The organism is Streptomyces sp. GLSS-08, assembly GCF_056387915.1.
Genome location: NZ_JBWJAQ010000009.1, coordinates 171,774 through 227,948, shown reverse-complemented (window position 1 = coordinate 227,948; position 56,175 = coordinate 171,774). Strand labels below are relative to the sequence as shown.

The 56,175-nt window shown below is 70.0% G+C and carries 55 protein-coding genes and 3 tRNA genes (1 of these 58 cut by a window edge); 30 read left to right on the top strand and 28 right to left on the bottom strand.

Going from position 1 to position 56,175, the window contains the following annotated elements; genetic code table 11:
- On the bottom strand, positions 1-997 hold the 5' portion of the coding sequence (locus tag AC0ZLC_RS18545) for an HTTM domain-containing protein (RefSeq protein ID WP_476753062.1). It extends 245 nt beyond the left edge of the window; the window shows 997 of its 1,242 coding nt (coding positions 1-997); it begins with the start codon at positions 995-997; the stop codon falls past the left edge of the window.
- The gene (locus tag AC0ZLC_RS18540) at positions 994-1,665 is read right to left on the bottom strand and encodes a DUF5819 family protein (protein WP_476753061.1); all 672 of its coding nucleotides are present in this window, start codon (positions 1,663-1,665) and stop codon (positions 994-996) included. Before AC0ZLC_RS18540 ends, AC0ZLC_RS18545 begins: the two co-directional genes overlap by 4 nt.
- Positions 1,666-2,343: 678 nt before the next feature.
- On the opposite strand from AC0ZLC_RS18540, the gene paaA reads away from it, so the two are divergent.
- The 6 genes from paaA (at position 2,344) to AC0ZLC_RS18510 (ending at position 7,451) form a co-directional block, all read left to right on the top strand.
- The gene (gene paaA, locus AC0ZLC_RS18535; protein ID WP_476753060.1) at positions 2,344-3,387 is read left to right on the top strand and encodes a 1,2-phenylacetyl-CoA epoxidase subunit PaaA; all 1,044 of its coding nucleotides are present in this window, start codon (positions 2,344-2,346) and stop codon (positions 3,385-3,387) included.
- Entirely contained in the window at positions 3,384-3,668 is a 285-nt protein-coding gene (gene paaB, locus AC0ZLC_RS18530; RefSeq protein ID WP_476753059.1) for a 1,2-phenylacetyl-CoA epoxidase subunit PaaB, read from the top strand. The genes paaA and paaB overlap by 4 nt, the downstream gene beginning before the upstream one ends.
- Positions 3,665-4,399 (top strand): 1,2-phenylacetyl-CoA epoxidase subunit PaaC, encoded by a 735-nt coding sequence (paaC, locus tag AC0ZLC_RS18525; RefSeq protein ID WP_476753058.1) that lies wholly within the window; start codon positions 3,665-3,667, stop codon positions 4,397-4,399. Before paaB ends, paaC begins: the two co-directional genes overlap by 4 nt.
- Complete coding sequence (locus AC0ZLC_RS18520; protein ID WP_476753057.1) at positions 4,396-5,127, top strand: PaaD-like zinc ribbon domain-containing protein; 732 nt, start codon at positions 4,396-4,398, stop codon at positions 5,125-5,127. The genes paaC and AC0ZLC_RS18520 overlap by 4 nt, the downstream gene beginning before the upstream one ends.
- Complete coding sequence (locus tag AC0ZLC_RS18515; protein WP_476753056.1) at positions 5,127-6,194, top strand: 2Fe-2S iron-sulfur cluster-binding protein; 1,068 nt, start codon at positions 5,127-5,129, stop codon at positions 6,192-6,194. Before AC0ZLC_RS18520 ends, AC0ZLC_RS18515 begins: the two co-directional genes overlap by 1 nt.
- A 123-nt stretch (positions 6,195-6,317) precedes the next feature.
- Positions 6,318-7,451, top strand: coding sequence for an acyl-CoA dehydrogenase family protein (locus AC0ZLC_RS18510; RefSeq protein ID WP_476753055.1), 1,134 nt, complete (start codon positions 6,318-6,320; stop codon positions 7,449-7,451).
- A gap of 47 nt (positions 7,452-7,498) precedes the next feature.
- Here the strand turns inward: AC0ZLC_RS18510 and AC0ZLC_RS18505 are convergent, their stop codons facing one another.
- From AC0ZLC_RS18505 to AC0ZLC_RS18490, 4 genes are all read right to left on the bottom strand, one after another.
- Positions 7,499-7,828: a rhodanese-like domain-containing protein gene (locus AC0ZLC_RS18505; protein WP_476753141.1), complete on the bottom strand. Its 330-nt coding sequence runs from the start codon at positions 7,826-7,828 to the stop codon at positions 7,499-7,501.
- A 218-nt stretch (positions 7,829-8,046) separates the two neighbouring features.
- Positions 8,047-8,859, bottom strand: a complete 813-nt coding sequence (locus AC0ZLC_RS18500; protein ID WP_476753140.1) for a hypothetical protein — start codon at positions 8,857-8,859, stop codon at positions 8,047-8,049.
- A 449-nt stretch (positions 8,860-9,308) separates the two neighbouring features.
- A complete protein-coding gene (locus tag AC0ZLC_RS18495; protein WP_476753054.1) occupies positions 9,309-10,757 on the bottom strand; it encodes a DUF2252 domain-containing protein in 1,449 nt (482 codons plus the stop codon).
- Between the two features lie 96 nt (positions 10,758-10,853).
- A complete protein-coding gene (locus AC0ZLC_RS18490) occupies positions 10,854-11,216 on the bottom strand; it encodes a winged helix-turn-helix transcriptional regulator (protein ID WP_476753053.1) in 363 nt (120 codons plus the stop codon).
- A 120-nt stretch (positions 11,217-11,336) separates the two neighbouring features.
- Here AC0ZLC_RS18490 and AC0ZLC_RS18485 point away from each other — a divergent pair, with 120 nt between their 5' ends.
- Positions 11,337-11,990, top strand: a complete 654-nt coding sequence (locus tag AC0ZLC_RS18485) for an FMN-dependent NADH-azoreductase (protein ID WP_476753052.1) — start codon at positions 11,337-11,339, stop codon at positions 11,988-11,990.
- Positions 11,991-12,232: 242 nt separating this feature from the next.
- On the opposite strand, the gene AC0ZLC_RS18480 is transcribed toward AC0ZLC_RS18485, so the two are convergent.
- A tRNA-Leu gene (locus AC0ZLC_RS18480) sits at positions 12,233-12,316 on the bottom strand.
- A 723-nt stretch (positions 12,317-13,039) separates the two neighbouring features.
- Between AC0ZLC_RS18480 and AC0ZLC_RS18475 the strand changes: the two genes are divergently transcribed.
- The 6 genes from AC0ZLC_RS18475 (at position 13,040) to pknB (ending at position 21,207) form a co-directional block, all read left to right on the top strand.
- The gene (locus AC0ZLC_RS18475) at positions 13,040-13,891 is read left to right on the top strand and encodes an FhaA domain-containing protein (protein WP_476753051.1); all 852 of its coding nucleotides are present in this window, start codon (positions 13,040-13,042) and stop codon (positions 13,889-13,891) included.
- A 10-nt stretch (positions 13,892-13,901) separates the two neighbouring features.
- On the top strand, positions 13,902-14,423 hold the full coding sequence (locus AC0ZLC_RS18470; RefSeq protein ID WP_476753050.1) for an FHA domain-containing protein FhaB/FipA: 522 nt from the start codon (positions 13,902-13,904) through the stop codon (positions 14,421-14,423).
- Positions 14,424-14,551: 128 nt separating this feature from the next.
- A complete protein-coding gene (locus tag AC0ZLC_RS18465) occupies positions 14,552-16,090 on the top strand; it encodes a Stp1/IreP family PP2C-type Ser/Thr phosphatase (protein WP_476753049.1) in 1,539 nt (512 codons plus the stop codon).
- Between the two features lie 26 nt (positions 16,091-16,116).
- Positions 16,117-17,559, top strand: a complete 1,443-nt coding sequence (locus AC0ZLC_RS18460; RefSeq protein ID WP_476753048.1) for an FtsW/RodA/SpoVE family cell cycle protein — start codon at positions 16,117-16,119, stop codon at positions 17,557-17,559.
- Entirely contained in the window at positions 17,556-19,046 is a 1,491-nt protein-coding gene (locus tag AC0ZLC_RS18455; RefSeq protein ID WP_476753047.1) for a peptidoglycan D,D-transpeptidase FtsI family protein, read from the top strand. The genes AC0ZLC_RS18460 and AC0ZLC_RS18455 overlap by 4 nt, the downstream gene beginning before the upstream one ends.
- A 169-nt stretch (positions 19,047-19,215) precedes the next feature.
- Positions 19,216-21,207: a Stk1 family PASTA domain-containing Ser/Thr kinase gene (gene pknB / locus AC0ZLC_RS18450; protein WP_476753046.1), complete on the top strand. Its 1,992-nt coding sequence runs from the start codon at positions 19,216-19,218 to the stop codon at positions 21,205-21,207.
- Positions 21,208-21,408: 201 nt separating this feature from the next.
- Here pknB and AC0ZLC_RS18445 read toward each other — a convergent pair whose 3' ends face one another.
- The 6 genes from AC0ZLC_RS18445 to AC0ZLC_RS18420 all read right to left on the bottom strand — a co-directional run bounded on the left by AC0ZLC_RS18445 (position 21,409) and on the right by AC0ZLC_RS18420 (position 25,976).
- On the bottom strand, positions 21,409-22,161 hold the full coding sequence (locus AC0ZLC_RS18445; protein ID WP_476753045.1) for a class E sortase: 753 nt from the start codon (positions 22,159-22,161) through the stop codon (positions 21,409-21,411).
- A gap of 65 nt (positions 22,162-22,226) precedes the next feature.
- Positions 22,227-23,549 (bottom strand): class E sortase, encoded by a 1,323-nt coding sequence (locus tag AC0ZLC_RS18440; RefSeq protein WP_476753044.1) that lies wholly within the window; start codon positions 23,547-23,549, stop codon positions 22,227-22,229.
- On the bottom strand, positions 23,546-24,184 hold the full coding sequence (locus tag AC0ZLC_RS18435) for an aminodeoxychorismate/anthranilate synthase component II (RefSeq protein ID WP_476753043.1): 639 nt from the start codon (positions 24,182-24,184) through the stop codon (positions 23,546-23,548). The genes AC0ZLC_RS18440 and AC0ZLC_RS18435 overlap by 4 nt, the downstream gene beginning before the upstream one ends.
- The gene (locus AC0ZLC_RS18430; RefSeq protein ID WP_388785296.1) at positions 24,181-24,399 is read right to left on the bottom strand and encodes a hypothetical protein; all 219 of its coding nucleotides are present in this window, start codon (positions 24,397-24,399) and stop codon (positions 24,181-24,183) included. Before AC0ZLC_RS18430 ends, AC0ZLC_RS18435 begins: the two co-directional genes overlap by 4 nt.
- Positions 24,400-24,415: 16 nt before the next feature.
- The gene (locus AC0ZLC_RS18425; protein WP_476753139.1) at positions 24,416-25,132 is read right to left on the bottom strand and encodes a class E sortase; all 717 of its coding nucleotides are present in this window, start codon (positions 25,130-25,132) and stop codon (positions 24,416-24,418) included.
- Between the two features lie 64 nt (positions 25,133-25,196).
- Positions 25,197-25,976: a DUF881 domain-containing protein gene (locus AC0ZLC_RS18420; protein ID WP_476753042.1), complete on the bottom strand. Its 780-nt coding sequence runs from the start codon at positions 25,974-25,976 to the stop codon at positions 25,197-25,199.
- Positions 25,977-26,118: 142 nt separating this feature from the next.
- Between AC0ZLC_RS18420 and crgA the strand changes: the two genes are divergently transcribed.
- Positions 26,119-26,373, top strand: a complete 255-nt coding sequence (gene crgA, locus AC0ZLC_RS18415) for a cell division protein CrgA (RefSeq protein WP_358855131.1) — start codon at positions 26,119-26,121, stop codon at positions 26,371-26,373.
- Positions 26,374-26,656: 283 nt separating this feature from the next.
- On the opposite strand, the gene AC0ZLC_RS18410 is transcribed toward crgA, so the two are convergent.
- Together AC0ZLC_RS18410 and AC0ZLC_RS18405 are read right to left on the bottom strand one after the other, a co-directional pair.
- A complete protein-coding gene (locus AC0ZLC_RS18410; protein WP_476753041.1) occupies positions 26,657-27,568 on the bottom strand; it encodes a rhomboid family intramembrane serine protease in 912 nt (303 codons plus the stop codon).
- Positions 27,569-27,718: 150 nt separating this feature from the next.
- Positions 27,719-28,255 (bottom strand): peptidylprolyl isomerase, encoded by a 537-nt coding sequence (locus AC0ZLC_RS18405; protein ID WP_476753040.1) that lies wholly within the window; start codon positions 28,253-28,255, stop codon positions 27,719-27,721.
- A 429-nt stretch (positions 28,256-28,684) separates the two neighbouring features.
- Here AC0ZLC_RS18405 and AC0ZLC_RS18400 point away from each other — a divergent pair, with 429 nt between their 5' ends.
- A complete protein-coding gene (locus AC0ZLC_RS18400; protein WP_476753039.1) occupies positions 28,685-29,383 on the top strand; it encodes a DUF5324 family protein in 699 nt (232 codons plus the stop codon).
- A gap of 555 nt (positions 29,384-29,938) precedes the next feature.
- Here AC0ZLC_RS18400 and AC0ZLC_RS18395 read toward each other — a convergent pair.
- Positions 29,939-30,011 (bottom strand) — tRNA-Ala (locus AC0ZLC_RS18395).
- A gap of 182 nt (positions 30,012-30,193) precedes the next feature.
- Between AC0ZLC_RS18395 and AC0ZLC_RS18390 the strand changes: the two genes are divergently transcribed.
- Complete coding sequence (locus AC0ZLC_RS18390) at positions 30,194-30,742, top strand: helix-turn-helix domain-containing protein (protein ID WP_476753038.1); 549 nt, start codon at positions 30,194-30,196, stop codon at positions 30,740-30,742.
- A 279-nt stretch (positions 30,743-31,021) separates the two neighbouring features.
- Positions 31,022-33,010 carry a serine/threonine-protein kinase gene (locus tag AC0ZLC_RS18385; RefSeq protein WP_476753037.1) on the top strand — a complete coding sequence of 663 codons (1,989 nt, stop codon included), beginning with the start codon at positions 31,022-31,024 and terminating at the stop codon, positions 33,008-33,010.
- A gap of 15 nt (positions 33,011-33,025) precedes the next feature.
- On the opposite strand, the gene AC0ZLC_RS18380 is transcribed toward AC0ZLC_RS18385, so the two are convergent.
- Both AC0ZLC_RS18380 and AC0ZLC_RS18375 read right to left on the bottom strand, forming a co-directional pair.
- Positions 33,026-34,561 (bottom strand): hypothetical protein, encoded by a 1,536-nt coding sequence (locus AC0ZLC_RS18380; RefSeq protein ID WP_476753036.1) that lies wholly within the window; start codon positions 34,559-34,561, stop codon positions 33,026-33,028.
- A gap of 161 nt (positions 34,562-34,722) precedes the next feature.
- Entirely contained in the window at positions 34,723-34,851 is a 129-nt protein-coding gene (locus AC0ZLC_RS18375; RefSeq protein WP_476753035.1) for a DLW-39 family protein, read from the bottom strand.
- 327 nt (positions 34,852-35,178) lie between these two features.
- Here AC0ZLC_RS18375 and AC0ZLC_RS18370 point away from each other — a divergent pair, with 327 nt between their 5' ends.
- Positions 35,179-35,535: a DUF6344 domain-containing protein gene (locus tag AC0ZLC_RS18370; protein ID WP_476753034.1), complete on the top strand. Its 357-nt coding sequence runs from the start codon at positions 35,179-35,181 to the stop codon at positions 35,533-35,535.
- A gap of 1,943 nt (positions 35,536-37,478) precedes the next feature.
- On the opposite strand, the gene AC0ZLC_RS18365 is transcribed toward AC0ZLC_RS18370, so the two are convergent.
- Together AC0ZLC_RS18365 and AC0ZLC_RS18360 are read right to left on the bottom strand one after the other, a co-directional pair.
- A complete protein-coding gene (locus AC0ZLC_RS18365) occupies positions 37,479-38,144 on the bottom strand; it encodes a YdcF family protein (RefSeq protein ID WP_476753033.1) in 666 nt (221 codons plus the stop codon).
- 2 nt (positions 38,145-38,146) lie between these two features.
- Complete coding sequence (locus AC0ZLC_RS18360) at positions 38,147-38,935, bottom strand: GntR family transcriptional regulator (protein WP_476753032.1); 789 nt, start codon at positions 38,933-38,935, stop codon at positions 38,147-38,149.
- 161 nt (positions 38,936-39,096) lie between these two features.
- Between AC0ZLC_RS18360 and AC0ZLC_RS18355 the strand changes: the two genes are divergently transcribed.
- The 12 genes from AC0ZLC_RS18355 (at position 39,097) to AC0ZLC_RS18300 (ending at position 45,985) form a co-directional block, all read left to right on the top strand.
- Positions 39,097-39,429 carry an SCO3933 family regulatory protein gene (locus tag AC0ZLC_RS18355; protein WP_385642369.1) on the top strand — a complete coding sequence of 111 codons (333 nt, stop codon included), beginning with the start codon at positions 39,097-39,099 and terminating at the stop codon, positions 39,427-39,429.
- A gap of 2 nt (positions 39,430-39,431) precedes the next feature.
- Entirely contained in the window at positions 39,432-40,772 is a 1,341-nt protein-coding gene (locus AC0ZLC_RS18350) for an FtsK/SpoIIIE domain-containing protein (RefSeq protein WP_476753031.1), read from the top strand.
- A 75-nt stretch (positions 40,773-40,847) separates the two neighbouring features.
- A complete protein-coding gene (locus AC0ZLC_RS18345) occupies positions 40,848-41,522 on the top strand; it encodes a DUF2637 domain-containing protein (protein WP_476753030.1) in 675 nt (224 codons plus the stop codon).
- A gap of 17 nt (positions 41,523-41,539) precedes the next feature.
- On the top strand, positions 41,540-41,719 hold the full coding sequence (locus tag AC0ZLC_RS18340) for a hypothetical protein (protein WP_476753029.1): 180 nt from the start codon (positions 41,540-41,542) through the stop codon (positions 41,717-41,719).
- 4 nt (positions 41,720-41,723) lie between these two features.
- Positions 41,724-41,912, top strand: coding sequence for a mobile element transfer protein (locus AC0ZLC_RS18335; RefSeq protein WP_476753028.1), 189 nt, complete (start codon positions 41,724-41,726; stop codon positions 41,910-41,912).
- 14 nt (positions 41,913-41,926) lie between these two features.
- Positions 41,927-42,082: a hypothetical protein gene (locus AC0ZLC_RS18330; protein ID WP_376326665.1), complete on the top strand. Its 156-nt coding sequence runs from the start codon at positions 41,927-41,929 to the stop codon at positions 42,080-42,082.
- Positions 42,083-42,103: 21 nt separating this feature from the next.
- Positions 42,104-42,421 (top strand): SpdD-like protein, encoded by a 318-nt coding sequence (locus AC0ZLC_RS18325; RefSeq protein WP_476753027.1) that lies wholly within the window; start codon positions 42,104-42,106, stop codon positions 42,419-42,421.
- 3 nt (positions 42,422-42,424) lie between these two features.
- Entirely contained in the window at positions 42,425-42,970 is a 546-nt protein-coding gene (locus AC0ZLC_RS18320; RefSeq protein WP_476753026.1) for a GGDEF domain-containing protein, read from the top strand.
- 94 nt (positions 42,971-43,064) lie between these two features.
- Complete coding sequence (locus AC0ZLC_RS18315; protein ID WP_476753025.1) at positions 43,065-43,247, top strand: hypothetical protein; 183 nt, start codon at positions 43,065-43,067, stop codon at positions 43,245-43,247.
- Positions 43,248-43,251: 4 nt separating this feature from the next.
- The gene (repSA, locus tag AC0ZLC_RS18310; protein ID WP_476753024.1) at positions 43,252-44,643 is read left to right on the top strand and encodes a replication initiator protein RepSA; all 1,392 of its coding nucleotides are present in this window, start codon (positions 43,252-43,254) and stop codon (positions 44,641-44,643) included.
- Positions 44,640-44,828: a helix-turn-helix domain-containing protein gene (locus AC0ZLC_RS18305; RefSeq protein WP_476753023.1), complete on the top strand. Its 189-nt coding sequence runs from the start codon at positions 44,640-44,642 to the stop codon at positions 44,826-44,828. The genes repSA and AC0ZLC_RS18305 overlap by 4 nt, the downstream gene beginning before the upstream one ends.
- Positions 44,828-45,985 carry a tyrosine-type recombinase/integrase gene (locus AC0ZLC_RS18300; RefSeq protein WP_476753022.1) on the top strand — a complete coding sequence of 386 codons (1,158 nt, stop codon included), beginning with the start codon at positions 44,828-44,830 and terminating at the stop codon, positions 45,983-45,985. The genes AC0ZLC_RS18305 and AC0ZLC_RS18300 overlap by 1 nt, the downstream gene beginning before the upstream one ends.
- A gap of 55 nt (positions 45,986-46,040) precedes the next feature.
- On the opposite strand, the gene AC0ZLC_RS18295 is transcribed toward AC0ZLC_RS18300, so the two are convergent.
- The 8 genes from AC0ZLC_RS18295 to dnaN all read right to left on the bottom strand — a co-directional run bounded on the left by AC0ZLC_RS18295 (position 46,041) and on the right by dnaN (position 55,958).
- Positions 46,041-46,117, bottom strand: a tRNA-Ile gene (locus tag AC0ZLC_RS18295).
- A 112-nt stretch (positions 46,118-46,229) separates the two neighbouring features.
- Positions 46,230-46,949, bottom strand: coding sequence for a DUF3566 domain-containing protein (locus AC0ZLC_RS18290; protein ID WP_476753021.1), 720 nt, complete (start codon positions 46,947-46,949; stop codon positions 46,230-46,232).
- An 18-nt stretch (positions 46,950-46,967) separates the two neighbouring features.
- Positions 46,968-49,562, bottom strand: coding sequence for a DNA gyrase subunit A (gyrA, locus tag AC0ZLC_RS18285; protein WP_476753020.1), 2,595 nt, complete (start codon positions 49,560-49,562; stop codon positions 46,968-46,970).
- 42 nt (positions 49,563-49,604) lie between these two features.
- Entirely contained in the window at positions 49,605-51,707 is a 2,103-nt protein-coding gene (gene gyrB / locus AC0ZLC_RS18280; protein ID WP_358855143.1) for a DNA topoisomerase (ATP-hydrolyzing) subunit B, read from the bottom strand.
- Positions 51,708-51,984: 277 nt separating this feature from the next.
- On the bottom strand, positions 51,985-52,560 hold the full coding sequence (locus AC0ZLC_RS18275) for a DciA family protein (protein WP_476753019.1): 576 nt from the start codon (positions 52,558-52,560) through the stop codon (positions 51,985-51,987).
- The gene (recF, locus tag AC0ZLC_RS18270) at positions 52,557-53,681 is read right to left on the bottom strand and encodes a DNA replication/repair protein RecF (protein WP_476753018.1); all 1,125 of its coding nucleotides are present in this window, start codon (positions 53,679-53,681) and stop codon (positions 52,557-52,559) included. The genes AC0ZLC_RS18275 and recF overlap by 4 nt, the downstream gene beginning before the upstream one ends.
- A 130-nt stretch (positions 53,682-53,811) precedes the next feature.
- Positions 53,812-54,690: a phosphogluconate dehydrogenase (NAD(+)-dependent, decarboxylating) gene (gene gnd, locus AC0ZLC_RS18265; RefSeq protein WP_358855146.1), complete on the bottom strand. Its 879-nt coding sequence runs from the start codon at positions 54,688-54,690 to the stop codon at positions 53,812-53,814.
- 137 nt (positions 54,691-54,827) lie between these two features.
- A complete protein-coding gene (gene dnaN, locus AC0ZLC_RS18260) occupies positions 54,828-55,958 on the bottom strand; it encodes a DNA polymerase III subunit beta (protein ID WP_476753017.1) in 1,131 nt (376 codons plus the stop codon).
- Positions 55,959-56,175: the final 217 nt, after the last annotated feature.

Sequence of the window (56,175 nt, the reverse complement as noted above, 5' to 3'; positions counted from 1 at the left end):
CCAGCAGGACGTTCTTCACCCGCCGGTTGAAGAGGGTGAACGGGAAGGCGACCTGCACGACGACCGTCCCGTACGTCACCAGCAGCACCATCGTGCCGTGCGCGGTCAGCAGGTCGGAGAGCGCGGGCCAGGGCGAGAAGTAGTCCAGGTGCAGTGGGTAGTAGACGGCGGTACCGTCCTGCCAGCGCGAACCCTGGATCTTGTACCAGCCGGCGGTCGAGTAGATCAGACAGGCCTCCGCCATGATCACGGCCAGGGCCGCGTTGTGCGCCAGGTTGGCGACGACGTCCAGCAGGATCCGGGGCTGCTCGGTGCGGGCGCGGCGGCCGGTCGCCCACCACAGTCCCTGCACGGCCCACAGACCCCAGAAGACCGTCAGCCAGCCTCCGAGCCATCCGCCGTCGATCTTCCCCGTGAGCGTGGCCGCGACCAGGGCGAGGCCCAACAGGCCCCAGAGGGCGGGCCCGACGGGATCGGACCTTCCGGCGCCCCCCGGTATCTCCTGAACGCGTGCCGCCCGCTCGCGCCGGGCCCGCCGTTCGTCCAGGGACCACACCTGCCCGCAGCGCGTGAAGACCAGGTAGACGGCCATCAGGTGGAGGACGTTGTCGCCGCCGTCCCCCATGAAGACGCTGCGGTTCTGCAGGGAGAGCACGCCGATCATGAACAGGACGGACATGGTGCGGGTGCGCCAGCCGATCATTAACAGGGCGCTCGACAGCACGGCCAGGGTGTAGACGCACTCGAACCAGAGCTGACTGTCCGACCACATCAGGGCAGTGAAGGCATGGTTGTTCGCGATGAGCTGCCGGGCGAGGTCCCAGCTCCAGGGCCCGTCCGGCCCGTACATCTCCTGGCGGTGCGGGAACTCCCGCAGCAGGAACATCAGCCAGGTGGCGGCGAAGCCGATGCGGATCACGGCCGTCTGGTACGGGCCGAGGGCCGTCTCGGTGACGCGGGTGATCGCGCGCGCGAGGGCGAGGGAGAACCGGTTCATCGGGCGCTCGCCCCCGCTCCGCCCGTCGGCACCCGCCACCAGGGCAGCACACGGAAGACCGGCTTGTCGGACACCTGCTCCTCGCTCCACGAGGGGGGTGGCACGTTGGCGGTCCGGGAGCGGACCTGCACACGCTCGACGCGGCCGGCGTCGGCATCCGCCCGTTCACGGCCGAGGCGCAGCACGACGATGCGGCGCAGATAGTGCTCGGAGATGGTGCCGCGCCGGCCGGCCGGACGGTTCTCGCTGTCGTGCGAGGCGACGAAGAAGTCCCAGGCCCGGCGCAGTTCGTTCTGCTGCGTGTGGCTCGGCAGCAGATTGCCGTCGATGGCCGCGCCGTCCTGCGCGGACAGGTCGTACCAGCCGGTCGTGCGGTGGCCGCCGTCCGAGGTCCTGACCTCGGCGCGGACCTGGACCGCGATGTTCTGCTGCAACGGGTTGGGCGCGAACAGCTTCCAGTTCTGCTCGAACTCGGGGTAGATCCATTCCTCGATGGCGCGGCCGTGCTGCCTGGCGGCCGTGTTCTGGGGCGCGACGTGCAGGAACACCATGCCGAGGTGCACACAGGCGGCGACCGTGACGAAGGCGAGGGCGACGGCGACGGCAATCCGGTACGGAAGCGAGAGCGCGGCGAGCCCGCCCCGGTCGGACGGCACAGCCCCCGCCACCACCGGCTCCGCCCCGTCCACTGGGCGGTTCTCCGGCCCGGGGTCGGGACGGGCCGGGTCGGCTGGGCGGCTCTCCGGCCCGGCGTCGAGACGGGCCGGGTCCGCAGGACGGTTCTCCGGCCCAGCGCCGAGAGGGGCCGGGTCCGCCAGGCGGTTCTCCGGCCCGGCTGCAAAGCGGGGCGGGTCCGCCAGGCGGCCTTCCGGCCCTGCGTCGGGACGAGCCCGGTCGGCGGGGCACGCGGCGCGGCCCTCGGACCCGGGGCCGGGGTCGGACCCGGGGTCGGACCCGGGGTCGGACCCGGGGTCGGAGCCGGGGCGGGCCGGTTCGTCCGGTGGTGGGGGCGCTGCGGAGCCCCCGGGCCGGCCGGGCCCGTGACGGGCGTCCGAGCCCTCGTCGTACGCGTCCATTCCGCCCCGCTTCCGATCCCGGTCCGATTCCCCGCCGTCCGGCGGTACGGCGCCGTATCGCTCGCGCATCCCGCGCCCCCGACGTCCGCCCCGGAAGGGAACGGTACTCAGGCCCACGGTCCGGCACAGCCCCATGGGCCACAGCAGTCGCATCGGGGCCGCACGAGGTTATCCACAGCGGTTGACACCTTACGACGCTCACCCGACCATGGTTTCGAGCGGACCGAACGATCGGTCGGTAGTCAGGAGCGAAAGATCGAGGGGGACCGCATGGCCACAGCAGCCGCGCAGCGTACGGCCCGCACGGAGGCGGACCCGGCCACGGACAGCGCCGCGCACGAGGCGTACGAGCGCGCTTTCGACGCCGCCGTCGCGGCCGACGAGCGCATCGAGCCCCGCGACTGGATGCCCGAGGCGTACCGCTCCACCTTGGTCCGCCAGATGGCACAGCACGCCCACTCCGAGATCATCGGCATGCAGCCGGAGGCCAACTGGATCACGCGCGCGCCCTCGCTGCGCCGCAAGGCGATCCTGATGGCCAAGGTCCAGGACGAGGCCGGACACGGGCTGTATCTCTACAGCGCCGCCGAGACCCTCGGCACCAGCCGGGACGAGCTGCTGGACAAGCTGCACAGCGGCCGCCAGAAGTACTCGTCGATCTTCAACTACCCGACGCTGACCTGGGCGGACGTCGGCGCCATCGGCTGGCTGGTGGACGGCGCCGCGATCACCAACCAGGTCCCCCTCTGCCGCTGCTCCTACGGGCCTTACGCCCGCGCGATGGTCCGCGTGTGCAAGGAGGAGTCCTTCCACCAGCGCCAGGGGTACGAGCTGCTGCTGGCTCTCAGCCGCGGCACCCCGGAGCAGCACGAGATGGCCCAGGACGCGGTGAACCGCTGGTGGTGGCCGTCCCTGATGATGTTCGGCCCGCCCGACGACGAGTCCGCGCACTCCGCGCAGTCGATGACGTGGAAGATCAAGCGCCACTCGAACGACGAGCTGCGCCAGCGTTTCGTCGACATCTGCGTCCCGCAGGCGGAGTCCCTCGGCCTGACCCTCCCCGACCCGGACCTGCGGTGGAACGAGGAGCGGGGCCACCACGACTTCGGCCCGATCGACTGGTCGGAGTTCCACCAGGTCCTCAAGGGCAACGGACCGTGCAACGAACAGCGGATCACCCAGCGCAGGCGTGCTCACGAGGAGGGCGCCTGGGTCCGCGAGGCGGCGGCCGCGTACGCCGGCAAGAAGGCGGCCAGGACGGTAGCGGCCGGCACCGGCCGACCCGAGGACGCACACGGAAAGGCGCGCGCATGACCACCGACTGGCCCCTCTGGGAGGTCTTCGTGCGCTCGCGCCGCGGCCTCTCGCACACCCACGCGGGCAGCCTGCACGCCCCGGACGCCGAGCTGGCCCTGCGCAACGCGCGCGACCTGTACACCCGGCGCGGCGAGGGCGTCTCGATCTGGGTCGTCCCGTCCAGCGCCGTCACGGCCTCCTCGCCCGACGAGAAGGACCCCTTCTTCGAGCCGGCCGCCGACAAGCCCTACCGGCACCCCACCTTCTACGAGATCCCGGAAGGGGTGAAGCACCTGTGACGCCCACGCTGCCCGCGGCCGGCACCGCGGCCGCCGCGGCCCTCTGCCTCGGCGACGACGCCCTGGTGCTCTCGCACCGCCTGGGGGAGTGGGCCGGCCACGCCCCCGTCCTCGAAGAGGAAGTGGCCCTCGCGAACATCGCGCTGGACCTGCTCGGCCAGGCCCGCGTGCTGCTGTCCCTGGTAGGGGACGAGGACGAGCTGGCGTACCTCCGCGAGGAGCGCGCCTTCACCAACGTCCAGCTGGTGGAGCAGCCGAACGGCGACTTCGCCCACACGATCGCCCGCCAGCTGTACTTCTCCACCTACCAGCGCCTGTTGTACGGGCAGCTGGCGGCCGGTGACAGCGCGCTCGCGCCGCTCGCCGCGAAGGCCGTCAAGGAGGTTGCCTACCACCAGGACCACGCGGAGCAGTGGACCCTGCGGCTCGGCGACGGCACCGAGCTGAGCCATGAGCGGATGCAGCGGGCCTGCGACGCGCTGTGGCGCTTCACCGGCGAGTTGTTCCAGCCGGTCGAGGGGCTGGACGTCGACCGGGAGGCACTGCGGGCCGACTGGCTGGCATCGGTCACCGGCGTGCTGCACCGCGCCACCGTCGACGTGCCCCAGGGGCCGCAGTCGGGAGCGTGGACGGCGGGCGCCGGCCGGCAGGGGCTGCACACGGAGCCGTTCGGCCGGATGATCGCCGAGATGCAGCATCTGCACCGGAGCCACCCTGGAGCGTCGTGGTGACCCCCGCTCCCACGGCCGAGGGTCGCGCGACCCCGCTCGAGGAGGAGCTGCGCCGGCTCGCCGGATCCGTGCTCGACCCGGAACTGCCCGTCCTCACCCTGGAGGAGCTGGGTGTCCTGCGCGCGGTGCACGTCCGCGACGGCGGCTCGGTCGAGGTCGAGCTCACCCCGACGTACACCGCCTGCCCGGCCATCGAGGCGATGTCCGTCGACATCGAGCGGGTACTGCGTGAACACGGCGTGCGTGACGTGGTCGTCCACAAGGTGCTGAGCCCCGCCTGGTCGACGGACGACATCTCGGAGGAGGGCCGCCGCAAGCTGCGGGAGTTCGGCATCGCGCCACCGCGCGGCGGACGCCCGGCCGGCCCGGTGACGGTCGGGCTGGGCCCGACCCGGATGGCCGGCACGAAACCGGAAGCAGCCACCCCCGGAGCACCCACTCCGGAAGCGGCCGCTGAGGCCGCGGCCCCGGCGAAGACCGCCAGCGTGGAGAGAGCCGCGGTGGCGACGGCCCTGGCGGAGACGGTCTCCGTGGGGAGATTCCCGGCGGAGACGGCCCCCGTGGGGAGAGTCTCAGCGGAGACGACCCCGGAGCAGGAGCGCCTGCGCTGCCCGCTCTGCGGTTCCGCCGACACCGAGCTGCTCAGCCGCTTCTCGTCCACCGCCTGCAAGGCGTTGCGGCGCTGCCTGTCCTGCCGCGAACCGTTCGACCACTTCAAGGAGCTGTGATGGCCCGCTTCCACCCGCTCCCGGTGGCCGCGGTCGACCGGCTCACCGACGACTCCGTCGCCCTGACCTTCGCCGTACCGCCCGCCCTGCGCGAGGAGTTCCGGCACGCCCCCGGCCAGCACCTCGCCCTGCGCCGCACGGCCGACGGCACGGAGATCCGGCGGACCTACTCGATCTGCTCCCCCGCGCCCGCCCCGGCGGACCCCGAAGGCCCGCACACCCTGCGCGTCGGCGTCCGGCTCGTCGACGGCGGCGCCTTCTCCACGTACGCGCTCAAGGAGATCGCCGTCGGCGACGAGGTGGAGGTGATGACACCCGCCGGCCGCTTCACACTGGACCCGGCACCCGGGCTCTACGCGGCGGTGGTCGGCGGCAGCGGAATCACCCCGGTGCTGTCGATCGTCACGACCCTGCTGGCACGTGAACCGGAGGCCCGGTTCTGCCTCCTGCGCAGTGACCGGACGTCGGCGTCGACGATGTTCCTGGAGGAGGTCGCCGACCTCAAGGACCGCTATCCCGAGCGGTTCCAGCTGGTGACCGTGCTCTCCCGGGAGGAACAGCAGGCGGGGCTGCCGTCGGGACGCCTCGACCAGGAGCGCCTGTCGGCGCTGCTGCCCGCCCTGCTGCCCGTGGACCGGGTCGCGGGCTGGTACCTGTGCGGCCCGCTCGGGCTGGTGGAGGGGGCGGAGCGGGCGCTGCGCGGCCTCGGGGTGCCCCGGACGCGACTGCACGAGGAGATCTTCCACGTGGACACCGTCGCCGCGCCGCCGACCACCGTGCCGGCCCCCGCCCACAGCACGGTGACCGCCCGGCTCGACGGCCGCGGCGGAACCTGGCCCGTCCAGCCCGGCGAATCCCTGCTGGAGACCGTGCTGCGCAACCGCCCCGACGCCCCGTACGCCTGCAAGGGCGGGGTGTGCGGCACCTGTCGCGCCTTCCTGGTCTCGGGCGAGGTGCGGATGGACCGCAACTTCGCGCTGGAACCGGAGGAGACCGACGCCGGGTACGTACTGGCCTGCCAGTCGCATCCGGCCACCGAGAAGGTGGAGCTGGACTTCGACCGCTGATGCCGGCGCCCGGGGTTCCCCGCGCCCGTTCCCTTCTCGTAGAACCTGTTCTATCTTGACGCACCGTCAGATCCGGGACAGGGGGATCCGACGGGTGGACCGGGCGCGTAGGAGGGCGGGACCGTGGACTTCACCTTCACCGAGGAGCAGCAGGCGGCGGTCGAGGCGGCCAGGGCGGTGTTCGCCGGGGTCGCACCGGACGGTGTGCCCAGCCCGTCGCTCACCGCGGGGGCCGTCGCCGAGGACTTCGACCGGCCGCTGTGGGGCAGGCTCGCCGACGCCGGTCTGCTGAGCCTGCTGCTGGACGCGGAGTACGGCGGTGCGGGCCTGGACCCCGTCGCGCTGTGCCTGGTGCTGCGCGAGTCCGCGAAGGTGCTCGCCCGGGTGCCACTGCTGGAGAGCACCGCGGCCCTGATCGCCGTACAGGCCCACGGGAGCCCGGAGTTGAAGGCGGACGTGCTGGCCCGGGCGGGCCGCGGCGAGCTCGTACTGACCGTGGCCGCGAGCGGCCGCACCGGTCACGACCCGGCCGAACTCGCCGTGTCCGCCCGGCAGGACGGCGACGTCTGGGTGCTGGACGGACTGCAGACAGCCGTGCCCTGGGCGCACAACGCCGACCACGTCGTCGTCCCCGCGCACACGGCCTCCGCCCGGACCGTCCTCGCCCTCGTCCCCCGCGTCCACGAGGGAGTCGTACTCGCCGAGCAAGTCTCCACCACCGGTGAGCGGTTGGGGGAGCTGCGGCTGGACTCGGCACGGATCGCGGCACGCGACGTCATCGACGCGGACGACGCCTGGGAACGGCTCCGCGAACTGCTGACCACCGGGACGTGCGCGTTGGCCCTCGGGCTCGGTGAGGGCGTGCTCAGGATGACGAGCGCCTACACGAGCACGCGGGAACAGTTCGGTTTCCCGGTCGCCACCTTCCAGGCCGTGGCCATGCAGGCCGCCGACCGCTACATCGACCTGCGCGCGATGGAGGTCACGCTGTGGCAGGCCGCGTGGCGGATCAGCACGGGCGCGGGCGGTGCGCTGCCGGCCGCGGCCGACGTGGCCGTCGCCAAGACCTGGGCGTCCGAGGGAGTACGACGCGTCGTGCAGACCGCGCAACACCTCCACGGAGGCTTCGGCGCGGACGTGGAATATCCCCTGCACCGCTACCACGCCTGGGCCAAGCAGCTCGAACTGTCCCTGGGCCCGGCGGCCGCCCACGAAGAGGCCCTGGGAGACCTGCTGGCCGCCCACCCCCTGGGCTGACCACGCCCCGTCCGAGGCGGGCGCACGTCCCGCGCGGGCGCGGGTGCCTACAGCACGAACCCCGGTTCGCCCTTGCCGTTCACGACCGGGCGCCCCGCGGCGGCCCAGACCTGCATCCCGCCGTCGACGTTCACGGCGTCGATGCCCTGCTGGACGAGGTACATGGCCACCTGCGCCGAACGGCCGCCGGAACGGCAGATCACATGAACCCTGCCGTCCTGCGGCGCCGCCTCGGTCAGCTCGCCGTAGCGGGCCACGAAGTCACTGATCGGGATGTGCAGCGCCCCTTCGGCATGACCTGCCTGCCACTCGTCGTCCTCCCGGACGTCCAGCAGAAAGTCTCCGTCCGTGAGGTCCGCGACCTCGACGGTGGGCACACCAGCTCCAGAATGCATGCCCCGACGCTACCTGACCGCACGGACGGCCCGACGCCCCAGGCACGCACGACAGAGCCACCGAGCACCGCACCACCGCGGTACCGCACTACCCGACGGACGGCGCGGCACCGCACTACCCAACGGCGCACGACCGGCGATGGCACCGCCGCCGGACCACGGACCACGCCCCGGCCCGACCGGACGACGACCCCAGGGTCCTAGCCGGTCAGCGCGGCCAGCTGAGCCTCGCGCTCACCGACCTGCGCCAGAAGCTGCTCGGCGATCTCCTCGAGCAGCCGGTCCGGATCGTCCGGAGCCAGCTTGAGCATCGAGCCGATCGCGCTCTCCTCCAGCTCACCGGCGATGAGCGTGAGCAGTTCCTTGCGCTGGGAGAGCCATTCGAGGCGGGCGTAGAGCTCCTCGCTGCGGCTCGGCTTCCACTCCTCCGGCACGGGACCGGCGGCCCACTCCTCGGACAGCTCCCGCAGCAGACCCACATCGCCCTGCGCGTAGGCGGCATTGACCCGGGTGATGAACGCGTCGCGCCGCGTGCGCTCGTCCTCCTCCTGCGCCAGGTCGGGGTGGGCCCGACGGACGAGTTCGCGGTAGAGCTTGCGCGCCTCGTCACTGGGGCGGACCCGCTGCGGGGGCCGCACGGGCTGGTCCGTGAGCATCGCCACGGCCTCCGGGAACAGTCCCTCCGAGTCCATCCAGCCGTGGAACAGCTCCTCGACGCCCGGCATCGGCATGACCCGCGCCCGCGCCTCGGCGGCCTTCCGCGCGTCCTCCGGGTCACCGGTCCGGGCGGCCTGCGCCTCGGCGATCTGCGCCTCCAGCTCGTCGAGCCGCGCGTACATCGGCCCGAGCTTTTGATGGTGCAACCGCGAGAAGTTCTCCACCTCGACGCGGAAGGTCTCCACGGCGATCTCGTACTCGATCAGCGCCTGCTCGGCCGCGCGTACGGCCCGCTCCAGCCGCGCCTCGGGCCGCGCGTCCTCACCGACCGCTCCACCCGCACCCCCACCGGCCACCGCATCCGGGTCCGGACCTGCCGCCGTACCGGCGTCCTCACCGGCCGCCGCGTCCGGGTCCTGACGCGCGGCCGTAGCCGCGTTCTCACCTGCGGCCGTACCGGCGCCCTGACCGGCCGCCGCGTCCCGGCCGGTGTCATCACCATGACCGGTCTGATCGGCCTGATCGGCCTGATCACTCCGGGCAGCCGGGTCGCTCGGCCCGCCCGAGGGCCGAGGTCCCGGCCCGTCGTCCGGCCGAGGCCTCTCAGCGCTGCGGGACCGGGCGTCCTCCGCCGCGTGGGCGGCCTCCGCTTCGGTGCGGTCGGGCTGGCTGTGCTCGGCTTCCGGGGTCGTCACCCGCCCAGCCTAGGCCACGGACCGGCACACCTCCCGGCCCCAGCCCATCCCACCACCCTGGACGGCACACACCCCGGTCCCACCCGCCCCGCACCGCCGCGTCCCGCACGTCACACGCCCAGCTCCGCCGCGACGCGGCCCTCCCCGACCGCCGCCACCAGCTCCGCGTGGTCCGCCTCCGTACGGTCGGCATAGACGACGGCGAAGGAGGCCAGCGCCTCGTCCAGCTCCTCGCTCTTGCCGCTGTAACCGGCGATCAGGCGCGGGTCGGCACTGTGCGCGTGGGCGCGGGCGAGCAGCGCGCCGGTGATCCGGCCGTAGTCGTCGATCTGGTCGACGGCGAGAGCCGCGGGATCGACGCTGCCCTTGCGATTGCGGAACTGCCGTACCTGGAAGGGCCGTCCGTCGACCGTCGTCCAGCCCAGCAGGAAGTCGCTCACGACCTGTATGCGCTTCTGGCCCAGGACCACGCGGTGACCCTCGTGGTCCGCCTCGGGCACGGCGAACCCCGCCGTTCCGAGGTGCGGGACCAGCGCCGAGGTCCGCGCCTCCTTGACCTGGAGGACGAGCGGCTCCCCGCGATGGTCCAGGAGCAGGACGACGTACGAGCGGGTGCCGACACTGCCGGTGCCGACGACACGGAAGGCGACGTCGTGCACGGCATAGCGGGCGAGGAGCGGGAGGCGGTCCTCCGTCAGGGTCGTCAGATAGTCCTCGAGCGACGCCGCGACCGCCGCCGCCTCCGCGTCGGGCACGCGGCGCAGCACCGGCGGTGCGTCCACGAACCGCCGGCCGCCCCCCTCCACCGCCTCGGTCGACTTCTCCGCGAACCGTCCGCTGGTGTTGGCCCGCGCCTTCTCGGAGACCCGCTCCAGGGTGCCGAGCAGATCGTGGGCGTCGGTGTGCGAGACGAGTTCCTCGTCCGCGATGGCGTTCCACGCGTCGAGGACCGGCAGCTTCGCGAGCAGGCGCATGGTGCGGCGGTAGGCGCCGGCCGCGTCGTACGCCGCTTTCCGGCAGGTGTCCTCGTCCGCCCCGGCCTCCCGGCCCGCGAGCACGAGGGAGGCGGTGAGCCGCTTGAGGTCCCATTCCCAGGGGCCGTGCACCGTCTCGTCGAAGTCGTTCAGGTCGATGACCAGGCCGCCGCGGGCGTCGCCGTACAGGCCGAAGTTCGCCGCGTGGGCGTCGCCGCAGAGCTGCGCCCCGATGCCGGTCATGGGGGTGCGCGCGAGGTCGTAGGCCATGAGTCCGGCCGAACCGCGCAGGAAGGCGAAGGGTGAGGCCGCCATCCTGCCGACACGGATGGGGGTGAGCCCGGGGATACGGCCCTGGTTGGAATGCTCGACGGCGGTCACCGCGTCCGGCCGGCCGGCATCGAGCGTCAGCCCGGCGTGCGCGGCGCGCGGCACCCGCCGCCGCAGCGCCTTCCCCTCGGCCTTCGGCCCCTCGTGCGTGCCCGCCGCCTCGCCCGACCCGTCGCGAGCCTCCCCCGCGAACCCGGGCACGCGGAAAACCCTGTGCGCCCGCTGCGCCGCGCCCTCTGAACCGACCTCGGTCATCCCGACCGCCTCCCCCGTGCCCGAACATCAACTCGTGATGACCGTACCGCCGACGGCCGAGCCACGTCAGAGCCTGTGGACAACCCCGCGGCGCGGCTATTTCCCGGGGCAGGAACCCCTCTCGGGGAGATAGCGCTCCGCCCAGACCCCGAGTTCCTTGAGCGCCGGTTCCAGCGCGGCGCCCGCCTCCGTCAGCCGGTAAGCGACCCGCAGCGGGGGACCCTCGTCCACCTCGCGCACGACCAGTCCCGCCGCGCCCAGTTCCGTGAGCCGGTCCGACAGCATGCGCTCGCTGATGCCGGGGATGGCCCTGCGCAGCTGGGCGAAGTGCACCGGCCGTTGCAGCAGCACGGCCACGACCAGGCCCGTCCAGCGCTTTCCGAGCAGCTGGAAGACCCGCGTCATCCCGTCGTCGACCTTCTGACACGGCCCTGCGTCGCGGCTCCCCTGCTCTGCCATGACTCCAGACTACTGCGTTCACACTAGGGGGTGAAAAAAAGTAAGGAGCTGTGTTATCTCTAGTTAGGCACGAATCAGAAGCCCGGCATCCGGGCTGCTCCGTCATCCCCTGGAGATCCCATGGCCACGCTGCTGCACATCGACTCGTCCGTGTTCCCCGCCCCCGCGTCGGCCTCCCGCGCGGTGGCGGACGCCTTCCGCACGGCCTGGGAGGAGCAGCACCCGAACGGCACGGTGATCCACCACGACCTCGCCGCGCACCCCGTCGCGCACATCACCGCCGACGCCCACACCGCCGGCTTCGCCGCCCCGGACACGCACACCCCGGAGCAGGCCGCAGCCTTCGCCGAGCGCGCACGGCTCATCGAGGAGCTGGAGCAGGCGGACGCCGTCCTGATCGGCGCCCCGATGCACAACTTCTCGATCCCCTCGACCCTCAAGGCCTGGCTGGACAACGTCATCCTGATCGGCCGTACCGCCATGGCCGAGGACTCGAAGATCAAGGGCACCCCGGTCACGGTCATCGCCAGCCGCGGCGGCTCCTACGCGCCGGGCACCCCCCGCGAGCCCTACGAGTACGTGCAGAACTACCTGCGGGCCGTCCTCGGCGACACGCTCGGCCTGGACGTCCACTTCATCGTCCCGGAGCTGACGATGGCACCGCACAACCCGGCGATGTCCGAACTGGTCCCGCTCTCCGAGGCCTCCCGCGCCCAGGCGCTCGAGGCGGCCACCGCACGGGCCAAGGAGCTCACGGCCCGCCTCGCCGCCTGACCGCACCCCGCGAGACGACCGGCCGCGCCGGAACCACGGCAGCACACACCGCACCCCGGCCGCTCGTGTCGTCCGGAACCGACTCGCCCGTCGCGCTGCGGGCAGTGATATACCTCACCGCCCGCAGCGACCAGGACCGTCCCGTCCTGTCCCTGAGCCGGCTCTCTTTGGAGCTGACGCCTCTGGGCAACGAGAAACGGACCCCTTCTCCGACTTTCGTCGGAGAAGGGGTCCGTTCGCTGTGCGCGAGGGGGGAGTTGAACCCCCACGCCCTTTCGGGCACTGGAACCTGAATCCAGCGCGTCTGCCTATTCCGCCACCCGCGCATTGGGTGTGTCTTCCGGTCCCTCACCAAGTGGTGCGAGCCCCTGTCGACATGCAGAAGATTAGCACGCCGTCCGGGGTGGAATCACATCCCTTTCCCGGCCCCCCGCAGCTCCGGCAGCCATGGCCGGCGGAGCGCCCACCGGGGTCCACGGCGTCCCGCGGGCACCTCGGATCCGGCCGGCGGCCACCCATGAGGACACGGCAGGGGAGCCCCCGCCCCCGCTCCGCCGGTCCCACTCGGCCCCTGGCGGCCCCGGCGGCCCCACCCCGTCTCCTCCCGCCCCCTTTGCGCGTACCGACAGAACCGGTTCACGTATCAACCTCGTACCGGTCCTGGCCATCTGTACAGGAGCCGGACAAGGTGCACAGCCAGGTGCGGGACACTGGTCCCGGGCCACCTCTACGATCCTTGCCTGAAGGAGTTCGAAGAAGGGCTCCGGAGGGAACTTCGGGAGGGGACCTCGGCTCGGGACCGCGGAAGGTGTCGACACTCGTCGACCGGGCCGACAGGGGGAACCACCCGATTTCCCGGCGCGTGGATACGATCAGTAAGCAGTACCAGGACGAAGACGATCAGCAGAACGCCGTAAGTGGCACCGCGCTGGGCAGTAGACAGTGGGTGGCACGGCGGCGAGCAGCACCGGCGGTGCCGCATCCGGCGGCACGGCAGGCAGTACAGGCGTAAGCGGCACACTGGACGACGTCTAAGGAGGAGGTGCCCCATGGGAGTCCTGAAGAAGTTCGAGCAGCGTCTCGAAGGTCTGGTCAACGGCACCTTCGCCAAGGTGTTCAAGTCCGAGGTCCAGCCCGTGGAGATCGCGGGAGCGCTCCAACGCGAGTGCGACAACAACGCCACGATCTGGAACCGCGAGCGGACCGTCGTGCCCAACGACTTCATCGTGGAGCTGAGCACGCCGGACTTCGAGCGCCTCAGCCCCTACTCGGGTCAGCTCGGCGACGAGCTCGCCGGCATGGTGCGCGACTACGCCAAGCAGCAGCGTTACACCTTCATGGGCCCCATCAAGGTCCATCTGGAGAAGGCCGACGACCTCGACACCGGTCTGTACCGGGTGCGCAGCCGTACGCTCGCCTCCTCCACCAACCAGCAGTCGCCCGCGTCCGCCCCGGCGGGCCCCGCGGGCCCGGCCGCGGGACGCCCCGGGGGGTACGGCTACCCGCCGGCCGCCCAGTCCGCGTCCGCTCCCCCCATGCCGTCCGCGCCGCCGCCCGGCGGCCGTCCCGGCGCCGCTCCCGTGGGGCCGCGCGCCGCGGCAGCCGCTGTGCCGGGCGCGAGAACGCGGCACTGGATCGAGGTCAACGGCTCACGCCATCAGATCTCCCGCCCGACGCTGGTGCTGGGCCGCAGCACCGAAGCCGACGTGCGGATCGACGACCCCGGCGTCTCGCGCCGGCACTGTGAGATCCGGACCGGAACGCCCTCGACGATCCAGGATCTCGGGTCCACCAACGGCATCGTGGTGGACGGGCAGCACACCACCCGCGCTACGCTCCGCGACGGCTCGCGGATCGTCGTGGGCAGCACCACCATCATTTACCGGCAAGCCGAAGGGTGAAGCGGGGGCAATGTCAGAGCTGACCCTCACGGTCATGCGGCTGGGTTTCCTGGCCGTACTGTGGCTGTTCGTGATCGTGGCCGTGCAGGTCATCCGCAGCGACCTGTTCGGAACGCGCGTCACCCAGCGCGGCTCGCGCCGGGAAGCCGCGCGGCCGCAGCAGGCCGCGCGCCAGACGGCGCCTCCGCAACAGCGCCAGCAAGCGGCGCCGAGCGGCGGCGGCCGCCAGCGCCGCGGCGCCCCCACCAAGCTGGTCGTCTCGGAGGGCACCCTCACGGGCACGACCGTCGCGCTCCAGGGCCAGACCATCACCCTGGGCCGCGCGCACGACTCCACGATCGTCCTCGACGACGACTACGCGTCCAGCCGGCACGCCCGGATCTATCCCGACCGGGACGGCCAGTGGATCGTCGAGGACCTCGGCTCCACGAACGGCACCTATCTCGACCGGGCCCGGCTCACGACTCCCACACCGGTCCCGCTGGGAGCGCCGATCCGCATCGGCAAGACCGTCATTGAGCTGCGGAAGTAGTACTACGTCATGAATAGGCGCGAGCGGAGCGAGCACGCAGCGGCGGTCCACACGACGGACCCCGGCGCGCTCCCGACCGGAGGGTGGGCACCGTGCGGATGTACCCGGAGCCGACGGGCGAGGTGCGCATGAGTCTGTCACTGCGCTTCGCCGCCGGATCGCACAAAGGCATGATCCGCGAGGGCAACGAGGACTCCGGTTACGCCGGTCCGCGGCTGCTCGCGATCGCCGACGGGATGGGCGGCCAGGCCGCCGGCGAGGTCGCCTCCTCCGAGGTGATCTCCACCATCGTCGCGCTCGACGACGACGTGCCCGGCTCCGACATCCTCACCTCGCTCGGCACCGCCGTGCAGCGCGCCAACGACCAGCTCAGGATGATGGTCGAGGAGGACCCCCAGCTGGAGGGCATGGGCACCACGCTCACCGCCCTGCTGTGGACCGGACAGCGCCTCGGTCTCGTCCACGTCGGCGACTCACGCGCCTACCTGCTGCGCGACGGGGTCCTCACCCAGATCACGCAGGACCACACCTGGGTGCAGCGCCTCGTCGACGAGGGACGCATCACCGAGGAGGAGGCCACCACCCACCCGCAGCGCTCCCTGCTGATGCGCGCGCTGGGCAGCGGCGACCACGTCGAGCCGGACCTGTCCATCCGCGAGGTCCGCGCCGGCGACCGGTACCTGATCTGCTCCGACGGTCTGTCGGGAGTCGTCAGCCATCAGACGATGGAGGACACCCTCGCCAGCTACCAGGGCCCCCAGGAGACCGTGCAGGAGCTCATCCAGCTCGCGCTGCGCGGCGGCGGCCCCGACAACATCACCGTGATCATCGCCGACGTCCTCGACATCGACAGCGGCGACACCCTCGCCGGCCAGCTCTCCGACACCCCGGTCGTGGTGGGCGCGGTCGCCGAGAACCAGCTCCAGGCGCACGACAACGGCGCCATGCAGACGCCTGCGGGGCGCGCCTCGAACCTCGGCCGCCAGGTGCCCGGTCAGGGCGGCGGCGGCGAGTTCGGCCCGCCCGGCAGCGGCGACACCACCGGTTACGTCCCCGCCGGCAGCTTCGACGGGTACTCGGACGAGGACTTCGTGAAGCCGCGCTCGGGGCGCAGGTGGCTGAAGAGGTCCTTCTACACGGTGCTCGCGCTCGGCGTCATCGGCGGCGGCCTGTACGGCGGCTACCGCTGGACGCAGACCCAGTACTTCGTCGGCGCCCAGGGCGAGCACGTCGCGCTGTACCGGGGCATCAGCCAGGACCTGGCCTGGGTCTCGCTCTCGAAGGTGGAGAAGGACCACCCCGAGATCGAACTCAAGTACCTGCCGCCGTACCAGCAGAAGCAGGTCAAGGCGACCATCGCCGAGGGCGGCCTCAGCGACGCGCAGTCGAAGATCGACGAACTGGGCGTGCAGGCGTCCGCGTGCAAGAAGAACGCCGAACGCCGCTCCGCCGCCGAGAAGAACGCCAAACCCGGCGCGGGCGAGGCCGGTGGCGTCACGGGAACCACAAAGACCTCGCTGACGTCCAAGGCCACATCGTCGCCGACGCCCAACCCGTCGGCGTCACAGCCCTCGTCCTCCAAGTCCAAGACCGCACCCACTCCCACACCCGGCCCCAGCCTCTCCGAGGAAGAGCAGAAGCTGGTCTCGCTGTGCGGTAAGCAGTAAGCAGCCGTGAGGGGCCCTGTCACACCATGAGCAGTAGTACGAACTCGTCGACGCACAACACGTCCACGATCGGCTCGATCGGTACGCCGAGCCGCCGCAACACCGAGCTGGCACTGCTGGTGTTCGCCGTAGTCATCCCGGTGTTCGCCTACGCCAACGTGGGCCTCGCCATCAATGAGACGGTGCCGCCAGGTTTGCTGAGCTACGGTCTCGGCCTCACCCTCCTCGCCGGCGTCGGCCACCTCGTCGTGCGCAAGTTCGCGCCGTACGCGGACCCGCTGCTGCTGCCGCTGGCGACGCTCCTCAACGGACTCGGTCTGGTCGTCATCTGGCGGCTCGACCAGTCCAAGCTGCTCCAGTCGATCGACCAGGCCGGCGGCGCCGCGCCCCGCCAGCTGCTGTACACCGCGCTCGGCATCGCGATGTTCGCCGTCGTGCTGATCTTCCTGAAGGACCACCGCGTCCTCCAGCGCTATACGTACATCTCCATGGCCCTGGCCCTCGTCCTACTGCTGCTGCCGCTGGTGCCGGGACTCGGGTCCAGCGTCTTCGGCGCCAAGATCTGGATCAAGATCCCCGGCATGGGCACCCTCCAGCCCGGCGAGTTCGCGAAGATCGTCCTCGCGGTCTTCTTCGCGGGCTACCTCATGGTGAAGAGGGACGCGCTCGCGCTCGCCAGCCGCCGCTTCATGGGCCTGTACCTGCCTCGCGGACGCGACCTGGGCCCGATCATCGTGGTCTGGCTCATCTCGATCCTGATCCTGGTCTTCGAGACCGACCTCGGTACGTCGCTGCTGTTCTTCGGAATGTTCGTCATCATGCTGTACGTCGCCACGGAGCGCACCAGCTGGATCGTCTTCGGTCTGCTGATGTCCGCGGCCGGCGCCGTCGGCGTCGCGAGCTTCGAATCGCACGTCCAGCAGCGCGTCCAGGCCTGGCTCGACCCGATGCGCGAGTACACACTCAGCCAGTCCGGCGCCCCCGGCGTCCACTCCGAGCAGTCCATGCAGGCCTTGTGGGCCTTCGGTTCCGGCGGCACCCTCGGAACCGGCCTCGGCCAGGGCCACTCCGACCTCATCCGGTTCGCCGCCAACTCCGACTTCATCCTCGCCACCTTCGGCGAGGAGCTCGGCCTGGCCGGCGTCATGGCGATCCTGCTGATCTACGGTCTGATCGTGGAGCGCGGCGTGCGCACCGCCCTCGCCGCCCGAGACCCCTTCGGCAAGCTCCTCGCCATCGGCCTGTCCGGCGCCTTCGCACTCCAGGTCTTCGTCGTCTCCGGCGGTGTGATGGGCCTCATCCCCCTGACCGGTATGACCATGCCGTTCCTGGCGTCCGGCGGTTCCTCCGTCCTCGCAAACTGGGCCCTCATCGGCATCCTGATCCGCATCAGCGACACCGCGCGCCGCCCGGCGCCCGCCCCCGCCCCGAACCCCGACGCCGAGATGACCCAGGTGGTCCGACCGTGAACAAGCCCCTGCGCCGGATCGCACTCTTCTGCGGGCTGCTCATCCTCGCCCTGCTCATCCGCGACAACTGGCTCCAGTACGTCCAGGCCGACAGCCTCAAGGACGATCCCAAGAACCGCCGCGTCGCCATCTCCCGCTACGCCACCCCACGGGGCGACATCATTGTCGACGGTGATCCGATCACCGGATCGACCAAGACGAGCGGTGACGGCTACAACGACTTCGACTACAAGCGCACGTACAAGAACGGCGCGATGTGGGCGCCCGTCACCGGCTACGCCTCCCAGGCCTTCGGCGCCACCCAACTGGAGTCCATCGACGACGGCATCCTCACCGGCAACGACGACCGGCTCTTCTTCCGCAACACCCTCGACATGCTCACCGGCAAGAAGAAGCAGGGCGGCAACGTCGTCACCACGCTCAACGCGGCGGCGCAGAAGGCCGCGTACCAGGGTCTGCTGAAGCAGGGCAAGGGCGCGGTCGCCGCGATCGACCCGCAGACCGGCGCCATCCTCGCCCTCGCCTCCACTCCCTCGTACGACCCGTCGACGTTCGCCGGCAACTCCACGAAGGTCGACGGCAAGGCTTGGAACAAGCTCCAGAAGAAGAACAACCCCAACGAGCCGATGCTCAACCGGGCGCTGCGCGAGACCTACCCGCCGGGCTCCACCTTCAAGGTCGTCACCGCCGCCGCGGCGCTGGAGAACGGCAAGTACACCAGCGCGGACGAGAAGACCGACTCGCCGCTGCCGTACACCCTGCCGAACACGAACACCGAGCTGAAGAACGAGGGGAACATCCCCTGCAAGAACGCCACCATGCGTGAGGCGCTCCGGGTCTCCTGCAACACCGTCTTCGGCAAGATCGGCGCCGACCTCGGCCGGGACAAGATGGTCGAGCAGGCCGAGAAGTTCGGCTTCAACGAGGAGCAGTTCACGCCGGTGCGCGCCAGCGCCTCGATCTTCCCGACCAAGATGGACAAGCCGCAGACCGCGCTCAGCTCCATCGGCCAGTTCGAGACGGCCACGACCCCTCTCCAGATGGCCATGGTCGCCTCGGCCGTCGCCAACAACGGCACGCTCATGAAGCCGTACATGGTCGACAAGCTCCAGGCCCCGAACCTGGACGTCATCGAGCAGACCGAGCCCGAGAAGATGAGCGAGCCGCTCTCCGAGGAGAACGCCCAGATCCTCCAGTCGATGATGGAGACGGTCGTCAAGAAGGGCACCGGCACCCAGGCGCAGATCAACGAGGGCGGCATCACCGTCGGCGGCAAGACGGGCACCGCCCAGCACGGCGTCGACAACAGCGAGAACCCCTACGCCTGGTTCATCTCCTACGCCAAGCAGAGCGACGGCAGCTCCCCGGTCGCCGTCGCCGTCGTGGTCGAGGACGAGAGCGCCAACCGTGACGACATCTCGGGCGGCGGTCTCGCCGCGCCCATCGCGAGGGACGTGATGAAGGCAGTGATCGACAGCAAGAAGTGACCCCCGTCACGCCCGCCGCACATCGGTGCACGTTGCGATACCGGTCCTGCATCGGGTGACGGTCTTGGCCAGGTCACACAAGGCGAGCCGGGTACCGTATGCCCGGACAGCACACCGCCGGACCCACAAAGGTGCGGTCGGGACTGACGGAGAGGGCTGGTAGGTAGCTATGGAAGAGCCGCGTCGCCTCGGCGGCCGGTACGAGCTGGGCCATGTGCTCGGCCGTGGTGGCATGGCCGAGGTTCACCTCGCCCACGACACCCGGCTCGGCCGCACCGTAGCGGTGAAGACGCTTCGCGCGGACCTCGCGCGCGATCCGTCGTTCCAGGCCCGCTTCCGCCGGGAGGCCCAGTCGGCCGCCTCGCTCAACCATCCCGCGATCGTCGCCGTCTACGACACCGGCGAGGACTACATCGAGGGCATCTCCATCCCGTACATCGTGATGGAGTACGTCGACGGTTCCACGCTGCGCGAGCTGCTGCACTCCGGGCGCAAGCTGCTGCCCGAGCGCACCCTGGAGATGACCATCGGCATCCTCCAGGCCCTCGAGTACTCCCACCGCGCCGGCATCGTCCACCGTGACATCAAGCCGGCCAACGTCATGCTCACGCGCAACGGCCAGGTCAAGGTCATGGACTTCGGCATCGCCCGCGCCATGGGCGACGTCGGCATGACGATGACGCAGACCGCGGCGGTCATCGGCACCGCCCAGTACCTCTCGCCGGAGCAGGCCAAGGGCGAGCAGGTCGACGCCCGCTCCGACCTGTACTCCGCCGGCTGCCTGCTGTACGAACTGCTGACCGTGCGTCCGCCGTTCGTCGGCGACTCCCCGGTCGCGGTGGCCTACCAGCACGTGCGCGAGGAGCCCCAGCCACCGAGTGTCTTCGACCCCGAGATCACGCCCGAGATGGACGCCATCGTCCTCAAGGCGCTGACCAAGGACCCCGACTACCGCTACCAGTCCGCCGACGAGATGCGCATGGACATCGAGGCCTGCCTCGACGGCCAGCCCGTCGCCGCCACGGCCGCCATGGGCTCCGTCGGTTACGGCGGCTACCCCGACGACCAGCCGACCACGGCCCTGCGCTCCACGGACGGGCAGGCCACGTCGATGCTGCCCCCGATGAACCCGGACGACGGCGGGTACGACGACCGCCCCGACCGCCGGCGCCAGAAGAAGACGAACACCTCGACGATCCTGCTGGTCGTGGCGGGCATTCTGGTCCTCATCGGCGCGATCCTGATCGGCATGTGGGCCTTCGACGGCAAGGACTCGGCCGACGAACCGTTCCCCGCGCCGAACTTCGTGGGCCAGTCCCGGGCGGACGCCACGACCTTCGCGGAGAACCGCGACCTGGTGCTCACGTTCACGAAGAAGGCCTGCGAGAAGCAGAAGACGGGCAACATCTGCTCGCAGGACCCGAAGGAAGGCGTGGAGGTCAACAAGGGCGACACCATCAACCTGGTGGTGTCGACGGGTGCGCCGAAGGTCACCGTCCCCGACGTCCAGGGTCTGTCCTACAGCAAGGCCAAGGCCCGGCTCACCGCCAAGGGCTTCGAGGTCGAGCGGAAGAACCAGGAGTCCACACAGAGCGAGGGCGTCGTCATCGGCCAGGACCCCGGGGGCGACACGGAGCTGGAAAAGGGCACGACCATCACCCTGACCGTGGCGGTGGAGAAGAAGCAGGCCACCGTGCCGGACGTCCAGGGCAAGAGCTGTGACGAGGCCAAGCAGCAGATGCAGGCCAACAACCTCGCCGGCGAGTGCCAGGAGGTCGAGACGGACGACGCCTCGAAGGTCGGCAAGGTCATCCAGACCGCCCCGTCGGCCAATTCGCAGGTCGACCCGGGCACGAAGGTCACCATCCAGATCGGCAAGGCCGCCGAGAAGCAGAAGGTGGCCGTGCCCGCCCTGACCGGTCAGCGCCTCAAGGACGCCAAGAAGGCCCTCGAGGGCGCGGGCCTCCAGGTCGGCAACATCAACGGTTCCAGCGATGACAACGCCATCGTCCTGGTCACCGATCCGGGGGCCGGCAGCCAGGTCGACCAGGGCACCGCGATCAACCTGAACACCACGGGCGGCGGCGGCGACAACGGCGGCGGCAACGGCAACGGCGGCCTCTTCGGCGGCATCAACGGCACGATGTTCCGCACCGACTAGTCCCCCGCCCGGATCCGGTCCGGCGTACGGGAGAGCCCCGGCATCCACGAAGGGTGCCGGGGCTCTCCCGTACGACGTGCTGCGGTGGCTCTCCCGTACGTACGGGTCCGGTGGCTCTCCCTGGCGACGTGGTCCGCCGGCTCTCCCGTACGTGCGGGTCCGGTGTCTCTCGCAGGCGCCGTGGTCCGGTGTCGGACAGGCCTAGCGGATCTCCTCCGGCGGCGTGCGGTCGCTGTCGACCTTCTCCACCCGCTCCAGCTCGCCCCACACCACATAGCGGTAGCGGGACGTGTAGACGGGCGTGCACGTCGTCAGGGTGATGTACCGGCCGGCCTTCTTCACGCCCGCCTGCTTCGGGACCGGCCCGAGGACCCGCACGTTGTACTTGGAGGTCTCCGGAAGGACCGAGAAGACCTTGTAGACGTACCAGTCGTCCTTGGTCTCGAAGACGATCGGGTCGCCCTTCCTGAGCTTGTCGATGTTGTGGAACTTGGCGCCGTGGCCGTCACGGTGGGCGGCCAGCGTGAAATTGCCCTTCCTGTCCTGCGGCAGGGCCGACTTGACGGGGTCCGTGTAGTAACCGGCGACGCCGTTGTTCAGGACCTCGGCCGACGTGCCCTTCTTGACGAGCACCTCGCCGTTCCGCATGGCCGGCACGTGCAGGAAGCCGATGCCGTTCCTGGTGTCCAGCGCGCCGGGGCCGCCCCGGTGGTCCAGCCAGGTGTCGCGGACCTGGTCGGCCTCCTTGTGCGCCGAGCGGTCGGCGATCACGTTCGTCCACCACAGCGAGTAGACGACGAAGAGACCGAGCACCAGCCCGGCGGTGATGAGGAGTTCACCGAAGACGCTGACGGCCGTCGCGATCCGGCCCGAGCCACGGCGCCCCGGCGGGGACACCGCGCCGGCGCCGGCATCCGCGTCGGCGCGCTCGTCGTGGTCCGTCCTCGCTGCCACTGTGCATCCGCCCCGTCTGGTCCGACTCAGTTGTCCCGGAAGCCCGACGACAGCGCTCTCACGCGCTACTCGACGAGCGCGTCCGGCTTGCCCTCGCTGCGCGGCCGTTCCTCGACCATCTTGCCCCAGACGATCATCCGGTACTTGCTGGTGAATTCAGGCGTGCACGTCGTCAGTGTGATGTAGCGCCCGGGTGCCGTGAAACCCGACCCCTTGGGGACGGGGTCCAGCACACCGATGTTCGACGGCGGCGTCACGGGGAGGATCGACGCCATCTCGTAGACGAAGTACTCGTCCTGCGTCTCGACGACGATCGGGTCCCCGGGCTTGAGACGGTTGATGTACCGGAATGGTTCACCGTGGGTGTTGCGGTGCCCCGCGATCCCGAAGTTGCCGGTCTTGGCCTCGGGCATCGCCGTCTTCACGCTGTCCTTGTCGTAGTGCCCGACCATCCCGCGGTCGAGGACCTTCGACTTGCTGATGCCCTCGGCGATCGGCGCCACCACGTCCAGCCTGGGAATGTGCAGGATGGCGAAACCCTGCCCCGGCTCGAACGCCCCCGGTTTGCGCTTCCCGTTCGCCCAGTCCTCCTGGAGGTGGCTCGCGGCGCTGCCCGCCTGCTGGTGCGCCCGGATGTTCGACCACCACAGCTGGTAGGTCACGAACAGCAGCATCAGGACGCCCATGGTGATGAACACCTCGCCGATGACCCGGCTCACCACCACCGCCGCCCCGGGCCGCTGCGCGCGCGCCGCACGCCGCGCCTCCACCCGGGAGCGGGGCGCTCCCGCGGCACCTTCCGCGGGCGCGGTCGTCGACGCCTCTGCGGGCGCCTGCGCGCCTCCGTGCCGTCCGCGGCGCCCGGCGGCCTTCCGGCGCGCCGCGCGGCCCCCCGGCGCGCCTGTGGCCTCGCGCCCGGCCCCGTTCGCGGCAGACCCGGCCCGGCGCGGGACCTCCGCAAGCCGCAGTGCCACCGTCTCGTCGTCCGGCAACCGCGGTGCCACCGCCGGCTGCACGACCGTGGGGTGCGCGTACGGCGCACCGGCCGGCTCCCCGTACCCGGCGGCACCCAGCGTCTGGTGGGGCGCCGCGTACGACTCCCCGTACGCCGGTCGCGACGGGTCCCGGTACTGCCGCTGCGGAGACGGGTCGGGATACTGCTGCGGCGACGGCTCGTAAGACGCCGCTCCCGGGATGCCCTCGGACGACCCGTACCAGTCCCGTGCGTACCCCTCGGGGTCGTACCACTCCTGCGCCGGCTGTTCCGGCGGGAGCGGGCCCGCCAGGGGCCCGCCGAAGGACTCACCGCCCTCGAACGCGTCAGCACCCCCGTACGCGGCCTCGCCGCCGTAGGGGGAACCGTCGCGCTCGGGGCGCAGCGCGGTCACGCCGTGGCCCTGCCCACCACCGGGGCGAGCCCCGCCGACCTCGCCACCGCGCCCTGGTCCCCGCACTCCGCCAGCCAGTTGGCGAGCATCAGGTGCCCGTGCTCGGTCAGCACCGACTCGGGGTGGAACTGCACGCCCTCGACCGGGAGTTCGCGGTGGCGCAGCCCCATCACGATCCCGTCGTGCGTGCGGGCCGTCACCTCGAGCTCGGCCGGCACCGTCCGGGGTTCGGCGGCCAGCGAGTGGTAGCGGGTCGCCGTGAAGGGGGACGGCAGGCCCGCGAAGACGCCGTTGCCCCCGTGTTCGACGAGCGAGGTCTTCCCGTGCAGCAGCTCCGGCGCGCGGTCCACCACCCCGCCGTACGCCACCTGCATCGACTGCATGCCGAGACAGACACCGAAGACGGGGACACCGGTCGCCGCGCAGTGCCGGACCATGTCGATGCAGACACCCGCCTGCTCCGGAGCGCCCGGCCCCGGCGACAGCAGCACCCCGTCGAAGCCGTCCTGGGCGTGCGCGGTCGACACCTCGTCGTTGCGCACCACCTCGCACTCCGCGCCCAGCTGGTACAGGTACTGGACGAGGTTGAAGACGAAGCTGTCGTAGTTGTCGACGACGAGAATCCGCGCGCTCACTGGTCGTCCACCGTCACATCGTTGAAGGGCAGCAGGGGTTCGGCCCACGGGAAGACGTACTGGAAGAGCACGTAGACCACCGCGAGGGCCAGGACGAGGGAGATCAACGCCCTCACCCATGCGTTCCCCGGCAGATGCCGCCAGATCCAGCCGTACATGCCGTCCCTTCCGTAGCACCACGGCACCAGAGTCACGCCGTACACCACCCGACTCATGCCGTACCGCACCAGACTAACGGCGCAGCGCCTCCGGTTTCCCGGCCTCCACAGGCTGGGTGGAATCGAGATGCGCCCAGACGATCAGCCGGTGGCTGTGCCCCCACTCCGGCTCGCAGGTGGTGAGCGTCAGATAGCGGCCCGCCCGCGTGTACCCCGACCTCTCCGGCACCGGATCGACGACGGCGACATCTCCGGGCAGCGTCCGGTACGGCTTCGTGTCGATGCGGTACGTGAACCAGGTGGTGCCGTCCGTCAGCACCACCGCGTCCCCCGGACGCAGCCTGGGAAAGTCCTTGAAGGGATCCCCGTACGTGCGGCGGTGCCCCGCGACCGCGAAGTTTCCCCGCTGCCCGAGCCGCGCGGTGCGCGCATAGTGCCCGAGCCCCTTCTTCAGGGTGCCGACTCCGGTGCCCTCGAGCACGGGCTTGTTCCACGTGAAACCAAGACGCGGCACGTACATGATCGCGAAGGGCTCGCCGTCCGCGTAGCGCGCCGGCTCCGCCGGTGCTGCTCCGGAGCTTCCGCTTCCGCCTGGGGCCGGGCTGCCCGACGGGGTGGGCACGGGCCGTACGGTCCCCTGGGACCACCGGTCCTGGAGCGTGTCGATCTGGTCGTCCATCACGCTGTCGGCCTTCACGCCGGTCCAGAACAGCACGTAGACCACGAAGAGCACGATCACGGCGCCGACGGTGATGCACAGTTCGCTGACCGTCCTGACGACCACACGCACCGACACAGGCCCCCCAGTGGCAGCTGCTCCGCTCCTCCGGCCCCTTCGCCGCCCGCTGCTCCCGCTACTCCGCAGGCGTCGCGTAGTGGAGATCCACTGTGCCCGAGTAGCCGGGAAGAGTCACCCTGCCGTCCTCCTCGACTTTCCAGCCGAGCCCGTAGACGTTGACGTACACCATGTAGTTCTGGATCGCCGCGGAGGCCGCCAGGGCCTTCTGGAGCTTCCCCGGATCACCCACCGCGGTGATCCTGTACGGCGGCGAGTAGACCCGGCCCTGGAGGATCAGGGTGTTTCCGACGCAGCGCACCGCGCTGGTGGAGATCAGCCGCTGGTCCATCACCTTGATGCCTTCGGCGCCGCCCTGCCACAAGGCGTTCACCACGGCCTGGAGATCCTGCTGGTGGATGACCAGGTAGTCGGGCTGCGGCTCCGGGTAGCCCGGCAGCTTGGCGGTCGCGTTCGGCGGGGCGTCGTTCAGCGTGACCGTGACGGCCCTGCCCCTGACCTTCCGGGTGCCCGCCTTCTTCTCCAGCGCGGCCAGCTTCGCGTCCTCGACGTCCGAGCGGCCGTCGCCGCGCTCGGCGAGCGCCTCGACGTCGTCACGCAGGGCGCCGTTGGACTCGTCGAGCTGCCCGTTCTTGTGGCTCCGTTCCTGAATGAGGTCGGAGAGCTTCAACATGGACGCATCCGTACGGATATTGGTGCCCTTGGCCGTGTTGAAGCTGGTGAAGAAGATGAGTCCCGCCAGGGCGAACACCGCTACGGTGAGCACCCGCACGGGCCGGAAACGGCGCGTACGGGCCGTGGAGGGACCCGTCCCTGGGGAGTCGGCAGAATTGCTCAACGTACCCTTATCTCCTTAGGCGCCGCGGAAGCACTACGCTAACGGACGCCCGGGGGAGCACTCAGTGTCCCCTTGTACGCTGCCCCGGAGCCCGCCCCAGTTCCCTGCGCGGCCACGCAGCGCATCGACAGGAGAGACCCTCGTGCCGAAGTCACGTATCCGCAAGAAGGCCGACTACACGCCGCCGCCGTCCAAGCAGGCGACGGCCATCAAACTGAACACCCGCGGCTGGGTCGCACCGGTCATGCTGGCCATGTTCCTCATCGGCCTCGCCTGGATCGTGGTCTTCTACGTGACCAACGGTTCGCTGCCGATCGACAGCCTGGACAACTGGAACATCGTGGTCGGTTTCGGATTCATCGCGGCGGGATTCGGCGTCTCCACGCAGTGGAAGTAACGGCTTTTCCGGTGGGGTAACGGGGGTCCACGGCGAGGTGGACCCAGCTCTGCCCCAAGCTGTCCACCAGGTTATCCACAGAAGTTTTCCACAGTGGGGAAAAAGAACGACGATCTGTGGATAACCCACTCCGCGTTGACGCCGGTGTGACTGGCCTACCGGGAAGCGGAAGCGTGTTCGCCCCCTGCCCTACCTGCGGAAACTCAGGTCAGGGACAGGGGGCACAGTTGTTCCCGCACAGCGTGCACAAGATCCGCCACAGTCTGTGGACAAACTCGGTCACTCACGTCAGCTGAGCGGTCCTGACCAGCGTCATGACGACCACAGCCGCCAGGACCAGTGCGCACGTCCCGTACTGGACGAGGCCCCGTCGCCTCCGCGGCGCGTGGATCATGGCGTATCCGACGACGACGCCCCCGGCCAGGCCACCGACGTGGGCCTGCCAGGCGATGTTGGCGCCGAAAAAGGTGAAGACCAGGTTGATCGCGAGCAGGGCGAGGACCGGGCGCATGTCGTAGTTGAGCCGGCGCATGAGGACGGCGGTCGCGCCGAAGAGACCGAAGATCGCGCCGGACGCTCCGACCGAGGGCTGATTCTGTGCGGCGATCAGATACGTCAGGGCGCTGCCGGCGAGACCGGAGACGAAGTAGAGCGCGAGGTAGCGGGCGCGGCCGAGGGCGGCTTCCAGCGGCCCGCCGATCCACCAGAGGCTGAGCATGTTGAAGGCGATGTGCGTGACGCTGCCGTGCAGGAACATCGAGGTCAGCAGCCGGTACCACTGGCCTTCCGCGACTCCTTCGACCGAGCCGAACAGAGGATCGTACGCACTGCCGAGGAGCTGGAAGCGGTTGGTGAAGCGATCACCGACCGACAACTGCACCAGGAACGCGGCCAGGTTGATGCCGATGAGGATCTTGGTGACGAGTCGGGGATCGGCGGCGACCGCGCCGCCCGCGAGCGTGCGGGGCTGCATGGCGGTGGCTGCGTGCCCGGTGCCCGACCCGTTGCGCACGCAGTCGGGGCACTGGAAGCCGACCGAGGCGCTGACCATGCAGTCCGGGCAGATGGGGCGCTCGCACCGGGTGCAGCGGATACCCGTCTCGCGGTCGGGGTGCCGGTAGCAGGTGGGCGGGCTCTGCGCGTCCTGCTGCCCCTGGTCGCTCGGGCCCTGCGGGCTGCCTGGCGCGTTGTCCATGACGGATCGTCCCCTCACCTCTGCCTACGTCGCTGCGCGGCCGGCGCACAGCGGTCCGCCCGGGTGCTGTGCGGGACCGGGCGCCGGCGCACCGCCCCGCCCATCCTTACGGACGAACGGGGCGTTTGGTTCCCCGCGGAACCCGGGGCCTCAGCCCTGGGGCCGGGTCTCCACGACGACGGACTCGATGACCACGTCGTTGACCGGACGGTCGGTGCGCGGGTTGGTCGGGGTGCTCACGATGGCGTCCACGACCTTCTGGCTGGCCACGTCGATGATTTCGCCGAAGATGGTGTGCTTGCGGGTCAGCCAGGCCGTCGGGGAGACGGTGATGAAGAACTGCGAGCCGTTGGTGCCCGGGCCGGCGTTCGCCATGGCCAGCAGGTACGGCTTGTCGAAGGCCAGGTCGGGGTGGAACTCGTCCTCGAACTGGTAACCCGGGCCGCCGGTGCCGTTGCCGAGCGGGTCGCCGCCCTGGATCATGAATCCGCTGATCACCCGGTGGAAGACCGTGCCGTCGTAGAGCTTGTCCGTGGACCTCTGGCCGGTCTCCGGGTTGACCCACTCGCGCTCGCCCTTGGCGAGTTCGACGAAGTTGCGGACCGTCTTGGGCGCGTGGTTCGGCAGGAGCCGGACTTCGATGTCGCCTTGGTTGGTCTTCAGGGTGGCGTAAAGCTGCTCAGCCACGATCTGCCTTCCGTTGCCTTCTCTGACTCCCCGATCCTCGCACGGCCCGGACGCCCGTCGCCCGTCACCACTCGTCCCTGCGCTTAGTACCGCTTCTACCGGGCACCCGGATCTTTGTCCCCGGACAGATGCCCGGAGACAGCGTCTGCAGAAAACCGGTCGAGTCCTCCCAGACGGGGGCGCGTCGCGACGATCCGTGGCATTGTCGTCGGCAAGCTCCTGCCGCCCTGTATTACCCCTATGGGACCTGATCGTCGCCTGTACGTCGTTTGATCGTCCCCTGATCGGCGTCTGCTCCAGGCTCGCCCGGGAGGGGGGTGTCCGTGACCCGGATGCCTGTCCTCACATGCTCCGGAGGCCACGGACGGGCATGATCCCGATAAGGGCGGAAAGGTGAAATACCGTACGCCACCGAGGAGGAGGAAACCCGTGACCCGCATTGACAGCGTGCGCGCCGCGACCGGCTCGGCAAAGGACAGCGTGCTGCACGCCGCGGAAGTGGTGGCGCCCTACGCCGACACGGCCAAGGACAGGGCCGCACACTACGCAAACGAGGCACGCGTACGGCTTGCGCCGAAGGTGTCGCTGGCCGCCGACCAGGCCCGCGTCCAGTACGACGCTTATCTCGCGCCGCGCCTGGAACAGGCCCTTTCGCACGTCCCGCCGAAGGTCGACCAGGCCGCGCACGACGCCGCGGTCCGCACGCGCAGGGCCGCTCGCCAGGCCGCCGATTACTCGAAGCCGAGGATCGACCAGGCCGTTGCGGCGGCTCAGCCCGCGAGCAAGGAGGCCGCGGCGCGCGGAGCTGCCGCACTGGCCGCACTGCGTGGTCAGGTCTCGCCCCAGCAGATTCAGAAGCTGGTCCGCAAGCAGCAGCGGCGGGCCCGGGCCGGCCGTCTCGCCAAGGGACTCGCCGTGCTGGGTCTCGTCACGGGCGGCGCCTACGCCGCCTGGAAGTGGTGGGACAAGCAGGCCAACCCGGACTGGCTGGTCGAGCCCCCCGCCGCCACCGAAGTGCCCGACAGCGGCCGCCTGTCGGCCGTCGACGGCAGCCAGGCCGCCCTGGACCCCGAGGTTCAGGCCAAGCAGGCCGAGGACGAATCGGCGGATCGCGACGATCTCCGCTGATCCCGGTCACCGCGCCGGCCTCAACAACGCCGTGGGGCAGAAGACTTGAGGGTCTTCTGCCCCACGGCGTTGTTTCACGTGGAACATGACGCCCGCGGCCGGAGAGCCGCCGCCGGAACACCGGGACGCACCTGTGATTTCCGGCGGCACACCAGGGCGCACCCGCACCGCCTCGAACAGCGCCGTTCTCGGCCCCGGTCGCGATGACGTTTGCAATGTCCCGCACACACGACGTCCACACAAACCCCTTAACGGAGCGCATCGCGCCGGTTACCGGGCTCGGCTCGCCCCCACCCCCACATGGCCCCCTCTTCGGACACCGTCGCGCCCCCATCACCTCGCACACCGGCTTGACGGCCTCGTGGACCACGGCCTTCCACCACTGTTTGCACAAATAAATGCAACGACAGCAAAGCATGTATCTGTGACGCGCGTCACCGCAAACCGGGTCAACCGCTCCGGGCTCTTCGCCGCGTGCCACTCGACGGGCGGCGAACCAGGGCATACGAAAAACCGGCCAGCCGCCCGAGAAGGGCGTCTGACCGGTCCGAGATGTGGAGCCTAGGGGAGTCGAACCCCTGACATCTGCCATGCAAAGACAGCGCTCTACCAACTGAGCTAAGGCCCCGGAAGAGGAACGTCCGACCGGAGAAATCTCGCACCGGCGGGCGCCGCAGACCAGAGTACCGGGTCATCCCCGGGATCTCGCAAAAAGATTGGGGGTCCCCGTGCACGACCACTCTCCGTAAGATGCTCGGCGTGGTTCGCGGCAGCGAACCGCCGTACTTGGGGAAGCGATGGGGAGACGCAATGGACGCCGCACAGCAGGAAGCGACCGCAAGAGCCCGGGAGCTGCAGCGGAACTGGTACGGGGAGCCGCTGGGGGCGCTCTTCCGTAGGCTCATCGACGATCTGGGTCTCAACCAGGCGCGTCTCGCCGGGGTGCTGGGGCTGTCCGCCCCCATGCTGTCGCAGCTGATGAGCGGCCAGCGGGCCAAGATCGGCAACCCCGCGGTGGTTCAGCGCGTGCAGTTGCTCCAGGATCTCGCCGGGCAGGTCGCGGACGGCAGTGTCAGCGCGGCCGAGGCGACCGACCGGATGGACGAGATCAAGAAGTCCCAGGGGGGCTCGGTGCTCAGCAACACCACGCAGACGACCAGCAGTTCGGGAGCCCCCACGGTCAAGCGGGTGGTGCGCGAGATCCAGTCGCTGCTGCGCTCGGTGGCGGCGGCCGGGGACATCATCGAAGCGGCGGACACCCTCGCCCCGACCCACCCGGAACTGGCAGAGTTCCTCCGGGTGTACGGCGCGGGCCGTACCTCGGACGCGGTGGCGCACTACCAGTCCCACCAGAACTGAGCCGGCCGCCCGGCCGCCGGACAACCCGCGGCAGAAGGTCCGTCGGACTTTCTGCCATGGAGGAGCGGGCAGCCGGGCACCTCACGAAATCGCGCACCAAGGGCATCGCCGGACGGCCCGGGGACACGGCACCGGGGACGGGGCCGCCGGCCGGCACGGACAGCGGAGGCGGGGCGCCCCGAAGTGCCCCGGGGCCCGGGCAATCCGACGAGCTCCAGCGAGCCGGGCACCTCGCACGAGGCCGCCGGCCGAACGCCGAAGGGGGAGCGAGGCACGACCATGGGTGAGGTCTTCGCCGGCCGGTACGAACTGGCCGACCCGATCGGGCGCGGGGGAGTCGGTGCCGTCTGGCGCGCCTGGGACCACCGGCGGCGCCGGTACGTGGCCGCAAAGGTCCTGCAGCAGAGCGACGCGCACTCGCTGCTGCGTTTCGTACGTGAGCAGGCGCTGCGGATCGATCACCCCCATGTGCTCGCGCCGGCCAGCTGGGCCGCCGACGACGACAAGGTCCTCTTCACGATGGACCTGGTGGCCGGGGGTTCCCTGGTCCATCTCGTCGGCGACTACGGCCCGTTGCCGCCGCTCTTCGTCTGCACTCTGCTCGACCAGCTCCTCGCGGGGCTCGCCGCCGTGCACGCGGAAGGGGTGGTGCACCGTGACATCAAGCCCGCCAACGTGCTGCTGGAAGCCACCGGCACGGCCCGGCCGCGGCTGCGTCTCTCCGACTTCGGCATCGCCATGCGTCTCGGCGAGCCACGGCTGACCGAGACCAACTACGTGGTGGGCACGCCGGGTTACCTCGCGCCCGAGCAGATGACGGGGGCCGATCCCGACTTCCCGGCCGATCTGTTCGCCGTGGGACTGGTCGCCCTCTATCTGCTGGAAGGTGCCAGGCCCGACGCCAAGGCGCTGATCGAGCACTTCGCGGCGCACGGCACACCCCGGGCGCCGCAGAGCATCCCCGAACCGCTGTGGCAGGTCGTGGCGACGCTGCTGCAACCCGATCCGGACGCACGGTTCCGTACCGCGACGGGGGCCCGCAAGGCCCTCGCCTCAGCCGTCGAGCTGCTGCCCGAACCCGGCCCCGACGACGAACTCGTCGAGGTCTTCGACCAGGTGGGGCCGCTGCCCACGGGATTCGGACCCGAGGGACCCCTCCACAGAGCGCCGGGGCTCGCCACCCACCCGGGCGTCGTGTCTCCCGACGCCACGGACACGACACCGCCACGGCCGGGCCGCGGTGCGCATCCTGCGACCCCTTCGTTCCCCGGCTCCGGCACCGCACCCCCGTACCCGGGCCCCGTCGCGGCACCGCTTGCCACCGGCGGCACGCTCCCGCCGCACCCCGGCGGCGGAGCGGCGCCCCCGCCGCCCGACAGCGGCACGTTCCCCCGGTATCCCGGCAGCGGCGCGACACCCCCGTATCCGGGCACCGGCGGCGTGCCCCACCATCCCGCCCCCGGCGCAGTGCCCCGCCTTCCTGCGACTGCGGCGCCTTCGCTCCCCGGTGCCGGGGACGTTCCTCCGCTGCCGGGCTCGGGAAACGTTCCTCCGCTCCCGGGTACGGGAAACGTTCCTCCGCTCCCGGGTGCTGACAACTCGCGCCCGCCTGCCGGCACCGGGGCGCCTGTTCCGCAGTCCGGCTCCCACACCGGAACACCGGCGTCCGGCCCCGGCTCGGCGCCTCCGGACGCCGGGACCGACACCGGGTACGCGCACTCCTACAAGGGCGCGATACCTCCCCGCCCGGCCACGGAACCGGTACCGCCACAGCTGCCGCGCCCCCACCCGGACTCGACGCCGCACTCCCGCACCTGGCGGCCCGCGGACCGGACGCCGCCCCTCCCCCACCCCGACGCCACGCCCCCGCAACCGCCCACCATGTCGGACACCGGAAGCTTCCACCTGCCGCCGCCCATCGCGCAGGCGGCGGCCCCTCGGCCCCGGTCAGCCGCTCCCACGCCCCCGCGCACTCCGCCGGCACCGGTGGAGCTGCCGACGCCGGCCCCCGTCCACGCTCTCCCCTTCGCGCCCGCGCATGTCGCCACCCGTCACCAGCCGACGGCCCCCATGACCGCGGTGCCGCAGCACGCGTTCGCCTCGACCGGCGCGTCCACCGCCCGGCCACCGCAGCTCGCACGGCCGTCGCAGTCGGCCGCACGGCACCGCACCAGGCGTCCGGGACCACCCGCGAAGGTGGCCGTCCCCATGCTGTTGCTCGCGCTCATCTGCTACGCCGTGGGCTTCTGGGCACTGGCGCGGGTCTGAGCGGACGGTCCCGGCTCAGCCGCCCGGGGTACGAGCGGTCCCCGCACGCGCCGCACTCCCGCGCCGTCGTGCCACCGCCGTCCACAAGGCGAGCGTCAGTGTCAGCGCGCATCCGGAGCCGATTCCCGTCGCGGCGATCCACTTCATCACGGGGCCACCGCCGCCGGCACTCCCGCCGCCGCTGCCGTCGGCGCCACCGCCTGCCGAACCGCCCGCCACGGCACCCGCCGCCTCCGCACGGTCCTCCGCCGTGACCTCGAAGGCGTCGCGCGGCACGGCGGGCCCCGCGTAGGCCGGACCGTCCTGCGCCTCGCCGCTCACCCGCACGCGCAGTGTCAGGTCGAGCGGTGCGTCGCCGGACTTCTCGGCGACCCGCGCACCGAGATGCAGCACGAGGTAGTACGAACCGGCGAACCGCATCCCGCTCGTCCGGGCGCTGATCGCGTAGCGGTTCTCGTACGCGACCGGTGCCGGCGCGGGCAGGACGGCCTGCCGCCGACTGCCTCCGTACCCGGTACCCACGTCCTCGACGAAGCCCCGTACGGGGTTGTACAACGCCACGCTCAGCGCGGTGCCGACGTAGCGGCCGCCGCTGTCCGTACTGCCGAGCTCGGCGGTCGCGTACAGCTGTTGCCCCCAGTCGAGGGGCACCTTGTAGAAGAGCGTCCCACCGGCTTCGAGGCCGGTCCGCCAGACGCCCTCTCCGAGCGGGACGGCCGTGCTGAAGCCCGTACCTCCCGGGCGGCGCCGGGGGTCGCCCGGGAGGGCTTGTGGCGGTACGGAGTTCCAGGTGCGGGGAGCGTCCGTCGCACCGGCCTTCCGCAGCCGCGGCTCCGTCACATAGCCCAGCTCCAGGTCCCAGTCGTCCGAGGCGGAAACGGGCGGACCGCTGCGCTCGACGACCGCGTAATACGTCCCCGCCTCCTGGCACACGTACTCGGTGCGGCCGATCTCGCGGAACGCCGAGGCGGCGACGGGGTGCGGGCTCTGGGTGGCGCCGACGTGGGCGGCCTTGGCGGAGCAGGTCGAGCCGTCGGCCTCCTGGACGGACACCTTGATGCCGTCGGCCGCGGAGACCTCGCTGCCCGGCGCGGGAACGGCCGTGACGGAGACGTACGCGTTCGACACGGCGTCGAGTTCAAGGCGGTAATAGAGCTTTCCGTCCTTCGCGATGGAACTCCGGTACGTCCCGCCGGGCTCCAGGCGGACCGTCCCTGTGGTGCCGTCGGCGCCCTCGACCGTCCTGGCGTCCTCGGCGAAGCCGTACGGATCCGGGTCGCCGGCCGACGACAGCAGCGGCGCCTGCACGGGGGGCCCGGACACGGCCTCCGTACGGGCGCCCTCACCAAGGCCATGGCCCGCGCCGGCCGTGGACGGTGTCGCCGCCGCCTGCCCCGGCACCGCCGCCGTGACGCCCAACGCCCCGGTCGTGCACAGCACCGCCACCACCACCACCGGTGTCCGGCCGCGCCGTGGCCCAGCGCGCCGCTCCGCCGTGCGCCGCCCCATCCCGCGCCACCCCTCGCCGTTGCCCCCGACCGTGGCGCCCATCCTGCCCCGCGTACCGCCCCAGCGCCTGTGCTCTGCGCAGGAGCGGCCGAAACGAAACTCCCCACGCCCCGCCACAGCCCCGGCATCGAACCGGAGGACGTCGGGACAACACAAAACCCCGGCCGTAGGGACGGCCGGGGTCTGTCTGAGACTGGTACTCCTCAGGAACCCGTGGGCACGGAGTCAGTCGCCTCCGTCCACAGATCCTGCTCGGCGCGATCCGCCTGGATCTGGCGGTACACGAGGAGCCCGCCGATGGCGGCCAGTCCGACCAGAAGAAGCTTCTTCACCGCGCGACCTCGTCTTTCCTTGACGTAGGGGACCTCTGGCGCCCGACTATACACACCGACCGATACCGATCGGTGACCTGCGTCGGCCCCCAACTCCCGCCCCGTACGCCTCAGTAGGACCACGGCACGGCACCTCATTCACAGGGTGACAACTCATCACACGCTGTGACTTTTCATCGCCCTTCCTGCGTTTCCGGGCTTCCTGCACCCATCCGGGTGGTGTTCATCTGAACATCGACGCGCCACGGGCGTCGGTCCACCACTTCGCGGCGCTCATACACATCATGAGGAAAGTACGCAAATCGCCCAACCCGAAAGTGAGGGGCCGTGGCCCAGAACAAGGTCATGAAGCTGTGGAACGTCGTCTTCACCGCCTTCCTGGCGCTGTGCACGACACTCGGACTCATCACCACCGTCGCCGCCGCGGCGGTACCCCAGGCCGGGACACCGCGCAACACGAGCGCCGACGTGAGCCTGCTGACGGCGTCCCCCTGGGCCTGGTCCTACAGCAGGTCACTGCCCCCCACCATGAAGCAGCGCATCCACGCCGAGGCCCATGGTTCCTCACCGAGCTGCCGCCACCGCGCGACCGACGACGATGCCGCGGCCGACACGGGCGCCCTCTGCGACACCGAGTCGTTCGCCCATGCCCATACGGAACCCGTCACACCTCTTCAGCGCTGAGCACGGCGGCAGCACCACCAGGCACGCCCCTGACGTAGCGGCGAACTTGCGTACAAAGCCACACAGGGCAAAAGGCCCGGCGACTCGGACGAGTCGCCGGGCCTTCGCCATGCCGACACAGCGACGGTCCGGACAGCAGCGCTTGGAGAGCGACGGTCCGGACAGCAGCGCTTGGAGAGCGACGGTCCGGACAGCAGCGCTTGGAGAGCGACGGTCCGGACAGCAGCGCTTGGAGAGCGACGGTCCGGACAGCAACGGTCCAGCGGGCAGGGCCGGACAGCAGCGGTCCGGCCGGGACACGATGAGCCGGGCGGTCGGCACAGCGCCGACGAGTCCCGACGGACGGTTCATCCTCCGGACGCGGGTCCCGACCAACATCGTGGGACGGAGCCCGACCCCAACTACGCGGACACCCCCTCGGCGGAAAGCCGTAAGTCACCGGCCTCTTCCATCCACCGACGCCACCGGACACGCCGAAGGCCCCCAGGCGATTCGCCTGGGGGCCTTCGTGCTGGTGGGGCTAACAGGATTTGAACCTGTGGCCTCATCCTTATCAGGTCGATCACGCCGGATACGCGTGCTGGGTGAACCGGCCTGCGGCCTGGATCGCTGGTTCGCCTAGGTTCAGCATCGACCGCCGCTGTTCGCCCCTGTTGGTGTCAGCCACTGGTGTCAACGTCAGCGTCGTACTTGACGGCTGGCCGCTACAGCAGTACTGGGGTGACTCCGCAGGTGCGCGCGGACGAGCAACAAGACGACGATTACGGTGACCAGCTGCGTCGCCGAGTCGAGGACTGCGGCAAGGGGCTGGGCTCCGATCACACAGCTAGCTACTGCTCCGAGCAATACCCATTGGGCGCTGTCAGTGGCTCGTGGAACAGTGGTACTAGCGCCAAAGCTTCCGTGCTGAAGCTGGGCGCTGTGGGTCGGACGGGGCGTGTACATGTTCCTCCTGGCTCTCTCGGGGCGCACCTGCCTCTCGCCAAAGTGCTCGGGTGCGCCCCGCATCTCGTCTGGGCCTGACCTTTCTCGGCACGCCACTGACAGATGAGAGGCCCAATTCTGCTTACGGACATGCGCTTTACTCCCGCACGCCGTTGCACGTGGAACCCGCTCAACGTCAACTGCGCTGCCTAGCAAGGGCAGTTCCGTTGGTTGGCTTGCTGATAGTGGCACGCCCGTTACCACCAGCCAATCTGGTTATCCACAGGCCCTGGGTACAACCTCGGCATACCTGTGCAGAGTTGACCCACAGCTGTGTGGGACTTGCGGGATAGGCCTGTGGGTAGCTGACTGCACCACACTAGAAAGACCCGTTGACCAGCAGGTTTCTTCGTCCCCAGCTGTGCACAAAAGAAACTTTGCCGGTCGCACCTAGATCGCCTCTTGTCGTGCACGGGAGTACACGCCATAGGGCAGGAAGTAAGGGCCAATGTAGGTTTGCACCCCTCACCCATGAAGGGTCGCTTCGCCTGCCCCATCCAAGCCACCACCTACCCCAGCTCCCATCCCGTCCGCCGTCGACCCACACACCGTGGAGCGGGCGTGGTTCATGGCGTCCAGGTGGAGCGCGCCACTGTACGAACGACCTGGACGCCATGGGCCGCGTCTGCTCGGCTCTGCCTGGGTCGGCGGTGGTCGGGATGGGAGCTCTCCGCGCACGCCACTACGGGCCGGCGGCCGGGAACGGCGCCCCCTCCATCCCGGTGCCGGCCGATCCCCCGCCGGAGGCATCGTCTTTGACCGTGGGCCGCTCTATGGGGTGATCGACTCATGGCTTCCGGCCCTATCCACATGTGGGCGCGCGTCGGCGGCGGCAGCGCCGAGCGGGCCGAAGGCAGGAGCGCGGGCGCAGCCAGAGCCGGGAAGCGCGCCCGGCGGAGCGGAGCGCAGCCGGGGCTTGATGAGGTAGAGAAACTCGTAACAGCTTCGCCCTAGCTTGGTCAGGCTGACGGTGCATCGGTGGTCAGGAGTCGGCTCGTGAATCCGGCTCGGCAAAGGCGCTCGTACGCTTCGAGCACGTCGGCAGGCAGTGGCTGGCTGATCATGAATCCCTGCTTGGGGTAGATCATCAGTCGCTGAAGCGCACCGACCAGCATGTCGATCACCAAGCGGGCGTCGCCGATGGAGTCGACGTACTCGTCGAGCGTCATCGGAGTGGAAGCGCTGACGACCTCGACTTCGGGCCAGAGCTTGCGTGCCGTGGCATACGCTCGCCGCTCCTCGTACGGCTTGCTGATCAGGAGCACCGAGGACACCTCGATCCCCCCCTCCTCCAACAGCTCCCGCGAGAAGCGGATGTTCTCGCCCGTGTTGCGTGCCCGTGACTCCACTAGAACGGCCGTGCTAAGAACACCGAGTTCCAGTGCCCGTTCCCGGTAGTGGACGGCTTCACCGCGGGGCATGCGTTCTCGTGTCGTAGGGCTGGTGGCACCGGTGAACAGGAGTAGGGAAGCCATGCCGCGCCTGTACAGGTCCACTGCCGTGTCGGCCACTCCCAGGTCGTGGCTGCCGAGCCCGATGGCAACCGAGCACGGCCGGGGTGAGTGACCCATTTGGTGGTAGTCCCACACGCGCCGGGCGTCTGCCCAATCCTGTGTCGAGATCACTGCTACCCCTCACTGTTCTTCGCTGAGTCGGGCACCTTGAAGTCGTACTCCCACGCGAAGCGCGATGCTGCGTGTACCCCGATGGCGAATTCCACGACGATGCCCGCGGCCGTATAGGTCGTCCGATGCAGCTCGACCACCGGTTCGCCCGGCGGCAGCTGGAGCTGCTTCACCTCGTCCGGCGTGGCGGCTCGGGCGAACAGTCGCTCCCTCATGTGGTCGATCTCGTAACCCGCGTCGTACAGCACACGAAATCCGCCGCCTCGGCCGGCGGGCCCGGGCGTGGGATCCACCAGTCGCGTGCCTTCAACGTGCTCAGGCCGGTAGTAGCTGGTCAACGTGTGCGTCGGCTGGTCGCCTTCCTTGACCAACCGTGCGCGGGCGTAGACCTCGGCACCTTCCGGCAGGCCATGGGCAGCTGCTACCTCCGGGGGCGCTACGAGGCGGCTGACCGTCTGGGTCTGCTCGTTCCGGCGGTATGCCCGTCCGGAAGCCACACGGTCCGCGATGAAAGCGACCTCGTCGCCGTCCCGCCACTTGGCCTTGTCGTACCTGGCGATGCCGAGTCGCTTAAGAGGCACTCGCTCACGCACCACGGTTCCGTGACCGCGAGATGACGTCACCAGCCCCTCGGCCTCAAGCGCCTTGTAGGCCTGATGGACGGTGGACTTACTGCCCTCGCCCGCTGCGACCAGCTCCCTGATCTGCGGGAGCTGCTGGCCGGGGGCGTACTCACCCCTCTTGATCTGTTCAGCCAGCTTGTCCGCCAGCTCCCGCCACTTGGGCGCCATTGCATGACTCCTCTCAACCAGTCCAGTCAAGCACAGTCCCAGGACTGTTGACAGTCCTAGGACTGCGTGCCACAGTCTTGCCAAGCCCACCGCAGTCCTAGGACAGCGGGAAGGAAAGGCCTTCTTTGGGCTGCTCCAAAGCTTCAAAACAGGGAGTGCTTATGCCGTCGTTCAAGATCGACCTTTCGACCGCCGTCGTGTTCGTGGCGACCGCGCCGGAACCGAAGATGGCGAACAAGAAGACCGGTGAGCGGGCCATGGACCGGGACAACCCGAGCCTGGGGCTGTCCACGGTGGGCCTGCTGGTCTCGGACGAGGGGGAGGGCAACCTCTATCAGGTGACCGTCCCGGAGAACGGCTACCCGGAGAACCTCGTGCCGGGGACGCCCGTCAAGGTGCACGGCCTGAAGGCGCGGGACTGGGAGAACGAGTTCAACGGCCAGAAGCGGCACGGGATCTCGTTCCGCGCGGTCGCGATCACCCCGGCGGCCTGATCATGGCTGACCTGACGATGTGCCTGGAGGCCACGGGAGCGTTAGCGGGGGCCGGCGGTCTCGGCTACGCGAGGGTACGGGCCCCGCGGGTCTACTGGTCGCTGGTGGGCATGCCGCTCACCTGGGGCCGGTTCACCTTCTCGTACCGGTCGACGATGGACGTGTGCGGGCTGACGGTTCAGCCGTCCGGGCTGCGGGCGTTCATGACACGCAGCGTCGCTCGTCGCGAGGTCCAGCCAGTACCGCCGAAGATCCGTCGTGTCCGGCCCACGTCGACCGGGCTGCGGGTGACGCTGCGGCTTCCGGCCGGCCTGGAGCCCGCCGACGTGACGGCTTCCTCCGAGCGGCTGCGGCACGCCTGGGGTGTGCACTCCGTGACCGTGGTGGAGACGAAGCCCGGGTTTGTCGAGCTGCGCATGACCGGGTATGACGTGCTGCGCCGGGTGCGGATGCCGCGCAAGGCTGCCCCGCACGATCTGGTGGTGCCGGTGGCGTTGCGGGAGGACGGGACCGCGTTCGAGCGAGACTATCGCAAGGCCCCGATGGCGCTGACGCTGGGCGCGAATCACTCGGGCAAGTCGATGTATCAGCGGAACCTGATCAAAGGGCTGGCTCAGTTGCCGGTGGCGCTGGTCGGTATCGACTGCAAGCGCGGGGTGGAACAGTCCGCGTTCGCTCCCCGGCTGTCGGCCCTGGTCACCACTCCCGACGATGCCTCTTCCCTGCTTGCGGTCCTGGTCGCGGAGATGGAAGACCGCTTCGACCTGCTGAGCCGGAACGGGGTCTCAGACGTGTGGGAGCTGCCCGAACATCTGCGGCCGGTGCCGGTCGTCGTCCTGGTCGACGAGGTGGCAGAGCTGTTCTTGATCTCGGCGAAGAAGGACGAGGAACGCCGCGAGCGGATCGTCACGGCACTGATCCGGCTGGCGCAGATGGCCCGCGCGGTCGGGATCTACCTGGAAATCTGCGGACAGCGTTTCGGCTCCGACCTGGGCAAAGGCGCCACCATGCTCCGTGCCCAGCTCACAGGCCGTGTCGTGCACCGGGTCAATGACAAGCAGACCGCCGAAATGGGCCTGGCGGACGTGGCTCCGGACGCCGCATTGGCTGCCGGTCTGATCCCGATGGAGCGTCCCGGGACGGCTGTCGCGGTCGACTCGACGGGCGGCTGGTCGAAGATCCGCACCCCGCACACGTCCCGCGCGGAAGTGATCGCAGCCTGCCGACAGTTCGCCCACCTGGTCCCGGACTTCCCCGCCCTCGATCCGTTCCGGCCTCTCGTGCCCACAGAGGCGCCGGTGGCCGGTCCGTCGCTGGTCAAGCCGCGCCCGGTCACCGACTGATCACCGGGGCCCGGGCGGTCGGCCACCGCTCCCCGCCCCTTCCCTCGCCCAACCCCCTCGAAGGGAGGTGCCCCCATGCCCCGCTCGATCCGTATCGACGCCGTGCTGGTCCAGGCCGTCATCGCTGGCGCGCTGTCCTTTGCCCACCTGCATGACCTGGCCGAAGCCGCCGGACAGTCCGGCTGGAAAGCCTGGGCCTACCCGATCTCCGTCGACCTGCTCCTGGTCGCCGCTTGGCGCCGATTGCGCACGGCCCGCCGGGACCGCTCCGCCTGGACCTGGTTCGTCATCGCCCTGTTCGCCTCGCTCGGCGCGAACATCGCAACGGCCGGACTCCTCGACCTGGCCCACGTGCCCGACTGGCTACGCATCCTCGTTGCTGGCTGGCCCGCCCTGGCTTTCCTCGGCGGAACTCTCCTGGTCCACACCCCTGCCGATAACCCCGGCTCTACTCCTGCAGAGCCTGTGGACGACGAGCCGCAAGCCTCGCCGGAAATCGACGTCACGCGCGAAACCCCCGCTCCCAACCCGCCCCCGGCGCCTGCTGCTCCGGAGCTGAGCCCGGCGCCGCCACAGCCCGCGCCGAACGCGCCCGCGGTTCCGGCCGCGCTGCTGGATCACGCCCGCAAGATCGCCGACGCACACAAGGCGTCTACCGGCGCCCCGATGCCCACCGACGTCCTCTCGGCCCGACTTGGCTTGCCCGCGCCGATGACCGACGCAATCGCCGCCCAACTCCAGCTCATCTGACCAGGAGGAGGAAGCACATGCAGACCTTTAACCGCCCGTCCGACTACATCGACGCCGCCCGCGAGATGGCCATCGCCGACCGTCCGGCCCTGGCTCGCCTGCTCGCCGAGGAGGCCGCCGACCGCACCTCGAACCCGCAGGACAAGGCCCGCATCCTCGCCGAGTTCCCCGGCCACAGCCTCAGGCAGGAGGACTGACCCCATGACCGTCTACCGCCGCTTCCGTAACCGGATCCGGATCGGGCCCGTGCAGGTCGGCACGTACTTCGACGGCCGGGGGCGCGAGATGCACACCGCCGCCTGCACCGCCCCGCGCTGCGGCTTCTCCGCCGACTACCACGACCGCTCCGCCGCCGAACTCGCCGCCCGCACCCACCGCTGCAAGGCATAGGAGGACACCGCGTCATGGACGTCCCGCTCTGGCTTGCGCTGCTCATCGTCGGATTCCTCGGCATCAAGCTCATCCGCCCGCCCTGGTGGCTGGTGGCCGTGCTCCTCCTCGGCGGCTACCTCCTCGCCGACAGCCTCCTGTCCCCGGTCATCGACACCGCGGTCAAGTAACCCGCGAAAGGAGATCCGCCCATGTTCCGTCCCAAGCTCCCGACCATGCCGCAGCCCACGGGCCTGGCCACCCCGCCGACCGTGGTTGAGCCGACCAGCAGTACGCCGGGTACCCCGGCGACTCCGCCGGCCCCGGTCGCTTCGGCCCCGACCCGTTCCACGATCCAGGTCACGCCCGGCACCGCGCTCGCCCTCGTCGGCGGCGGTACCGCCGTCGTCCTCGTCGTCGGTGCGGTCTTGGTCTCGATGCTCCTGGCGGTCGCCATCACGGGCGTGTCCGTCGCCCTGGTCGCCGTCGTCCTGCGCCTGCTCGTCAACGACATGCACAAGGGACGGTGAGCTATGGAAACCGTGATCGCCGCCGCCTTACCGGCCCTCGGCTGGGCCCTGCACGGCAGCCTGCTCCTGCGCCGCCTGTCCACCGCCCGTCGCGACCCGCTGACGGGCCTTCACACCCGGGTCGGCTTCACCACCCGCGCCGAACACCTGCTCGACAGGAACCCGGCCGCGCTCGTCATCCTGATCGACCTGGACGACTTCAAGGCCATCAACGACACGCACGGACACCCCGCCGGTGACGCCGTCCTCACGGCGACCGCCCGCCGACTGCGCGACTGGTGCGCCGGCCACGGCATCGCCGCCCGCCTCGGCGGAGACGAGTTCGCCGCCATCGTCACCGACCCTGCACGCACCCCCGGAACGACGGCACTGCGGACCGCCCTCGACCGGCCCGTCGCCCATGACGGACAACTTTTGCCGGTCTCCGCCTCGGTCGGCCTCTGCCACCGCACCGACCTGCCGGTCCCCGCCCTTACCGACGCACTATCGGCGGCCGACGCCGGGATGTACGCGGCCAAGGGCCACGGAAGGCGCAACGTCCACAACTGAACGGCTCCCGGAGCGGCCTCGGTCGCCAAACTTCCGCCGCTCCGGGCGCCTGCACCCAATCCAGCTCCAACGGACCTGAAAGGGAAGCCCCATCATGCCCCAGCACGTCCAGCCGACGCGGGTCTGCCGCGACTGCGACGGCTTCGCCTCCGCCGCCATCACCACCGGCACCCGCCGAACCGACGGCACCCGCGCCACCCTCCGCGCCACCTGCCCGACCTGCCAGGGCACCGGTCGCACCGTCCCCGCCGCCTCGCTGTACCGCGCCGGGCGGTGACCACGTGACCAACACCGCCACCATGGCGGGCCTGGACCCGGCCACCCTCGCCGACGTGCTGAGGCTGGCCGGGTCTACCGGCTTCGACCGCATCCAAGACCAGATCCGCCGCACAGGCGGCTGCTCCGACCCCATCCACCTGACCGGTTCGACCGTCACCCGCGACGCCGCCACCGGGCAAGTGCTGCACTCCTACTCGACCGACACCGAACCCGGCGGACGGCTCCGCCTCGCCTGCGGCAACCGCCGGGCCTCCCGCTGCCCCGCTTGCGCCTGGACCTACGCCGGGGACACCTACCACCTGATCCGTGCGGGCCTCGTCGGCGACCCGGCCAAGGGCACCCCCCACACGATCCGGGACCACCCGCGGGTGTTCGCGACCCTCACCGCACCCTCGTTCGGCCCGGTCCACAACCGGCCCGGCAACCGGCCCTGCCGATGCGGCACCCTCCACGCCGAGGACGCTCCCGAGCTGGGCACGCCGCTCGACCCGGACGCCTACGACTACGCGGGCGCGGTGCTGTGGAACAACCATGCCTCCGAGCTGTGGCGCTACTTCACGATCTACCTGCGCCGCGAGATCGCCAAGCGCGCCGGTCTCACGCAGAAGGCGGCACGGGAACAGTCGCGCGTCTCCTTCGGCAAGGTCGCGGAGTACCAGAAGCGCGGAGCCGTCCACTTCCACGCCGTGATCCGCTTCGACGGCCCCGAAGGACCCGACGATCCGCCCCCGGCGTGGGCGACCCTCGACCTTCTCACCGACTCCATCCACGCCGCTGCTGCTCGCGTCGCCGTAGACGTGCCCCCCGCCGGTGACCGGCCTGCCCGGACTCTGCGCTGGGGCACGCAGCTGGACGTCCGCACGATCCGGGCCTTCGGCAACGGCGAGGAAATCACCGAACAGGCGGTGGCCTCCTACGTCGCCAAGTACGCCACCAAGGCGGCCGAGACCACCGGCACCGTGGATCGCCGCATCGGCAACAAAGAGGCCCTGGCGCTGCTCGGAGTACCCGATCACCCCGCCCGGCTCATCGCCGCGTGCCTCGACCTGCACGCCCTCTACCCGGACCGAAAGCTTCGGGACTGGGCTCACATGCTCGGCTTCCGGGGCCACTTCTCCACCAAGTCCCGCCGCTACTCCACCACCCTCGGCGCCCTCCGCCAGACCCGCGCCGACTACCGCGCGGCCCAGCAACGCGCCGCCCTCGGCCTGCCGGACCCCGACGACGAAGAGGCCACCACGCTCACCCTCGCCCACTGGACCTACGCCGGCCACGGCCACACCCCCGGTGAGTCCTGGCTCGCCGCCAGCATCCGGCGGGACATCCAGCTCAACCGCGAGATCGCCCGCGAGGAACTACCCGCCCTGCTCGACCTGGAAGGAGCCGCTACATGACCACCGCTGCCCCGGAGCTGCTGACCGTCCCAGAGGTCATGGCACGGCTCAAGGTTGGACGGACCAAGGTCTATGACCTCATCCGGACTCACCGCCTCGTGTCCATCAAGGTGGACGGGTGCCGGCGCATCCCGGATGACGCCGTCCGTGACTTCATCGTGGGTCAGATCGGGAGGGCTGCCTGATGGCCAAGCGTCGGCCCAACGGCGGCGGCACCATCGCGAAGCGGTCCGATGGCCGGTACCAGGGCGCTGCCTACGTCACCGACACGGACGGCAACCGCGTGCGCAAGTACGTGTACGGCCGGACCTGGGACGAGGCAAACGAGAAGCTAGGCAAGCTTCAGGACCAGGAGCGCAACGGCATTCCCGTCCCCTCCCGCTCGTGGAGTCTCGGTGAGTGGCTGGCCTACTGGCTGGAGCACATCGTGAAGCCGGAGCGGGAGCACAACACGTACGTGAAGTACGAGTCCAAGGTGCGGCTGTACCTGGTCCCGCAGCTCGGCAAGAAGGCCATGATCAGGCTGACGCCCGCGCAGATCCGTATCTTCATGGCGAAGCTCAAGGCGGACGGCGTCGGCGCTGCTGCCCGGTTCGAGGTGCTGCGCGTCCTCCGCAACGCCCTGAACCGCGCCATGCGTGAGGAGCTGGTGACCCGGAACGTCGCCCTGCTGGTGGACATGCCCAAGGTCAGCAAGGGCGAGGCTCGGCCCTGGAACGCCCAGGAGGCCGTTGCCTTCTTGCGGGCTTCCCGCGCGCACCGGCTGTACGCAGCCTGCGTCCTGGTGCTCGTCCTCGGCCTGCGTCGCAGCGAGGTTCTGGGGCTGCGCTGGCAGGACATCGACTTCGACCGGGGACAGTTCACGCCCGTCAAGCAGGTGCAGCGGGTCAAGGGCGCTGGCCTGGTCCTCAAGGACCTCAAGACCGAGTCCTCTCAGGCCGTGCTGCCGCTGCCTGAGTTCTGCGCCCGGGCTCTCCGCGAGCGTCGGGAGCTTCAGGATCTGGAACGCCGGATCGTCGGCGACGGCTGGGCCCAGGAGCCCGGGCAGGATCTCGTCTTCTCGTCCGAGCGGGGCGGCCCCATCGACCCGATGGGCTTCTCCCGGAGCTTCGAGCGGCTGGTGAAGCGGGCCGGTGTCCGCCGCATCACGGTCCGGCTCGCCCGGCACACCTGCGGGACCTTGCTGGCCTTCCTCAAGGTTCATCCCAAGGTCGCTCAGGCGATCCTCCGCCACAGTCAGATCAGCATGACCATGGACGTCTACACGCACGTGGTGGGCGACGGCGAACGCGAGGCCGTGGCGATGCTGGCCGAGCTTCTGGAAGATCCGCTGATCGGCTGATGTCAGCCATGGATGTCAAAGACCCCCAGCCGGTATCGACTGGGGGTCTTTGCACTGGTGGGGCTAACAGGATTTGAACCTGTGGCCTCATCCTTATCAGGGATGCGCTCTAACCAACTGAGCTATAGCCCCGCCGCGCTCTGCGGTGTATGTCCCGCGCGCTGACCTCTGAAGATTAGCGCACGACGCGGCCAGTCCCAAAATCGGTATCCCGGCCCCCGGGGACGGCCCCGAGGATGTGCTGTTACTCGTCCTCGGCCAGGGTCAGCTCGACGCCTCCGACGAAGCCCGCGGAGAGGTTGTAGATGAACGCGCCGAGGGTCGCCAGCGCCGTGGCGAGGACGACGTCGATGACCGCGATGATCGTCGTGAACATCAGGACGTGCGGCAGCGAGAGGAACGACTGGAGGTCGAAGCCGTTGGACTCGTTCGAACCGGTGGCCTCGGAGATCGTGCCGCCGACGGTCGAGAAGACGCCCATCGCGTCCATGACCATCCACAGCACCGCGGCGGCGACGATCGTGCAGATGCCGAGCGCGATGGAGAGCAGGAAGCTGACCTTCATCACCGACCAGGGGTCGGCCTTGGCCACGCGGAGCCGCGCCTTACGGGTGCGCGGCGTCGTGCGCGCGCCGGTCCGCGGGCGGCGTACCGCGCCGGCCGGGGCCGGCTGGTAGGCCTGCGGCGGGTGGTAGGGCCCCGCAGCCTGCTGCGGCTGCCGTTCACCCGGCAGCGCGGAGCCCGGCGGGGTGGCAGCGGCCGGCGAGGGTGCCGCCGACGCCGGTGTGTCCGGAGCCGCCGGGCCCGCTCCGGCCGCGTACTGCTGAGCCTGCGGGCCTCGGGTGTCCGTCACAGTTCCCCCCTGGGATCCATGAGAGTCATGGGAGTCGGCGCCATCAGTGGCGGAGCCACGGCCGCCGTCCGTTTCCTTACCGGTCGTTCCGGCGCCCGTGGCTCCGCTCACGATGACTCACTCCTCGCGTTACTCGGCCGGGGACTGCTCGCCCTCGTCCGTTCCCGCGGCCGCGACGACCTCGGCGGACTCGTCGTCGGCGTCCACGCCGTCGACTTCCTCCGCCTCGCGACCGGCCTCGGCGTTCCGAGCGATACCTACCACGGCATCGCGCTTGCCCAGGTTGATCAGTTGGACGCCCATGGTGTCACGGCCCGTCTCCCTGACCTCGTTGACTCGCGTGCGAATCACACCGCCGGACAGAGTGATGGCGAGGATCTCGTCGGTTTCCTCGACCACCAGCGCGCCGACGAGGGAGCCGCGGTCCTCGACGATCTTGGCAGCCTTGATGCCCAGGCCGCCGCGACCCTGAACGCGGTACTCGTCGACAGCGGTCCGCTTCGCGTACCCGCCGTCCGTAGCAGTGAACACGAACGTACCGGGTCGAACAACATTCATCGAGAGCAGCTCGTCCCCCGCACGGAAACTCATGCCCTTGACACCCGAGGTGGCGCGGCCCATCGGACGCAACGCGTCATCCGTGGCGGTGAACCGGATCGACTGCGCCTTCCTGCTGATCAGAAGCAGATCATCCTCGGCCGAGACCAGCTCCGCACCGATCAGTTCATCATCGGAACCGCTCTCCGTCTCGCGGAGATTGATCGCGATGACACCACCCGAACGCGGCGAGTCGTAATCCTTCAGAGACGTCTTCTTGACCAGACCGCCCTTGGTCGCGAGGACCAGGTAGGGCGCCGCCTCGTAGTCACGGATCGCCAGGATCTCGGCGATCGCCTCGTCCGGCTGGAAGGCCAGCAGGTTCGCGACGTGCTGGCCGCGCGCCTCACGGCCGGCGTCCGGCAGCTCGTAGGCCTTCGCGCGGTAGACGCGGCCCTTGTTCGTGAAGAACAGCAGCCAGTGGTGCGTCGTCGACACGAAGAAGTGGTCGACGATGTCGTCCTGCTTCAGCTTCGTGCCGCGCACGCCCTTGCCGCCGCGCTTCTGCGAACGGTAGTCCTCGGTCTTGGTCCGCTTGATGTAGCCACCGCGCGTGATGGTGACGACGATGTCCTCTTCGGCGATCAGGTCCTCCATGGACATGTCGCCGTCGAAGGGGACCAGCTTGGAGCGGCGGTCGTCGCCGAACTTCTCGACGATCGCGTTGAGTTCCTCGCTGATGATGCCGCGCTGGCGCACCGGCGAGGCGAGGATCGCGTTGTACTCGCGGATCTTGGCCTGGAGCTCGTCGTGCTCCTGGATGATCTTCTGGCGCTCCAGGGCGGCCAGTCGGCGCAGCTGCATCTCGAGGATGGCGTTGGCCTGGATCTCGTCGATCTCCAGGAGCCCCATCAGGCCCTCGCGCGCGATGTCGACGGTGTCGCTGCGCCGGATCAGCGCGATGACCTCGTCGATGGCGTCCAGGGCCTTCAGGAGGCCGCGCAGGATGTGCGCGCGCTCCTCGGCCTTGCGCAGCCGGAACTTCGTACGGCGGACGATGACCTCGATCTGGTGCGCCACCCAGTGCCGGATGAACGCGTCCAGGGAGAGGGTGCGCGGCACGCCGTCGACGAGCGCCAGCATGTTGGCGCCGAAGTTCGTCTGCAGGTCGGTGTGCTTGTACAGGTTGTTCAGCACGACCTTGGCGACCGCGTCGCGCTTCAGGACGATGACGAGGCGCTGGCCCGTGCGGGAGGACGTCTCGTCGCGGACGTCCGCGATGCCGCCGATCCTGCCGTCCTTGACCAGGTCGGCGATCTTCTGCGCGAGGTTGTCGGGGTTCACCTGGTAGGGGAGTTCGGTGACCACCAGGCACTGGCGGTTCTGGATCTCCTCGACCTCGACGACCGCGCGCATCGTGATGGAGCCGCGGCCGGTGCGGTAGGCCTCCTCGATGCCCTTGCGGCCCACCACGAGGGCGCCGCTCGGGAAGTCGGGGCCCTTGATGCGCTCGATCAGTGCGTCCAGGAGTTCCTCGTGGGATGCCTCCGGGTTCTCCAGGTACCACTGGGCGCCGGCCGCGACCTCGCGCAGGTTGTGCGGCGGGATGTTGGTGGCCATGCCGACCGCGATACCGGCGGAGCCGTTGATCAGCAGGTTCGGGAAGCGGGCCGGCAGGACGGTCGGCTCCTGGGAACGCCCGTCGTAGTTGTCCGTGAAGTCGACGGTGTCCTCGTCGATGTCACGGACCATCTCCATGGACAGCGGCATCATCTTGCACTCGGTGTACCGCATGGCGGCCGCCGGGTCGTTGCCGGGAGATCCGAAGTTGCCGTTGGAGTCCACCAGCGGCATCCGCATCGACCACGGCTGCGCGAGGCGGACCAGCGCGTCGTAGATCGAGGAGTCGCCGTGCGGGTGGTAGTTGCCCATGACGTCGCCGACGACGCGGGCGCACTTGTAGAAGCCCTTCTCGGGGCGGTAGCCGCCGTCGTACATCGCGTACAGGACGCGGCGGTGGACGGGCTTGAGGCCGTCCCGTACGTCGGGCAGCGCACGCGACACGATGACGGACATCGCGTAGTCGAGGTAGGAGCGCTGCATCTCGGTCTCGAGCCCGACGGGCTCGACACGCAGGGCGATCTCGCCCTCTTCGTCGGGGATGCTCGGAGTGTTGTCGTCGGCCATTGCTGGTGAAGATCCTTTCTGCGGCGGTCAGCTGAGACCGACTCAGATGTCGAGGAAGCGGACGTCCTTGGCGTTGCGCTGGATGAACGCGCGGCGTGCTTCGACGTCCTCGCCCATCAGGACCGAGAACAGGTCGTCGGCCTGGGCGGCGTCGTCCAGCGTGACCTGGCCGAGGACGCGGTGCTCCTGGTCCATCGTGGTGATGCGCAGTTCCTCGGCGTTCATCTCACCGAGACCCTTGAACCGCTGGACCGAGTCGTCGCGGGTGCGCTTGCCGTTCTGGCGGCCCAGCTCGATCAGCGCGTCGCGCTCGCGGTCCGAGTAGGCGTACTCGAAGTCGTCGCGACCCCACTTGATCTTGTACAGCGGCGGACGGGACAGGAACACGTGCCCGGCCTCGACCAGCGGCCGCATGAAGCGGAACAGGAAGGTCAGCAGCAGGGTGTTGATGTGCTGGCCGTCGACGTCGGCGTCCGCCATCAGGATGATCTTGTGATAGCGGAGCTTCTCGATGTCGAAGTCCTCGTGGACCCCGGTGCCGAAGGCGGAGATCAGCGCCTGGATCTCCTGGTTCTGCAGGATCTTGTCGATCCGCGCCTTCTCGACGTTGAGGATCTTTCCGCGGATCGGGAGGATCGCCTGGTACTGCGGGTTGCGGCCGGACTTGGCCGAGCCGCCGGCGGAGTCACCCTCGACGATGAAGATCTCGCACTTGACGGGGTCGTTCGACTGGCAGTCGGAGAGCTTGCCCGGCAGGGACGCCGACTCCAGGAGACCCTTGCGGCGGGTGAGGTCACGCGCCTTGCGGGCCGCCACGCGCGCGGTGGCCGCCTGGATCGACTTGCGGATGATGTCCGCGGCCTCGTTCGGGTTGCGGTCCAGCCAGTCGCTGATGTGCTCGTGGACGACCTTCTGGACGAAGGTCTTCGCCTCGGTGTTGCCCAGCTTGGTCTTGGTCTGGCCCTCGAACTGGGGCTCGCCGAGCTTGATCGAGATGATCGCCGTCAGACCCTCGCGGATGTCGTCACCCGTGAGGTTGTCGTCCTTCTCGCGCAGCAGCTTCTTGTCGCGCGCGTACCGGTTGATCAGACCCGTCAGAGCGGCCCGGAAGCCCTCTTCGTGCGTACCGCCCTCGTGCGTGTGGATGGTGTTGGCGAAGGAGTACACGCCTTCGCTGTAACCGCTGTTCCACTGCATCGCGACCTCGAGGGAGAGCATGCGCTCCTTGTCCTCGGCCTCGATGTCGATCACGGTCGGGTGGATGACGTCGCCCTTGCGGGAGTTCAGGTACTTCACGAAGTCGACGATGCCGCCCTCGTAGTGGTACGTGACGGTCTTGACCTCGTCGTTCTCGTCCGCACCGGCCTCGTCCGCGCCCGTCACGGCCTTCGCGGAGTCGCGCTCGTCAGTGAGTTTGATGGTCAAACCCTTGTTGAGGAACGCCATCTCCTGGAAGCGCCGCGTCAGCGTCTCGAAGGAGTAGTCCGTGGTCTCGAAGATGTCGCCGTCGGCCCAGAAGGTGACCGACGTACCCGTCACGTCGGTGGCCTCGTGCTTGGCGAGCGGAGCCGTCGGGACACCCAGCTTGTACTCCTGCGTCCAGCGGTAACCGTCGGTCCTGACCTCGACGGCGACCCTCGTGGACAGGGCGTTCACGACGGAGACACCCACGCCGTGCAGACCACCGGAGACCGCGTAACCGCCGCCACCGAACTTGCCGCCCGCGTGCAGGACCGTCAGCACGACCTCGACGGCCGGCTTGCCCTCGGACGGGACGATGCCCACCGGGATGCCGCGGCCGTTGTCGACGACGCGCACACCGCCGTCGGCGAGGATCGTGACCTCGATGGTGTCCGCGTGGCCGGCGAGGGCCTCGTCGACGGAGTTGTCGACGACCTCGTACACGAGGTGGTGGAGGCCGCGCTCACCGGTCGAACCGATGTACATACCGGGCCGCTTGCGGACCGCGTCCAGACCTTCGAGGACGGTGATGGCGTTGGCGTCGTACGCCACGCCCGGGGCCTCAGCTGTGCCAGCGTGCGCTTCTACGCGGGGCGCCTTGCCCTCCTCATCCGTTTCAGTAGCGGCAATGTTCTCGTTGGGGTTGCCGGAATCGGCCACGAAGCGCCCTTTCTGGCACAGCACGAACCAAGCTTCCGGCGGTGGCCGGAGCGGCTGCGGCGTGTTGCGTTGGTAAGCCTGCGTTGCACACCATTTCCCGACGGTCCCCGCAAGCGGGGCGGGATTGGCTTCCAGTCTACCGGTAGCGCCGACAGTGATGGGGGTTTGCCGGTACCTGAGTCCGCATGTGCCGCCCTCAACCGGTCTCTCGCGACTCCCCATATACGGAGCGGGGCTCCAAGAGGCTCACAGAGGCACTCAGCGCTTCCGGGTGTCAACCCCTAGCTACTGCCGAGTCAGGTCACCCGTAGGTGTCACCGGGACCCGTGCTCCCGGGGGCGCGCAAGGGGCCGTACCGACGGGCGGGGCCACCGGGGCCGAGCACCTTGATCACCCTGACCGCACCGTGCCCGAGGTCCTGGTTCAGCCGTGCCACCAGCTGCGGGGCGAGCAGCCGCAGCTGGGTCGCCCAGGCCGTGGAGTCGCACTGCACGATCAGCTCGCGCTCGTCCTCGTCGTACTTCTGCGGCTCGCAGTGCTTGGCCAGGTCGTCGCCGACGATCTGCGGCCACCGGCCCATGACCCCGCCCACCGCCGCGGGGGCCTCCCAGCCACGCTCGGTGAGCAGCCGGTTGATGGCGGCGCCGAGCGCCATCGGATCGCGCCCGTCGGCGCGTGCGCCGGAGCGCAGCCCGGCGCCGCGCCGCACCTGCTTCTTCTGCTGGGCCGCGTCCCCACGCGCGCGTGCCTGTTCCTTCGCGGCGCGCAGGGCCACGCGCGCGAGGTCGACGCCCGACGGCTCGGGAATCTTCCTGGCGGCGTCGCCGGATGCCCCGGCGGGAACGCCGCCCGGCGCGGCCGGTGTGTTTTCCGTCATACGCGCTCCACCGTGCCCTCGGACACCGCGAACCGCGTCCCGGCGAGGACGCCCGGCACGTCGTCGTCCACCGCCGCCGTCACGAGCACCTGCTCGCCGGGCGCGACCAGCTCGGCGAGACGCTCGCGCCGCCGGGTGTCCAGCTCGGCGAACACGTCGTCCAGGACGAGCACCGGCTCGTTGCCCTCGGCCCTGAGGAGGTCGTACGAGGCAAGGCGCAGCGCCAGCGCGAACGACCAGGACTCCCCGTGGGAGGCGTATCCCTTGGCGGGCAGCTGCCCGAGCTTGAGCAGCAGCTCGTCCCGGTGGGGGCCCACCAGGGTCACGCCCCGCTCGATCTCCTGCTTGCGGGCCTCCAGCAGGGCCGCCATCAGCTGCTCGTACAGCTCCTCGCGCGCGTGGCCGGCGATCCCCGGGGAGGACGGCTTGTACTCCAGTACGACGGGGCCACCGCCCGGTGCCAGCTGTTCGTACGCCTTGTCGGCGAGGGGCTGCACCGCGGCGACCAGGTCGAGTCGCTGGGCCAGCAGCTCGGCGCCCACGCGCGCGAGGTGCTGGTCCCAGACGTCGAGGGTGGAGAGGTCCATGGTGCGGCCGCCGTGGCGCCGGGCGAGCGCAGCCGACTTCAGGAGGGTGTTGCGCTGCCGCAGGACCCGGTCGTAGTCCGAGCGGACGCCTGCCATGCGCGGGGAGCGGGCGGTGATCATCTCGTCCAGGAAGCGGCGCCGCTCGCCGGGGTCGCCCTTGACCAGGGCGAGGTCCTCGGGCGCGAACAGCACCGTCCGGACGATCCCGAGCACGTCACGGGGCTTGACCTGCGAGGACCTGTTGATGCGGGCGCGGTTGGCCTTGCCGGGGTTCAGTTCGAGTTCGACGAGCTGCTGACGGTCCCCCTGCCGCACGTTGGCCCGGACGATCGCGCGGTCGGCGCCCATCCGCACCAGGGGCGCGTCCGAGGAGACGCGGTGGCTGCCGAGGGTGGCGAGGTAGCCGACCGCCTCGACGAGGTTCGTCTTGCCCTGGCCGTTGGGGCCGACGAAGGCGGTGACACCCGGGTCGAGCGGGACCTCGACGTGGGCGTACGAGCGGAAGTCGGCCAGCGACAGATGCGTGACGTGCATGGTCGTTCGCCGACCTCCCCCAACGTGGTGCTTCGGGTGTTTCCCCGAGGGCCGGGTCCCCCGGCCTTCGGTCGTCCCAGGCTGTGGACAGCCGGGCCGTCCCCGGGAGGCGGTGCCCCCAGGGTGTGGATCAGTTCTTCTTCTCCACGGCGTGGCCGCCGAACTGGTTGCGCAGTGCCGCGATCATCTTCATCTGCGGGGAGTCGTCCTGCCGGGACGCGAAGCGGGCGAAGAGCGACGCGGTGATCGCCGGCAGCGGTACCGCGTTGTCGATGGCCGCCTCGACGGTCCAGCGGCCCTCGCCGGAGTCCTCGGCGTACCCCTTGAGCTTGTCCAGGTGCTCGTCGTCGTCCAGGGCGTTGACGGCGAGGTCGAGCAGCCAGGAACGGATGACCGTGCCCTCCTGCCAGGACCGGAAGACCTCACGCACGTCGGTGACGGAGTCGACCTTCTCCAGCAGTTCCCAGCCCTCGGCGTAGGCCTGCATCATCGCGTACTCGATGCCGTTGTGGACCATCTTCGCGAAGTGGCCCGCGCCGACCTTGCCCGCGTGCACCGACCCGAAGTCGCCCTCGGGCTTGAGGGCGTCGAAGACCGGCTGCACCTTTGCCACGTTCTCCGCGGAGCCGCCGTACATCAGCGCGTAGCCGTTCTCCAGGCCCCACACACCGCCGGAGACTCCGCAGTCGACGAAGCCGATGCCCTTGATGCCCAGTTCGACGGCGTGCTTCTCGTCGTCGGTCCAGCGGGAGTTGCCGCCGTCCACGACGACGTCTCCCGGCTCCAGGAGGGCGGCCAGTTCGTCGATGGTGGACTGGGTCGCGGCACCGGCCGGGACCATCACCCACACCACGCGCGGGCCCTTGAGCCTGCCCACGAGCTCTTCCAGGCTGTGGACATCGGCGACGTCCGGGTTGCGGTCGTATCCGATGACGGTGTGGCCTGCGCGGCGAATCCGCTCGCGCATGTTGCCGCCCATCTTGCCGAGGCCGACGAGACCGAGCTCCATCAGTTGTTCCTTAGGTTTGCGACGTGGCGTGAGGGCACTGCCGTGCCTCGTCCGAGCCTAAACCCGGACGCTCACGCACACCTGTGGGCATAGCCGCTCAGACGTACGCCCTCACCTGCGGTCTTCGTCGGGCCGCGTCAGCCGCTGAGGCGCACCGGCATGATCAGGTACTTGTAGGCCTCGTCCGCCTCGGCGTCGACGGCGGGCCTGCCGCTGAGGAGGGCGGGCTTGGTCGACGTCGTGAAGGAGAGCTGCGCGACGGGAGAGTCGATGGCGCTCAGACCGTCGAGCAGGAACGTCGGGTTGAAGGCGATCGAGATGTCGTCGCCCTCCAGCTGGGCGTCGACCCTTTCCACAGCCTGTGCGTCGTCGCTGGAGCCGGCCTCCAGGATGAGCACGCCCTGCTCGAAGCTGAGCCGCACCGGCGTGTTCCGCTCGGCGACCAGGGCCACACGCTTGACGGCCTCCACGAAGGGGGCGGTCTCGATGACGGCGATGGAGTTGAACTCCGTCGGGAACAGCGTGCGGTACTTCGGCAGGTCGCCTTCGAGCAGCCGGGTGGTCGTACGGCGGCCGGCGCCCTCGAAGCCGATGAGGCCCTCGCCCGCGCCGGAGCCCGACAGGGCCAGGATCACGTTGTCGCCGCTCGTGAGGGCCTTGGCGGTGTCCAGGAGCGTCTTGGCGGGCACCAGGGCGACCGCGGAGGCCTCGGGGTTCTCCGGCTTCCACAGGAACTCGCGGACCGCGAAGCGGTAGCGGTCGGTGGACGCGAGGGTCACCCTGTCGCCCTCGATCTCGATGCGCACACCGGTCAGCACCGGCAGGGTGTCGTCACGCCCGGCCGCGATGGCCACCTGGGCGGCAGCCGAGGCGAACACCTCGCCGGGGACGGTGCCGGTCGCCGACGGCATCTGGGGCAGCGCCGGGTACTCCTCCACAGGGAGGGTGTGGAGGGTGAACCGCGAGGAGCCGCAGACCACCGTCGCCCGTACACCGTCTGTGGAGATCTCCACCGGCCGGTTGGGGAGGGCGCGGCAGATGTCGGCGAGGAGACGGCCGGAGACGAGGACCGTGCCCTCCTCGTCGATCTCGGCGTCCACCGAGACCCGCGCGGAGACCTCGTAGTCGAAGCTGGACAGGCTCAGGGAGCCGCCCTCGGCCTTCAGCAGGAGGCCGGCGAGGACAGGCGCCGGTGGACGGGCCGGGAGGCTGCGTGCCGCCCAGGCCACTGCCTCCGCGAGTACGTCGCGTTCCACCCGGATCTTCACCGTTGCCGCCTCCGTCTGTTGCCGGCGCTCTCGCCCTGCTGGCCTTCACTGTCTGACTCGGTGTCGTCGGCCCCTGTGACGGGACGGACACCGGGGACCAGTCTGACGCACCGCACTGACAGTCGGTGCCCCCCTCGGTCAAGTCGCGTCGAGCGGCACCGGAGCCCCGGACCCCGAGTTGTGCACAGCCCCCTCTTCTGAACAGATTCCCAGCTCT

What these genes read in the sequence shown, in the direction of transcription:
- AC0ZLC_RS18325 (WP_476753027.1), top strand. Translation starts at nt 42,104, where the DNA reads ATGTTCCGTCCCAAGCTCCCGACCATGCCGCAGCCCACGGGCCTGGCC.
- AC0ZLC_RS18495 (WP_476753054.1), bottom strand. Translation starts at nt 10,757, where the DNA reads ATGACCGAGGTCGGTTCAGAGGGCGCGGCGCAGCGGGCGCACAGGGTT.
- AC0ZLC_RS18490 (WP_476753053.1), bottom strand. Translation starts at nt 11,216, where the DNA reads ATGGCAGAGCAGGGGAGCCGCGACGCAGGGCCGTGTCAGAAGGTCGAC.
- recF (WP_476753018.1), bottom strand. Translation starts at nt 53,681, where the DNA reads ATGCACGTCACGCATCTGTCGCTGGCCGACTTCCGCTCGTACGCCCAC.
- paaB (WP_476753059.1), top strand. Translation starts at nt 3,384, where the DNA reads ATGACCACCGACTGGCCCCTCTGGGAGGTCTTCGTGCGCTCGCGCCGC.
- AC0ZLC_RS18275 (WP_476753019.1), bottom strand. Translation starts at nt 52,560, where the DNA reads ATGACGGAAAACACACCGGCCGCGCCGGGCGGCGTTCCCGCCGGGGCA.
- AC0ZLC_RS18380 (WP_476753036.1), bottom strand. Translation starts at nt 34,561, where the DNA reads ATGGGCGCCACGGTCGGGGGCAACGGCGAGGGGTGGCGCGGGATGGGG.
- AC0ZLC_RS18410 (WP_476753041.1), bottom strand. Translation starts at nt 27,568, where the DNA reads ATGGACAACGCGCCAGGCAGCCCGCAGGGCCCGAGCGACCAGGGGCAG.
- AC0ZLC_RS18355 (WP_385642369.1), top strand. Translation starts at nt 39,097, where the DNA reads ATGCCGTCGTTCAAGATCGACCTTTCGACCGCCGTCGTGTTCGTGGCG.
- gyrA (WP_476753020.1), bottom strand. Translation starts at nt 49,562, where the DNA reads ATGGCCGACGACAACACTCCGAGCATCCCCGACGAAGAGGGCGAGATC.
- AC0ZLC_RS18315 (WP_476753025.1), top strand. Translation starts at nt 43,065, where the DNA reads ATGCCCCAGCACGTCCAGCCGACGCGGGTCTGCCGCGACTGCGACGGC.
- AC0ZLC_RS18465 (WP_476753049.1), top strand. Translation starts at nt 14,552, where the DNA reads ATGAGTCTGTCACTGCGCTTCGCCGCCGGATCGCACAAAGGCATGATC.
- AC0ZLC_RS18300 (WP_476753022.1), top strand. Translation starts at nt 44,828, where the DNA reads ATGGCCAAGCGTCGGCCCAACGGCGGCGGCACCATCGCGAAGCGGTCC.
- AC0ZLC_RS18515 (WP_476753056.1), top strand. Translation starts at nt 5,127, where the DNA reads ATGGCCCGCTTCCACCCGCTCCCGGTGGCCGCGGTCGACCGGCTCACC.
- AC0ZLC_RS18460 (WP_476753048.1), top strand. Translation starts at nt 16,117, where the DNA reads ATGAGCAGTAGTACGAACTCGTCGACGCACAACACGTCCACGATCGGC.
- AC0ZLC_RS18350 (WP_476753031.1), top strand. Translation starts at nt 39,432, where the DNA reads ATGGCTGACCTGACGATGTGCCTGGAGGCCACGGGAGCGTTAGCGGGG.
- AC0ZLC_RS18360 (WP_476753032.1), bottom strand. Translation starts at nt 38,935, where the DNA reads ATGGCGCCCAAGTGGCGGGAGCTGGCGGACAAGCTGGCTGAACAGATC.
- gnd (WP_358855146.1), bottom strand. Translation starts at nt 54,690, where the DNA reads ATGGAGCTCGGTCTCGTCGGCCTCGGCAAGATGGGCGGCAACATGCGC.
- AC0ZLC_RS18320 (WP_476753026.1), top strand. Translation starts at nt 42,425, where the DNA reads ATGGAAACCGTGATCGCCGCCGCCTTACCGGCCCTCGGCTGGGCCCTG.
- AC0ZLC_RS18305 (WP_476753023.1), top strand. Translation starts at nt 44,640, where the DNA reads ATGACCACCGCTGCCCCGGAGCTGCTGACCGTCCCAGAGGTCATGGCA.
- AC0ZLC_RS18335 (WP_476753028.1), top strand. Translation starts at nt 41,724, where the DNA reads ATGACCGTCTACCGCCGCTTCCGTAACCGGATCCGGATCGGGCCCGTG.
- paaA (WP_476753060.1), top strand. Translation starts at nt 2,344, where the DNA reads ATGGCCACAGCAGCCGCGCAGCGTACGGCCCGCACGGAGGCGGACCCG.
- AC0ZLC_RS18485 (WP_476753052.1), top strand. Translation starts at nt 11,337, where the DNA reads ATGGCCACGCTGCTGCACATCGACTCGTCCGTGTTCCCCGCCCCCGCG.
- AC0ZLC_RS18390 (WP_476753038.1), top strand. Translation starts at nt 30,194, where the DNA reads ATGGACGCCGCACAGCAGGAAGCGACCGCAAGAGCCCGGGAGCTGCAG.
- AC0ZLC_RS18475 (WP_476753051.1), top strand. Translation starts at nt 13,040, where the DNA reads ATGGGAGTCCTGAAGAAGTTCGAGCAGCGTCTCGAAGGTCTGGTCAAC.
- AC0ZLC_RS18330 (WP_376326665.1), top strand. Translation starts at nt 41,927, where the DNA reads ATGGACGTCCCGCTCTGGCTTGCGCTGCTCATCGTCGGATTCCTCGGC.
- AC0ZLC_RS18345 (WP_476753030.1), top strand. Translation starts at nt 40,848, where the DNA reads ATGCCCCGCTCGATCCGTATCGACGCCGTGCTGGTCCAGGCCGTCATC.
- AC0ZLC_RS18470 (WP_476753050.1), top strand. Translation starts at nt 13,902, where the DNA reads ATGTCAGAGCTGACCCTCACGGTCATGCGGCTGGGTTTCCTGGCCGTA.
- AC0ZLC_RS18340 (WP_476753029.1), top strand. Translation starts at nt 41,540, where the DNA reads ATGCAGACCTTTAACCGCCCGTCCGACTACATCGACGCCGCCCGCGAG.
- AC0ZLC_RS18430 (WP_388785296.1), bottom strand. Translation starts at nt 24,399, where the DNA reads ATGAGTCGGGTGGTGTACGGCGTGACTCTGGTGCCGTGGTGCTACGGA.
- AC0ZLC_RS18385 (WP_476753037.1), top strand. Translation starts at nt 31,022, where the DNA reads ATGGGTGAGGTCTTCGCCGGCCGGTACGAACTGGCCGACCCGATCGGG.
- pknB (WP_476753046.1), top strand. Translation starts at nt 19,216, where the DNA reads ATGGAAGAGCCGCGTCGCCTCGGCGGCCGGTACGAGCTGGGCCATGTG.